The organism is Gammaproteobacteria bacterium (assembly GCA_016199745.1).
GTDB lineage: Bacteria > Pseudomonadota > Gammaproteobacteria > Acidiferrobacterales > Sulfurifustaceae > JACQFZ01.
In genome coordinates, this window is record JACQFZ010000013.1 from 1 (window position 1) to 57,671 (window position 57,671).

Consider the following 57,671-nt stretch of genomic DNA (forward strand, 5'->3'; position numbering starts at 1 on the left):
AGGAAGTCCTGATTCCAAAGAAAAGCGGTGGTCAACGCCCGCTCGGGATTCCAACGGTCTCGGATCGTATCGCCCAGACCGTCGTAAAACTCGTGCTCGAACCCGAACTGGAACCTCACTTCCATGAGCACTCCTACGGGTACCGTCCGGGTAAGTCAGCCCATCAAGCAATCGGCGTCACCCGCGAGCGTTGCTGGCGGCACGATTGGGTGCTGGAGTTCGACATCCGGGGGTTGTTCGACAACATTGACCACGGCCTTCTGATGAAAGCGGTTCGGCATCACACGACCTGCAGATGGATCCTGCTCTACATCGAACGCTGGCTAACGGTGCCGGTGCAACAGGAAAACGGGGAACTACGCCATCGAGAGAAAGGCACCCCGCAGGGCGGAGTCATCTCGCCGTTGCTGGCGAATCTCTTCCTGCACTACACCTTCGATCGATGGATGACGAGGCATTGTCCCCGCATACCCTTCTGCCGGTACGCCGATGACGGACTGATCCATTGCCGCAGTCTCAGGCAGGCGCGTTACCTTAGAGAAAGGTTGGCGCAACGGCTAACGGAATGCGGATTGGAACTTCATCCCGATAAGACACGGATCGTCTACTGCAAGGACATTCATCGACAGCAAAAGTACGAACACATCCAATTCGACTTCCTGGGATACACCTTCCGTCCGAGGTTCAGTAAAGATCGGTATGGTCGTCTCTTCACCACCTTCACGCCTGCAATCAGTCCGGCCGCCGCGAAAGCGTTGCGCCAGGAGATTCGGGGGTGGCGGTTGCAATTGAAAAGCGACAAATCGATCGACGACCTCTCGCGGATGTTCAGCCCCATGATCTCGGGATGGATGAACTACTACTGTCGATTCCGCGCCTCGGTCTTCTACCGCGTGGCAAAACATATCAACCGTGCGCTGGTCCGATGGGCCATGCGTAAGTTCAAAAGACTGCAAGGTCACAAACGTCGGGCAGACCAATGGGTTGCGCGCATCATGCGCCAACGACCCAATCTCTTCCCGCACTGGCGTTCGTCTTGCAGTCGCGGCTCGATGATGGGAGCCGGATGAACCGAGAGGTTCACGTCCGGTTCTGCGAGGGCCTGGGGGTGAGATTCCCCCGGGCTACTCACCCGTATCTGCCAGGCCCCATCGCCGGCATGTTCTTCTTCCTCCACCTCATGCTCGATGTGTACTCGCGCAAGATCGTGGCGCACGAGGTGCACGACGCCGAGTCGGCGGAACACGCGGCGCGCTTGATCGAGCAGGCCGTGCGCCGCGAAGGTGTTCCCCACGGCGTGCTCGTGGTGCACCAGGACAACGGCAGCCCCATGAAGGGTTCGACCTACCTCGCGAAACTCGCCGACCTCGGGATCAAACCGTCGTATAGTCGCCCCGGCGTCAGTGACGACAATGCCTACGCTGAGAGCTTGTTCCGCACCTGCAAATACCGGCCCGAGTTCCCGGGTGCGTTTGCGACACTCGATGAAGCGCAACAGTGGATGCTTCGCTTCACGCGCTGGTACAACCACGAACACAAACACCGCAACCTAAAGTTCGTGAGTCCAGCGCAACGTCACCGCGGAGACGACGCTGCCATCTTTGCCAAGCGTGTGACGGTCTACGAGCAAGCACGCGCGAAACAGCCGGCGCGTTGGCGCGGACATATCCGAAACTGGTCACTGCCGAACGAAGTGTGGTTGAACCGCCCCGCTGAAGAAAACGTGTTGCGCGAGGCGGCGTAAAAAGTTGAGGCGACAACTATGTTGACAGCCGCCGAAATGAAGAATTGCCAAGAATTCACAGGAAGCTGGAAAAGTTCTTGCGTCGTTGAAAGGCACTCAACAACGCTGCTTCATTGATACGTACCCAGAGACCACGATAATGACCGTACGCATGTTGGCACGTTACAACGCATGGGCGAACGCGCTTATGTTTGATGCCGTTGCACAGCTTCCTGATGGTGAAGCGACAAAGGAGCGTCGTTCTCTGTTTAGGGACATGGTTCACACGCTTAATCACAACTATGTCGTTTCGTTGATTTGGCGTGCCCATCTCGAAGGACGTGTGCACAGTTTTGTGGCACGCAATACTGAAAGTTATCCACCTCTAAACGAGTTATGGCATGCACAGCGAGCTATCGATGCGTGGTACATCGCGTCGTACGATGGTTTTTCGGAAACTGCACTAGCGGAACCAGTGAGCTTTACGCTTGTCGGTGGAAACACAGGCGTTATGACGCGTGCAGAAATCCTGCTTCACGTGCTTAATCATACGACCTATCACCACGGCTATGTCGCTGATATGTTCTATCAAGTGCCGGCTTGCCCGCCAACAACGGATTTGCCGGTGTTCCTTAGAGAAAATCGAGCAAGTCTCGGTTTGGGTACACAGATATGAGCTTCTCTGGACTCAATTGCCGAAACAAGCGCCTAGTAACGTAACAAGCAAGTAAACTCGCAAAGAAAGCCGTGGAGATGGGGTACGATCCCAAGTCGTATAAAAAATAATGCAAGGTGCGAATATGAAAAACACCCTCTTAAGTTTTTGCTTGTCGATCATTTTAATCGGTTGCGTATCAATAGATGCCACAAAGGCTGTTGGTCTTAGCGGGAAGGAGATTTGTATCATTGACAACCCTAACGTTCGCCAAGACCTTAGAGGCGCCTACGAAAGAAGAATTCAAGCAAAGGGATATAAAACACAAATAATAAAAGAAGCTTCAGCCTGCCCAATCACTTCTACATATACCGCTACATACGGTAACCACTGGGGGCTGTATTTAGCCACGTCCGAACTGAAGATCTTTAACGGAGGCGCATTAATAGGGCAAGTGCGCTATAAGGCGCCTTACGCCAGCCCAGAAAAACACGGACGAGTTGAAAACAAAATTGAGTCTATGGTTGATCAACTACTTCCATAATAAATTGCGTGCGTCAATAAGATCCTTGAAGTTAACTCAGTGTTCAGCGGACTGATTAGCAATACTTTAGCGGCCGGCGCCTTATACGTTAAGAACTATCAAACATGTATATACCAAAACAGTTCGAACAACCCAAAGTCGAAGTAATGCACGAGCTGATCCGTGCTCGCCCACTCGCCACGCTAGTCACGCTCTCATCTAACGGACTTAACGCAAACCATATTCCGTTGCATTTATTCCCGGAACCTTCGCCTTTCGGTACGTTGCAAGGTCATGTCGCTCGCGCAAATCCGGTGTGGGCCGATTTTGCGAGTAACGTTGAAACCTTGGCAATATTCCATGGCCCGGATACCTACATAACGCCTTCTTGGTATGCGACGAAGAAAGAAACCGGCAAAGTCGTGCCGACTTGGAACTACGTAGTAGTTCACGCTTATGGTTCATTGCGTGTCGTCGATGACGCTGCATGGTTGCGGGATCGACTGGAAGCGCTAACGGCCCATAACGAAGCGTCGTTCCCGAAGCCTTGGAAAGTAACGGACGCACCTCACGAATATACAGAGAAACTGATTGGCTCCATCGTAGGAATCGAGATCGTTATTACCAAGCTTTGCGGCAAGTGGAAAGTGAGCCAGAACCAACCGACACAGAATCAGGCGACCGTCGTTCAAGGATTGGAAGCGAGCGGAACAGAAGAGAGCTCAGTGATGGCAAAACTAGTTGCGGCCGCCGCAAAAGATGTTGGCTGACATTGCGATCTAGCGAACTTCTTTAGACGTTGCGGCGCTTCGTGATTCGGATCGCGGCCAACGTCGCTGACTTCAGCATTAGGCATGGACTGTTATGCCGTCACAAAAAAAATTTAACGAAAGAGTTGTCCCATGCATTTCTTCTCGCGCTGCTGTTAATCTGTTTTCCACAATCCCAACTATTTGCGAACGGTTCCCGAATGCCAGCATTTGATCCGATGTGGAGTGTAGTCAGCTTCTTCCGCATGCTTGGACTGGAATTGACTAGCCAATTTAATAACGAGTTGACGCGTTTGCCCCGAGGCGCAAGTTGATGGCTGCCGGGGAGTTCGTGATCGCCATCGCTTGTGTTGTCGTTCTGGCCATAGCGGCTGCATTTCATTTTTATTGGGGACTGGGTGGAAAAATTGGGTTAGTGGTGTCCTTGCCTCAGCGGGAAGGCGGCCAGCCGACCATTAAACCTGGAACATTTGCCACTCATACCGTCGGCTTTGCACTTGTAGTGGCCATATTAATCGTCCTTGCTTATGTCGGTCTCATGGCATCACCGTTGCCATTCGGTTGGCTGCGAGGCGGAGTCGCTCTCTTGGCTTTTGTCTTTACAGCACGTGCACTGAGTTGGCACAAATACGCAGGCCTTTTCAAAAAGGTGCGCAATACACGATTCGGCAAATATGACACGTGGCTCTATAGCCCTTTGTGTTTGTTCCTTGGCGTGGCATCGTTCTTCTTGCTCATCAAAGGCACTAACTAATGGCACATAAGGTCTCTAGCGCTGATCTTTCAATTTACGAAAAAAATTTAAAAGCGCTCGGAGTCGAAATCAAACCGCCGAGAAACCGAGTGGACGGCGAAGGCGAGTCACTTTACTTTTACGACTTCGACAATCACCTGTTCGAGTTACATACCGGAACACTCGAACAACGGCTCGCACGATATTCTGAGGGAGAAAGCAATGGCACAAGTAAAAGTCTATGGATTGAAGTCAGTCCTGACTCGTAGAATAGAACCGCTATCAAACGCCATCCACGCTTCTATTATGGAGGCCTTGCAATACCCAAAAGATAAAAAATTTCACAGGTTCATCGGTCTTGAGCCGGGCGAATTTATGTTTCCGTCCGACAGGAGCGAGAATTACACCATTATCGAAATTTCGATGTTCCAAGGCCGGTCCGTCGAAGCAAAGAAAGCGCTTATCCGGCTGCTTTTTTCGAATATAGAAAACCAAGCGCAGATTATGCCTGGCGATCTCGAAATCACCATTTACGAAACACCAAAAGAAAACTGGGGTATCCGAGGCGTTCCAGGTGATGAACTTTCACTAAGTTACAAGATCAATGTATGAAATATAAAGGAAGATGGTTCTCCACTTTTTCAATATAAAGCAACCTGGAGTGCCAAGCATCTGAATGAAGGGCGCATGATCGTGGATGACTTCAAGGCATATGCGCCAACGGGGCAGGCGATCTCGTCCTATGTCACCCTGAGAACCTATTCAGAAGCTACCCGCCGCTGGGAGATGACTGGTCTGGCAGCACTTCAACCGGCTATGAACTCGCAATGGTATGGCGAGTGGAAGGATGGCGAAATGTTGTTAGATGCTGCCGGGAAGGATCCGGCGGGTAACAGTGTCAGAACCAAAATACGTTTCTTTAATATCGCTAAGAACAGTTTCAGCTGGGAGAGCGACATCAGCAGAGACGAAGGAAAAACATGGGTTAAGACAGCCGCGCTGTTCGCGTCCAGGGCAGCACGATAGCTTAGTCACCGATCGAACGCTGTAAAAGCGGCGCCGGTAACTGGCGTTAGTTTTAATCGCATGAATCCCTCCAACCACACAGTGCTCATTGCCGGCGGAGCGATTGGAATAGGTTTCGCTATTGCCAAAAAGTTTCACGCTGCTGGCAACCGAGTCGCCTGGCGGGATTCATCATGTGTATCGTGTGGGACCATAATCCAATGGGCGAGATGAAGGATGAAACGGAATAGTCCATTGAACCAGAACCTCGGAGCAGAATCGCGATGAACCCGACCAAATCACCTGCAGGCTACATTGCAACGAAGCACGAATGGGCACAGCGTCTTGCCGCCACCCCTAAACCCGACTGGTTGGTGGCGTTCGACAACACCGATTGCTTGGTGGAATATTGGGCACCGCGGGATCCCGACACGCAGGAGCCGCACGATCGCGACGAGGTTTACGTCATTATCGCCGGCGATGCCGATTTCGATATGAACGGTCAACGTCGTGCCGTTGTCGATGGCGATTTGATTTTCGTGCCAGCAGGAATGCCGCATCGTTTCGTTAGATTTAGTGCTGATCTCGCGATGTGGGTCGTCTTTTTTGGACCTGTTCGAAAATAGCTTCATGCAGATACTTAATCTTAAAGATGAACCACAGCACCTCCCAATGTTGGGTGCGTGGCATCACAGCCAATGGTCGTATCTCAATCCGCAAGGCAGTCTTGAGCAACGGTTCGAAAAGATGAAGTTGCACTTAGACGCGGAACTTATCCCGAGCACCTTCATTGCTAAAGACGGAATGCTCTTGGGTTCCGCTTCCATAATCGCTCAGGATATGGACACCAAATCTGAGCTGACGCCTTGGCTAGCGAGCGTCTTTGTTACGCCAGAACACCGGAATAGGGGCACTGGCGACGAACTAGTAAAGCACGTTATGCAAAGAGCTAAGGAAGCGAAGGTCGAGACGCTCTATCTATTCACGCCCGATCGCGAAGCGTTTTATCAAAAATTGGAGTGGCGCCTATTTTCTAAAGAAAATTATCGTGGGCACTGGGTAACCGTTATGCACGTCAAATTCAATGACTGAGTCGAATGGCACTTACTTAACTTGACTATGTTACTAAACTGACCTACCCCGAACTTATTAGCAGGTCCCTTCCCCTTCAGGGGGAGGGAGTGGCGGCGGATGCGTTCGGTTTTTGCTTTGAGTAAGTGCCATTCATGACTGAGTCCTTTCGGTGGCAAGCAACGCGAGTTCTCCATTTGTCGAGCAACATTACTTTGCCTTTCGCAAGGCGCGCTTCTTTGCGCGCCGTTCCTTGAGTGCGAGCGTGTCACCCGGCGGAATGCTTTGGCGGATGCCGATTATCTGCATCGTCATATCCTCCTCTCGCAAACTGAATGAATCCGTTGGTACATTGATGGCACCAATCGTAAGCTGCGGATCGGGCAAACGACCTTCGTAGACCGCGCGTTCGGAAGCAGCGGCAACATTCGTGCGGTGATGAGATAACAACGGCGCGTTGATGACGGCGAGCTGTTCAGCACGTTCGAGCGTGAGCGTTTCTGCCGCCGGCAGTGCCGACGACACGACGAACAGGATCAAGCAAATACGATTCTTTGGCAACGGCGGTGAGCTGGCCCAGAGCGTTAGGGGATAACATTCTGGGGACACGGGCGATGATTCTTCGGACCACGACGGCTTTTTTGAACCTAAGCCGTGGTTCATGCAACCAACAACTATACGGGTTATTCAACGTCAGACAGCGGCGACTAGAGCGTACTAGCGACGCGTATTGCGCCGTATTTGTTGGAACAAATCCTTTAAACGCTGATCTAGGAAGAGGGATGCCTAACACGGCGCTCTATCAAGACGGCCAAAAAAATGTGGAGCAAAAAACATGTCAACAAAATCAAACGGTCCTATGAAGCGACGGATCGCCATAGCAGTAATTTTCGGCCTGGGGTTCGCAGTAACGGCGTCGGCGCAGGCTAGTCGGGGGATAGATGTCGGTGTGCCGGCTTACGTGTGGCCCAACGATCCGTTTATCGCAGATTTAAAGGACCCCGTCAAAACACCGATACCGCCGGCGGTGGTGATCCTCAACATCGAAAACGGCGATGGCAATGTGGCGTTGATGGATGCAGATGCCGATGCTTTGCGCGCACGTACGTTGCCGGATGGGGAACACGTACGAGTCATCGGCTATGTGTGGAGCAATTATGCGATGCGACCGATAGCGGACGTTAAATCCTCCATCGACCATTGGCTCGGGGCACGTAACGGATCGGTGCATGTCGACGGTATCTTCGTCGATCAAGTCACGAGCGCCTGCGGCCCGAGCGTCGGGTCGAATCAGTACCGCGATTATTACCGCCAGATCCGAGAATACGTTTGGACCAAACTGCCGAATAACGATTTAGTGGTGAACAACCCAGGCAACGCGATCACCGACTGTTATCTAGAAGCGCGTCACGACACCGCTGATATTTTTGTGACGTTCGAAGGATCGAAGACTTCCTACTTACAAGCGCCGTCGGCCGCTAACGGGTGGGTAGGCTGGACTGGCGGGAACGTCATCGTCAAAGGTCAATATCAAATAGGTACCAAATACCCAAGCTCGCGTTTCTGGCATTTGGTATATGACACCGGTGCGGGCGATTACCAACAGATCATCGATCTCGCGTTCGATCGTTGGGCCGGTACCGTGGAGACGACCGACGATGTAATGCCGAATCCGTGGGATGTAAAACCGTCGTATCTTACTCAAGCCATTCGGTACTCGACGTCCGTCGGACCCTACACAAGATAACGCTGTCGACTTAGCGCATGGCTCGCTGGTGACCATGCGCAAGATCCATGTCGTCCGACTCTTCACTGCGGTAACGGTAATCGGTTTGGTTGCCGCAGTTATCTGCTATTTGTCAGCGAGGTAACATGACATTGTATTGCCGAGTACGCGGTCAACGAGTGACGTACTGACCGTATCGGATTCAACACCGCAGTCCCGCCACATAAAGCGGAAGGGTAAATATTCGAGCGACAGATGATGTTTCCGGCAAGCGCGGCGCTTGCATTTTTTGCGCAAAAAGTAAAAATGGAATCGCTCTATAGCGCCTAGATAAAAATCGACTGCCATGTCCTCGATCATCCACATTTTCGTTGCCCTTCAGCGCGGACTACCAATGACCGCACTTACGCATGTCGAAGCGCTGACCGAGTGCGGACTTCGGGGTGATCGATACGTAGAACCGAAGAACCGTCGATCACCCGCCTACCAAGTAACACTGATCGAGATCGAAAACATCGACGAGTTCAGCCGAGTGACGGGATTTGTGTTGGTCCCAGATGCCCCACGACGTAATCTCGTTACCCAAGGAGTCCGTTTGAACGACCTTTGCGGCAAGTGCTTTCTCGTTGGCGAAACTGTGTTGGAAGGTTTGGAGCTTTGCGAACCCTGCGGATTGTTTGCGAAGAGAACCCATCCGCAAGTGCTCAAGCTATTTAAAGGAAAGGGCGGCTTGAAAGCTCGAATTCTCGTCGGCGGTACCATTGGTATCGGAGATGAAGTCAAAGAAAGCGCCTGATCATTGCGTCGAGCTGGACTCTCTAAGTCAGCATTGAAGCTTTTTATTGGGCACAACACGGGAGGTATTATGTCGGACGCAGTTGCTGAGTATGAAAAACTGGTCAAAGTCTTTACGCAAATCAAAGGTGTCGTTGCCAGCCAGATGTTTGGAAAGCCGTGCCTAAAAATTAACGGCAAGGCGTTTATTGCTCAGCATAAGAAGGCAGTGATTTTCAAGCTCAGTTCACCTCAACACGAGAAGGCGTTGTCCACCAAAGGGGCGGTCTTGTGGGACCCTTCGGGGAAAGGTCGACCTATGAAAGAGTGGGTGGCCGTACCGGCATTAGCAAGTAAAGGTTTAAAAACTTTTGCCAAGTCGGCGCTCGACTACGTTGCTTCCGATACTTAACTCTTTGTTTGCCGCTAACGGCAGCGCGGCGTTCGATCCGTTCAAAAATCCCGCGTAGCGGCATTAGGCGACTGGAATATAAATATCGACCTCCGAATCTTCCGACCCCGGCCTGAATCGCTGGTCATAGATCTCTAATTCGGGCGCGTCGCGTAACCTCATTCCGGATTTCGGCAGCCACGAGCCGTAGATATACTTCATCGTCAGACCGATTTTCTCGACCTGACATTTATGCGCGAACATGGCATAGGTACCGGAAGGTATCGTCATGACAGTCATACCGTCGGGAACTGTATCCGTGCTTTTGACTTCTGTGCCTGCCATATAGAGGCATTCATCGGGATGCGATTTGTCGTTGTCATCTGAAAATGCCATTTGGAAAAGCCGGCGACATTGGCAATAGCAGCCGTCGACAGATCGCCATGTAGATAATCTTCGATGTAGTCGATCGCGTTTTGTATTCGGCGCTGATGTTCCATTCAGGTCCTCTCACGTATTTATAATGCCGACGGAAAATTTAATTTTGATAATTTGTGCGATTCTGTAGCGTGCTTAGCTGGAATTTATCGAAACACGGGCTTTCTTTACTTTATACTGAAAAAGGTGTGGCTTCGGCAGCGTAAAAAATCGGCGAGTTGAGCTGGCCCAGCGGTGACGCATTTACTTTTTCGAGGGCGAAGCGGTGGAAAGAAACACGTTTTCGTTTTTTCATGAGTTGCGCGTGCGAACCTCCGAAGTCGACTATCAAGGCATTGTCTTTAACGCCCATTACCTGACGTACTTCGAAGTCGCCGTAATCGAATACATGCGGCACATCGGTTACAACTATCGGGCGCTGGTGTCGACCAAGGGGCTCGACTTTCATACCGTCAAGGCGACGGTCGAGTACCTGGCACCGATCGGCTTGGAAGAGTTAATCGAAATCGGTGTCATCGCCAGCAAAATTGGAAATTCCAGTCTGACGTGGACGCTCGGAATTTATAAGAAAGGACAACCCGAAATTACGGCAAAAGGGGAAATTATTTGGGTGTGTGCACGCGTCGGTGCGCATAAGTCGCATCCGTTACCGGAAGATCTGGTGCAGTTGTTGAAGCAGAACGCCAACGGCTAATGTTTGCCGATAGCGCCGTTATGTCAACCGAGCATTAAACATGTTTACCCGCCGAAAAGTATTTGTAGCCGGTACAGCGCTGGCAACGATTCTATTTTCAGGGGGCTCGGTGCGCGGCTCGGCGTTGTCTTTGCGCAATCAGCGTCGCGGCGGCTACACCGTTTCCGAAAGATTGACGCAGTACGGTCCGATCGTCGAATCACGTCTCCGTCGTGCCTTTGAAAGCGCCGGGCTTTCGTATCCACCGCACGAGCTTGCCTACATCGCCTTCAAAGACTCACGCCGTTTCGAGGTCTACGGTCGTATGTCGCCGGTACAGCGGTGGCGCTTCGTTAAGGCGTATCCGATCCGCGCCGCGAGCGGCAAGCTGGGACCGAAACTTGCCGAAGGCGATAACCAAGTGCCCGAAGGGAGTTATCGCGCGGCTTATCTCAATCCCAATAGTCAGTTTCATTTGTCGATCCGTGTGAACTATCCGAACGAATACGATCGGCACGTGGCGAAAGCTGACGGTCGCACCAGGCTCGGCGGCGACATCATGATCCACGGCAACGCCGTGTCGATCGGGTGTCTCGCGGTCGGCGATCAAGCGGCTGAAGATTTATTTGTTCTGGCCGCGCTCGCGTCGCCGGAGCGGGTGCGCGTGATTATCAGCCCTACCGATTTTCGGCTGGCGTCGGCGTCAGTGCCTGTTGCCGGGCCGCCGTGGATCGGTGATCTGTATGTGGCGATCCGCGCCGAGCTGCAGCAGTTTCAAAGAAAGCCATAATCGACGGCGGTTACGCTAACGGGTCGTTCAACGCTCGATTTCGTACAACACGTCCCCGCCCGACACCGTCCCCGATTGCGCTTCTAGCGACCAATTCGAATTGAGCTTGTAGCGGATACGAAAGATGTTCGCTTGGCCGAACAAACCGATACTGTAGTTAATGTACAGCCGCGGTGACAGACGCTTGCCGAGGACGAGCGCCGCTTCTTCCGAGGTATTGCTCGATTCGACGTCGACTTCGTCGATGCCGAAGCGCTCGCCGAGCCACTGAGCGACGCGTGCGCCGCCGGAAAGTTTAAGAGCACGAGTGGCGGCGGCGATGGCGCGACCTTCGCCGGCGTCGGCGCCGGTCGCGGGCTTACCGAACAGTAGATAGGAGAGCGTGTCTGTTTGGCTCATCGACGGATCGGAGAATAGTTTTAGTTCCGGTGTTTGCAACGTGCCTTGCACTTCGACGCCGACGGTTATCGTATTCGTATCGTCGATGACGCGCACGGCGCGCGCGTCGATGCCGGGATTGTCCACCGGGCCGACAAAGAGCAGGCGGCCGCGTTCAAGATCGAGCTTCTCGCCGAACGCCTCGTACTTGCCTTCAGTGACGCGCAACTCACCGCGAGCGGTGGTTAGCTGGCCCGGCGCGTCGATGGCGACCACGCTGCCGGTGATCATGGCATGTAGGCCAAAACCATCGAAGCTTACTTTGTCGCCGAGCGTTACGTGTACTTCGGCAGTGACTGGCAGCGGATCACGTGCCGGCACTTGTGCTTGCACCTGTGTCGGCGCGTTGACGATGACGACATCATGCGAAACGGTAACGGCGTCTTCGCTTTTTTTGCCACTTAGCGTGAAGCGGGCCTCGGGAATATGAACGTCGCCGGTTGCTTTGACGGCGTTTGGTGTAAGGACGAAGCGCAGATCGGGCGATACGTATACCTTTGCTTCCGGCAGGTCGGCGGTGAGGAAGCGGGCGCCGGCAATGCGCAGATCGGTTTGCCAATCGAGGCCGCTCTTCAGCGTTATCAGTCCGGAGAGACCGAGCGTACCGCCGCCCGATGAAGCGTGGCCGTTCAGCTGAATGTTGCCATTAGCCAACGGGGTCGCCGTGAGTTGCGTGTCGTCGACGTGAATACCGATCGTTGGCAGGCGCGCGCTCGCGTCAGCCAGCGTCGCTTGGCCACGCACGCGGGGTCGCGCGAGCGTGCCTAGCAGCGTTAGGTCGGCGTGCAAATTTCCGTGCAGGTCTTCGAGTTCGGGGAACAGCGCGGCGAACGGCGCCAACGTGCGTAATGCCAACGAAAATTTTCCTTCAACCGGTTGATCGCCGCCGTCGATGCTGAATTTTGGTAGCGCGACCGATGCCGAGCCGCCGTCGCCGTTAGCCAGCGCGAACTCGGCGTTGGTACGTAGGCCGTTGTCGTTGATCGTTAGATCCAAGTGCGCACGTTCGTACGCCAACGTTGCGCCGGCGGCGAGGTAGGTGACGCTGCCGGGTCCGAAATCGAAGCGTGCGTCGGTTTTAATCCGATCGTTGGCATCGATTCGCGCTTGCGCCCGGCCGCTGGCGCTGCCGGCCAAGCCGATCGGTGTGCGCATGAGTGGGTTGAACAGCGCCAACGGCATGCGTTCGGCGATGAGTCCGAGTTCAGTACCGGTGTCGTTGCGATCGACGTGCGTACATACGCGCGCTGCCGCTAGTTGCCAGCAGCTTTCGTCGAGCTTGATGCGTTCAGCGCTCAGCAGCAGTGGGGCGCGGTTGACCAGCTTCCAGTCCTCGGTGCCGATGTGCAACGTACTGTCGCTAAGCGCACCGTTCCATACCGTATCGGCGTAGCGGCCGTTGAGTTGCGCGTTCAGCGTTACCTCGGCGGCATGCGCGCTGATGGTCAGGGTATGTTGCGTCAGTTTTCCATCGCCGTCGACGGATAGGCGATCGACATCGCGGCCGGCGACGGACAAGCCGGTCGCGTTTAGCTTCAGGTACGAGCGCACGCGATCGGAAAGGTCGATGGCCGTATCGATGTCGATCTTTTCGGTCCGCGTCTGACCGTAGGCAAGCCCACTGCCGTTGAGCTTTGCCTCTATATAAGGAGTGGCGCGGGTGCCACCGACGTGGCCATTACCGTCGAGGCGGCCGCTGGCGCGGGGTAACGCAGCGCCGAGCTCGGGGGCGTGCACACGCCAGGCGAGATCCCAGTTATTGCCGATGCTGCCGTTGACGTCGACGGTCGCATCACCGGACTTAAGCTTGAGCGCCACGTCGGGATAACGGTCGTCGCGGCGGGTGACGCGCGCCTCGCCGGTTACCGGGCGATTACGCAGAGTGCCGCGTAGTTGCTGGACCGTGCCGCGTATTTCGTCGTGATCGCCGGCGAGTTGTGCAGTCAATGCCAGCATGCCGGGCCATTCCGGCCAGGTGACAGCGGGATTGAGCGACTGGCCTTGCAGCTGCGCACTCCATTGCAGTTGCGGCGACCAGGCGAGCTGCGCCGTGCCATTCACGCTACCGCCGAGAATGTCGACGGCAACGGCATCGAAGCCGATGTGCGCGCGATCACCGCTACCGGTCGCCTGCCAGTGGGCGTCGGGCAATTGCGCGCCGTTGGTTTTAGCGTTGAGCGAGAGGCGGTAGTTGGCGAGTGTGCCGCTGATATCGAGCCGACCGTCCGGGCTGGAAATGACCGGCGCGTCGGTCAGTGGCCAGCTCAGCTGGTGCCACTGTAGATGCGCGTCGAGCGCTTGCTTCGGCAACTGCCAGCGTCCTTGTGCCGTCACCGTCGTCTTCGTGCTCGGTAATTGCAGCGCTAACTCGTCGACGATGATTTCTTGCGTCATCGCGCCGTGCAGGCGAAAGCGCCCGCGGGTTTCCGGAAGATCGGCCGGACGCGCCTGCAGCGTGCCGTCGGCCTTGAAGTTATCGCGGTCGCCGCTGGCCGCGAGCGTTAAACCTAAGGTGGCGGTCATTCCGTCCGGTTGTAATCGTTGCCAATCGAACGCCGGAACTTTGGCTTCTGCCTGCCAACGTAGCGCCGTCAGCGCGTCCTTGAGCTTGAGATGCACGTCGGCGGCGATCGGCTGCGTCAGTTGTTGCGTCAACGACAGATCGGCCAGACGACCTGTGATGTCGCCATGGCCGGCGAGGGGCGGGTGCCCATCGAGATTGACGCGCCAATCGACCGTCAAGCGTTCGTTGTCGGCGGCGAGACCGAGCGTTCCTTGTGCGCTCACGGCGAACATGTCGGCATCAACCGTTAAGTGATCGATGCGCATACGGGTGTTGTTGATGTGCGTCGCCAGCGCTATCGATTGGAGGCGATAGACCGCATCGCCGCGTCGTACTTCAATGTCGCGCAACGTCGCATTTTGCAAACGCACGCTGACAGGTAACGACAGTGACGGCGGCGCGGACGATTTGTCGGCGGTCGGCGCGAGCGAAATGCGCACGCCGTTTACGGTGAGCTCGCCCAGCTGCACGCGGCCGACGAGCAATGCCAACGGCGACCAATTGAGCGTGGCATGTTCGACCTCGACATTGACGGAGGTGTCGCGATAGTGCAAACCGTCGATGGTCAGCGGGCCCGCGAGCCGGCCTGCGAGCGCGCGCAGCTCGAGCGTGCCGGGCAAGCGAGTACGCAATGTGGCGTAGGTCCATTGCAAGCCACTCTCGGTCATCAGCAGCCAGATTGCTGCGCCGAGCACTCCGAGCAAGCCGGCGACAATAGCGCCGAGCATGAGCCATACCGCTTTGCGCTTCATAAATCGGGCCCGAGATAAATATGTAGGCGCAATGGCTTGTCCGGTTCGCTGATGGCCGACGCTACATCGACGCGGATTTGGCCGATCGGCGAGCGCCAACGCACGCCGATGCCGGCGCCTTTGTCGAGCGGATCGGAAAAATTGTTGACGGCGTTGCCGACATCGTAGAACACGGCGGCAGCCCACTTACCGGTTATGTGTTGCTCGTATTCGACGCTGCCGACGAGCAGGTTGCGGCCGCCGACTACGTTGCCGTTATCATCGGTCGGACCACGACTGTTGTAGGCGTAGCCGCGTACGCTAACGTCGCCGCCGCTGAAGAAACGCAGCGATGCCGGCAGCTCGTGGGTGGCGGCGAGGCGTGTGTGGCCGACGTCGCCGCGGACGATGAAACGGCTGGAATCGCCGACCGGGCGGATGATCTTGGCGCCTAGGCGCGATTGCAGCAGGCTGATATCCGACACGAAGTGACTCGAGGCGCCGCGCAGATCGAGTGTGGCGCGCGCGCCGCGGCGGGTGAAGACGCGTTCGTCGCCCCAGAAATAGGTCCAATTTATGCCTGGCATCAGCAGTGTCGATGCGCCGGTTTCATCGCCGATTTCGAATTTTTCGTTGTGATAGGTCAGCGATAGTGTTTCCAGTACGTGCCCACGTGCGTTCGTGCGATTGACCGCGAGTTGCCGGATTTCGGTATCGGCGGTGCGTGTCGTGTTTTCGGAGTAGCCGGCGGTGAAGCCGAGCTGATCGGTGCGCGGGTTGCGTATCGGAATGAAATAGCCGGTGGTGATGCTGCGTTCGATTCCTGAGTTGTGTACGTCGGCGCGTACATGGTGACCGTCGGCATTGAGATAGCGCCGTTCCCAGCCGGCTTGAACGCGCGCGTCGGTGTCGGTTCCGTAACCCAAACCAAACGTGTATTTGTCGGGCCGGCGCGCGGTCAGGTGTACCGTCACCGGGATCGAGTGATCTTTCGCCAACAGCGGATCGGCGTTCATCTCGACATCGCTGAAGTACTCGCTACTGAGCAGTGCCTGTTGTAGCTCGAGCAGCGCCTCGGCGGAATAGTAGTCGCCCGGCTGAATGCGGATGTAGCGTTGCAGCAGTTCGGGGTTCAGGATTTGCTGTTCGACGTTGATCTCGCCGAAGCGATAGCGCCCACCGGTGTCGATATGCAGATAAATATCGGCGTGGTAGTCGGCGAGATCGATGCGCATTTCACTGCGCGTGAAGCGCATGTCGAAGTAACCGCGTTCGGCCGCTACCGTCTGTAGTTCGTGCTTGGTGTCGTCGTAGTCGCGTTGATTGAGCGGCTCGTTCAGTTGCAGCGGGAAATTGTCGATAATAATTTCGAATTCGGGATCGGTGCGGCCGTCGCCGTCGATCTGAACATCGACCGTCTTCACCGGAATCGGCCTGCCGGGCTCGATACGGTAGCGTGCGATCCAACCGTTCTCGTCGTGCTCCAAGCTCGATTCAACGCGCGCGCGATAGTAGCCGAATGGCTGCAGCGCGGTCGTGATTTCGCTCACCGCTTGCTCGTGCAAGCGGCGAATGCGGGCGACCGACAGCTCGCGCTCGCGTTCTTGATGCAGTGTCAGCGACGCCAGTACATTATCGCGCGGCTCGTCGGTGATACCTTCGACGGAAATCGTGACCTTATCGGCCCAAACGGTGCTCGATAATAAGAACAGTAAAATACCGGCAGCGAGCCGTGTCGCGAACGATTGTTGTTGTAGGTGTAGCATCTATTGGCCGATGACAGCGAGTTGCGGGCATAATACCGAAAAGCCGCAACGCGTTAGGAGCAACTTTGACACAACAACAGACGCGCTGGGGACATCGCCTGGCGCAGTGGCTGGCGACCGGTTTCGGTGTCGGCTACATCGGTTTCGCGCCGGGCACGTTCGGCACATTGGTCGCTCTCCCGCTCTATCTACTCGTGCGCGAGTTGCCGCCACCGGCGTACGTCGCCGTGGTCGCGGCACTCTTCGCGTTGGGTGTTTGGATTTGTCAGATCGCCGAACGACAGTTCGGCCGACCCGACCATTCGGCAATCGTTTGGGACGAGATCGTCGGTTATTTGGTCACGATGTTTCTCGCGCCGTCGGGCATGTTATGGATCGTCGCTGGTTTTGTATTATTCCGCTTGTTCGACATCTGGAAACCGTTTCCGATCCGTCGCCTCGAGCATGTTGTGCCCGGCGGCTGGGGCGTAATGGCAGACGACGTGCTCGCCGGCATTTATGCCGCTGTGATGCTGCGGGTTTTAGCGATGTTGCTGGCGACGCGGCAACTTTCCTAGCGGCGCTAACCCCAAACCCGAAGGAACAGATCAACCGCTGATGGATATCGTCGTGTTGCTGCTGATCGGCGCCGTCGCCGGCGTTATGGCCGGATTACTCGGTATCGGCGGTGGTGTGATCGTTGTGCCGGCCCTGGCGTTCTTGTTCGAGCGCCAGGGCGTGAGCCCGGCCGTGGTAATGCAGATGGCGATCGGCACGTCGTTGGCGGCAATCGTCTTTACATCGTTGTCGTCGATTCGCGCACATCACGCGCGCGGCGCGGTTCGGTGGCCGGCGTTCTGGCAGCTGCTGCCGGGAATACTGATCGGCGGTTTAGTCGGTGCCGCCATCGCCCATGGATTGTCGGGCAAGATGCTCAAGGTGCTGTTCGGTGGGTTCATTCTATTGGTGGCGTTGCAGCTGGCGTGGAAACTGGCGCCGGTGCCGCATCGGCCGCTGCCGGGGCGGCCGCTGATGTTGGGTTGGGGCGGGTTGATCGGTGCGTTGTCGTCGTTGTTCGGTATCGGCGGCGGAACGATTTCGGTGCCGTTTCTGATGTGGTGCAGCGTGCCGACGGTGCAAGCGATTGCGACCGCCGCCGCTATCGGGTTGCCGATCGCGCTCGCTGGAACTGCCGGTTATGTGTTGACCGGATGGAACGTTGCCGAGCTGCCGCCGGGAAGTTTGGGTTACGTGGCGCTGATGCCGATGTTGGCGCTAGCGGCGGCGAGTGTTTTGTTTGCGCCGCTCGGCGCGCGGCTGGCGCATCGACTGCAGCAGCTGACCTTGCGGCGAATCTTCGCGTTATTCTTGACGGCCGTCGGCTTGCGGCTGCTGTTGAGCTGAGCTAGTTCGACGCTTCGTCGGAGAGGACGCCGTAGCTTCGCAAAATCTCGAGCCCTTTGACCGCCTGCTCATGTCCTTGCGCGGCCGACATCTGCCACCAGTGTGCCGCCTCTAACAGATTTTGCGGTTCGCCTTCGCCGGTGGCGGCGAGTACACCGAGCTGAAACTGAGCCGCGGCGTCGCCGCCGTCGGCGGCGCGCTGCCACCAATCGCGCGCCTTGCTAATGTCCTTGTCGACGCCCTGACCGTGGGCGTAGAGCAGGCCGAGATTGAATTGTGCACCGACATGGCCGTGTTCCGCGGCTTCTTCCCACCAATAAATGGCGCGCGCGAGATTGACCGGGGTGCCTTGGCCGACCGCATAGATAACGCCGAGATTGAATTGTGCGCGGGCGTGGCCGTTGCTGGCCGGCCCACTCCAGGCGTTCATCGCCGCCGCATAGTCGCCGTCTTCGTAGTAGCTGACGCCTTCGCGAAACGCCGCTTCTAGCAAATCGACATCGCCGAGCGCATCGAGAGACATTGCCGGCGACAGGCTCGCGGAAGTGGCGTGGCCGATGGCGGCGTGTGCTTTCAAGTTAGGAGTGAGTACGAGGAGTGCGGCGAAAAGTAGGGCCAGCAACCAATGGAGTTGCCAGTCCTTGCTTACGTATCCCTGCATACGGATCTCGTAGTTCGTGATGTCTCTTGAGTATAGTTGCCGTACGCGCGCTGTCGGTTCAGTGCTGACTCGCACCGGGATGAGGCGATTCATGTTGTCTCCTAACCTGATTTCGCAGGTATTGAGTCCGTGCGTAAAATGATGCATGGACCATGCCGACCTCGAACTGAACGAACTAGCGGTAAATGTGGGCCGCGCACTGGACCGCGCCGGTTGGATGTTGGCGACCGCGGAGTCATGCACCGGTGGTTGGGTCGCGCAGGTGATAACCGCTATTTCGGGCAGCTCCGCCTGGTTTGAGCGCGGCTTCGTCACCTACAGCGATGCCGCTAAACGCGAGCTATTAGGGGTACCAGCGGCGGTTTTAACGAATCACGGTGCTGTCAGTGAACCCACGGCGCGGGCGATGGCAGAAGGTGCACGGGTCCATAGTCAGGCGCAGGTGGCGCTCGCTGTTACCGGTGTCGCCGGGCCGAGCGGCGGTTCGCCGACGAAGCCGGTCGGCACGGTGTGGTTCGCCTGGGCCGTACCGGGGCAGGCGACGAAAAGCCGACAGCATTTGCTAATGGGTGATCGCGGGTCTATCCGGCGACAATCGGTCGTGATTGCTCTCAGTGGATTACTGAGTGTGTTGCCGTGAGCTCGATGTCGCTCGTCTCCGGTCGGTAAACCTCCATTGCCGTAAGACCCGCTAGTGCCAACTCGGTGATGTTGTCGTTTAGCTCGGTTGTGAACAGCGCGCCCCGCAATCCGCCGCGCGATCGATGAATAAATGGATTGTTACCGAATCCTAATTATTCGGTTCGCGTTGGATGATACGCGAGTTGGGCGCGTGCAATTATTGGCCGATGAACCAGAGAAAAGGAAATAGGGGGATTAAACGTTGCTGTTGTTGTTGCCGCGGGTGGCGATGATCGCATCCAACTCTTGCCGCAGTCGCGCCAAAATCTGATCGTACGGGAAGCTGCCGACTTCTACCGACTTACGCTTCAGGTTTACCAGCTTTGGACCGCACCACAAACCGAGATCGGCGTCGTCGGTTTCGCCCGGACCGTTCACGCGGCAACCCATTACGGCGATGGTGATGGCATGTTGCGCCGCATACTGCGTAACTTCTTTCACTTGTTGCGCGAGCTCGATGAACGCCTCGTTCTCGACGCGGGAGCAGCTCGGGCAGCTAATGATGTTGATGCCGGTCCGCTCGAACCGAACCACGCTGCGCACGCGACCGGCGGCAATATCGTCGATGATCTGTTGGCCGACGATGATCTCTTCCGACTTGCGCGGGTTCGGTACTGTCAGCGAAACCCGCAGCGTGTCGCCGATGCCACGGCTGATAAGCTGCTCGAAGGCGATACGGGTTTTGATGATGCCTTCCGGCGGCAAGCCGGCTTCGGTCACACCGAGATGCAGTGGCACATCCGGTCGTTCGGCGGCGAAACGGCGATTAACCTCGATGACTTCATTCGGGTCGGAATCTTTGAGCGACACGCAGTAACGCGTGAATCCGATCTTATCGAGGAATTCACAATGATCGAGCGCGCTTTCGAGCATCGGCGATAGCCGATCGTTAGCGTCGTATTTCTCCGCCTTGGCCGGATCGACCGAGCCGCAGTTCACGCCCACGCGCAGTGCGCAGTCATGCTCGCCGGCGACATCGACCAGGTAGCGGACTTTGTCTTGCCACGGTTTGCGACGCTCGTGATGGTAGAGGTGGCCGGGGTTGTAGCGTAGCTTGTTGACGTGCGGCGCGACGCGCTCGGCCATGCGGTAGCTTTCTTGCAGGTCGGCCGACAAATTGGCAGCGGTCTGTGACCGGATCGATGCCAAGGCAATCGCGTCCTTCGGGTTGTCGATGGCGATACGGACCACAGCGGCGCCGGCAGCGGCCAGGTCATTCACTTGGGCGACCGTCGCGTCGATATCTTGTGTGTGCGTAGCGCACATACTTTGGACGGCGATTGGCTGGCCGGCGCCGATAGTGACGGAGCCAATGCGGACAAGACGAGTCGGGTTGCGCGGCAGATTCACGGGATGAAGCGGATACGGTTCGAATAGGGCCTTGAGCGGGCGCTAACGCTACCGGGTGTGCTTAAGAAAGGCAAATCGCCGCCACGCCACTCCTTAAGGAAGGAGAATTATGAAATAATCTGCCGCTGATTTTTCCTGTGTTTCAACGTTTAGAGCGGAATCCAACCGCGGGAGTACCGGTTATGGAAAGCAACAAGGCCAAGGCCCTCAGCGCTGCCCTGGGGCAGATCGAAAAACAGTTCGGCAAGGGTTCGTTGATGCGTTTAGGCGACTCGACCGCGCAAGTGACGGACGTGGTCTCGACCGGGTCGTTGGGCCTTGATATCGCGCTTGGCATCGGCGGTTTCCCACGCGGTCGTGTCGTCGAAATCTACGGACCGGAGTCCTCCGGTAAAACCACACTAGCGCTTCAGGTTGTCGCCGAGGCACAGAAATTGGGCGGCGCCGCCGCGTTTATCGACGCCGAACATGCGCTCGATCCGCAGTACGCCAAAAAGCTTGGTGTAAACATCGACGATTTGCTGGTGTCCCAGCCCGATTCGGGCGAGCAGGCGCTGGAAATAACCGACATGCTGGTGCGCTCCGGTGCGGTCGACGTCGTTGTCATCGACTCGGTGGCGGCGCTGGTACCGAAGGCCGAAATCGAAGGCGAGATGGGCGAGCCGCAAATGGGCCTGCAGGCGCGACTCATGTCGCAGGCGTTGCGTAAGCTCACCGCTAACATTAAGCGTTCGAACACGCTCGTTATCTTTATTAATCAGCTGCGCATGAAGATCGGCGTCATGTTCGGTAATCCCGAGACCACGACCGGCGGCAACGCGCTCAAGTTCTACGCGTCGCTGCGCATCGACATCCGCCGCATCGGCGCGATCAAGAAGGGCGAAGAGATCATCGGCAACCAGACCCGCGTCAAGGTCGTCAAAAACAAACTAGCGCCGCCGTTCCGGCAGTGCGAATTCGACATCCTTTATAACGAAGGCGTTTCCAAACTCGGCGAGATTATCGACATCGGCGTTGAGCAGGGCATCATCGAGAAATCGGGCGCCTGGTATACCTATAAGAAGGACCGTATCGGTCAGGGTAAGGAAAATGCGCGCGACTATCTGCGGGAACATACCGATGTCGCTGCCGAGATCGAGCAACGCGTACGCGAAAAGACCGTGATTGCACGTGCCGGCGCGAATACCGAAGCGGCCGAGGCCATGCCCGAAGAGGCCGACGCCTGAATCGCACGCCACCCGCGCTCGACGCCGCCAAAGCGCGGCAGCTCGTGCTCGGGTGGCTTGCCCGGCGCGAGCACAGTCGTAAAGAAGTCGAGACGAAGCTCAAGCGCAAAGGTTGTGACGCCAAGCTTGCCGAAGAAGTAGCGGCGGTATTGGCGGCGCAGCATTTGTTGTCAGACGAGCGTTTCGCCGAAGTGCTGGTTCGCAGCCGCCGAAACCGTGGTTATGGACCGGTGCGGATCCGCAAAGAGCTCGAGCAACGCGGTCTGGCAGTGGAAGCGATCGAGCAGTGGCTCGACATCCATAACGACGAATGGCTCGCCGAGCTGAAACAGCTTTGGCGCAAGAAATTCGGCGGCCGCGTACCACGCGACTACGCCGAACGGGCCAAGCAGGCGCGATTTCTGCAATACCGCGGTTTCACTTTTGATCAGATCCAGCGTGTGCTGGGCGACTTAGACACGTAGGTGGAACGATCCAACCGATTCGGCATGAAACTATGAAGAGCACAGAGATCCGCAGTTTATTTCTCGATTACTTTAAGCGAAACGGTCACGCCATCGTGCCGAGCAGTCCGCTCGTGCCCGGTAACGATCCGACGCTGCTCTTCACCAATGCCGGCATGGTCCAATTCAAGGACGTGTTCCTCGGTAGCGATAAGCGCCCGTATTCGCGTGCCGTCAGCAGCCAGCGTTGCGTGCGCGCCGGTGGCAAGCACAACGACTTGGAAAACGTCGGCTATACCTCGCGTCATCACACGTTTTTCGAAATGCTCGGCAACTTCAGCTTCGGCGATTACTTTAAGCGCGACGCGATCCGTTTCGCCTGGGAGTTCTTGACCAAGGACATGCAGTTGCCGCGCGAGAAACTGTGGGTGACGGTCTATAGCGACGATAACGAAGCCGCCGATATCTGGCTGAACGACATTAAGGTCGATCCGAAGCGCTTCACCCGGCTCGGCGAGACATCGAATTTCTGGCAGATGGGCGACACCGGTCCGTGCGGTCCGTGTACCGAAATTTTTTACGATCACGGCGCCGCCATCGCCGGCGGCCCGCCCGGCAGTCCCGATGAAGACGGCGACCGTTACGTCGAGATCTGGAATCTCGTGTTCATGCAGTACAACCGCGACGCCAGCGGCAAGCTGACGCCGTTGCCGAAGCCGTCGGTCGACACCGGCATGGGTCTGGAACGCATCGCCGCCGTGAAGCAGGGCGTGCATTCGAATTACGATATCGATCTATTTCGTAACTTGATCGGCGCTGTCCGTGCGGTTATCGGCACCAAAGAGACTAAGAGCGCCTCGCTCAACGTGGTTGCCGACCACATTCGCGCCGCCTCGTTTCTAATCACCGATGGCGTATTGCCCGCGAACGAAGGTCGCGGCTACGTGTTGCGCCGTATTATTCGTCGCGCAATCCGTCATGGACACAAGCTCGGGGCCAACGAGACGTTCTTCTATAAGCTAGTCGCACCGCTGATTGCCGAAATGGGCGCGGCCTATCCGGAGCTGGCGGCAGCGCAAGCGACCGTCGAACGTGCGCTCACCCAAGAAGAAGAGCGTTTCAACGAAACGCTCGATCAGGGCCTTAAAATACTCGAAGACGGTATTGCCACCATTAGTGGCGACACGATTCCGGGCGAGTTGATCTTCAAGCTGTACGATACCTTTGGTTTTCCGTTCGATCTCACACGTGATGTCGCGTTGGAGCGCAATCTGAAGCTCGATAGCGCCGGTTTCGAGCGCGAGATGGAAGCACAGCGCGAACGCGCCCGCGCCGCCAGCGCTTTTAAAGCAGCGGATATCGGCACGGTAACGGTCGATCGGCCGAGCGAATTTACCGGTTACGAACGCTTGGCCGATGACGGCAAGGTGCTGGAGATTACGCGCAGCGGCGATCAGGCAAGCGCGGTTTGTTTACGGCCGGGCGAGGTGGGCAGTGTCGTACTCGACCGCACGCCGTTTTATGCCGAGTCCGGCGGCCAGGTTGGCGACCGTGGCGTTCTGCGGGCCGGTAAGACGGTGTTCCGGGTCGAAGATACGCAGAAGGTCGGACAGATTTTCGTGCATAAAGGCCGGGTTGAAGCCGGTGAGCTACGCGTCGGCGACAGCGTGCAGGCGGAAGTCGACATGGCGCTGCGGCGGGCGACGATGCGCAACCATTCGGCCACGCACTTGATGCACAAGGCGCTGCGCGATGTATTGGGCACGCATGTGCAACAAAAAGGATCGCTGGTCGACCAGAACCGCACGCGTTTCGATTTTTCGCATTTCGAGCCGCTGACGCTGACGCAAATCGTCGAGGTCGAACGGCGGGTAAATGATCAAATTTTGCGCAACGAAGACACCCGCGCCCGCGTCATGGGTATGGAATCGGCGCAAGCGGAGGGAGCGATGGCATTGTTCGGCGAGAAATACGGTGCCGAAGTGCGCGTGCTCAATATCGGCGATTCGACCGAGCTTTGCGGCGGTACGCATGTTCGTCGGACCGGCGATATCGGCATCTTCAAGATCCTATCCGAAGGCGGTGTGGCGGCCGGCGTGCGTCGTATCGAGGCGACCACCGGCGAAGGCGTCATCGAATACCTTCGGACCAACGAAACGCGGGTTAGTCGTATTGCCGAGCTGGTCCGCGGCAATCGCGATGAGGTCGTCACGAAGGTCGAGCAGCTGCAGGGCCGGGTGCGGACTCTCGAAAAAGAGCTGGAACAGCTACGCGGTCAGCTGGCGAAAGGCAGCGGAACCTCGTTGCTCGATCAAGTCAAAGAGGTGAAGGGCGTGCGCGTGCTGGCAGCGCAAATGGACGGTGCCGACGTAAAGGCGCTGCGCGAGGCGGTCGACCACTTTAAAGACAAACTCGCGCCGGCGGCGATCGTGCTGGCGTCGGTCCAGGACGGCAAAGTCACGCTAATTGCCGGTGTCACCCAGGAGCTGACCGATCGGGTAAATGCCGGTCAGTTGGTCAACCAAGTGGCGGCGCAAGTCGGCGGTAAGGGGGGGGGACGGGCGGATATGGCGCAGGCGGGCGGAAACGACCCGACGGCGCTGCCGGGAGCGCTCCAAGCGGTTACCGATTGGGTTAGCGAACGTCTATAAAAGAACGAATCAATGCGCAATTGGGACGGTGTTTCCCGATTTCCCTGTTTACTAACGCGAGAAAAGCCGGTTTAATTCGCGCTTTTTAGCGGTCTGAAATAATACTTTCATAAATTTATGGCCCTAATTGTCCAGAAATACGGCGGAACCTCCGTCGGCAGCCCCGAACGTATCGATGCCGTCGCCGAAAAGGTCGCTCGTGCCCAGGCGTCCGGGCATGAGATGGTGATCGTTGTGTCGGCCATGACGGGCGAGACCGATCGCCTCATTAAGTTGGCAAAGTCGGTGCATCCCGAGCCGCCCGCGCGTGAGCTCGACGTACTGCTGGCGACCGGCGAGCAAACGACGATTGCGTTGCTCAGCATGGCGCTCGACCGCCATGGCGTGCAGGCCCGTTCCTATACCGGTCACCAGGTTCACATCCGTACCGACAACGTCCACGGCAAGGCGCGTATTCTCGACATCGACGACAAGCGCGTACGTGACGATTTGGACAAGGGGCGGGTCGTCGTTATCGCCGGTTTCCAAGGCGTAGACGAAGACGGCAACATCACCACTCTCGGTCGCGGCGGTTCCGATACCACGGCGGTGGCGATGGCGGCGGCATTACGGGCGGATGAGTGCCAGATTTACACCGATGTCGACGGCGTCTACACCACCGATCCGCGCATCGTCCCGCAAGCGCGTCGCTTAGATCGCATCACCGCTGAAGAAATGCTCGAGATGGCAAGTCTCGGTGCCAAGGTGCTGCAAATCCGTTCGGTCGAATTCGCTGGTAAGTACAAAGTACCGTTGCGTGTGCTGTCCTCTTTCGAAGAAGGCCCGGGCACGCTGATTACGTATGAGGAAAATGATATGGAAGCGCCGCTAATTTCAGGTATTGCCTTCAACCGCGACGAGGCGAAGCTGACGATTCGCGGTGTGCCGGATCGTCCGGGCATCGCTGCTCACATACTCGGTGACATCGGCAAGGCCAACATCAACGTCGACATGATCGTGCAGAACGTCGGCGCTGACGGCAGCACCGATTTCACCTTCACTATGCACCGGGCCGACTATAAGAAAGCGACCGAGATTCTGAAGCAGGTGGCACAAATGCTGAAGGCGACCGAGGTTAACGGCGACGACAAGATCGCCAAGATCTCCGTCGTCGGTGTTGGTATGCGCTCGCATGCCGGTATCGCTAGCACTATGTTCCGGGCGCTGGCCGATGAGCAGATCAATATCCAAATGATTTCGACCTCGGAGATTAAAGTCTCCGTGGTGGTAGACGAAAAATACCTAGAACTGGGCGTTCGTGCCCTGCATCAGGCGTTCAAGCTCGATCAACCGCCGGAACAGGCGGAACCTTCCAAGGCCAAGAATGCACGATAGCCAGCGCGTACTAGAATGATGTCAGGCGGCTTTTTCGCAGAAAAGCGGCTAATGGCACGGAAGCTGCATATTTAAGCTCGGGGTGTGCAAGCAGCGCTAGCTACACTGCTTATCGGTTTAAAACTGATGCTTGCAGCGTATCGGTGTGGCTCACTAGCCAGGGAAGAGTGGCGATTACAACAAAATAACAAAAAACGATAAATTCAAGTAACGGGGTGTGAACTTCAGCAGGGTTGCTGCATGGGAAAATGGATGACACGGTGATAACGGAGAGACTTGAGGGTACAGCGGATGCTGATTTTAACTCGACGTATCGGTGAGACCTTGAACATTGGCGACGACGTTCAAGTGACGGTCCTTGGTATCAAGGGCAACCAAGTGCGAATTGGTGTGAATGCGCCTAAAGAAGTCCCGGTTCACCGGGAAGAGATCTATGAGCGCATCAAGAAGGAGAAAGAAGCTGGCATCGTGCGTGAGCCGCGCGAGGCTAGCGGAAACAACAAAGGATAGAAATTCAAGGGAGCGCCTTTCTTTACGTGTCGGGCAGCAGCAGGTATCCTTGCCGCCCGTCGTAAAGGAGAGATGGCCGAGTTGGTCGAAGGCGCTCCCCTGCTAAGGGAGTATAGGGTCAAAAGCTCTATCGAGGGTTCGAATCCCTCTCTCTCCGCCATCTTTACGATAAATCGCGGGCAATTATTTTTTTGATGACCACGACAAATGTGGTCATCATCATTATAATTTCGCACCTTCGCGCCCGTAGCTCAGTTGGATAGAGTACCTGGCTACGAACCAGGGGGTCGGGAGTTCGAATCTCTCCGGGCGCACCAATCATTTCGCAGTTCACACAAGTAGTTGGGGGCGTTAGCCCCCGACCATCTTTTTTGGTCCGGGTCCTCAGGCGATCGCACTAGCGATGTTGTATGCATCCAAGTACGGGTTTGAACCGTTGTCGAGCACTTAAACTCATCGAACTACGTTCACGCTCATCAACTTCTAGCGCTCCGAATCAACTCGACGTCAGAAGCGCGGCGAAATTCTCGGCGGAAACAGGTCGGTTATAAAGGTAGCCCTGCGCCTGATCGCACTTCAGCAGCCGCAGCAAATTGGCCTGCTCCTCGGTTTCGACACCCTCGGCGACGACCTTGAAGTTAAGGTTATGAGCAAGCGTGATGATCGTGCTGACGATCCCGAGATAAGCAGAATCGGTGGTCATTTTAATGACGAAGGCGCGATCGATCTTGAGCTCATCGATCGGCAGCGTGACGAGATAGGCGAGCGAGGAGTAACCGGTGCCGAAGTCGTCGATGGCGATCGGTATGCCGATGTTTCGCAGTGCGCTTAGAATCTCGAATGCCCGTTGTCGGTCGGTCATCAACGTCCCTTCCGTGACTTCCATCGACACCACCGCTGATTCACTGCCCGCCGACTTGAGCAGGGCGTCGATGTCATGGACGAAGCCACCGGTTTTTAGATGTGCGGCCGTAACGTTCACCGCGATTCTCGGCGCGCCGAGCCCCGCCTTGCGCCACGTGTACCAATCGGTAACGGCTCGACACAGCACCTGCCGGTCGGCGGCGACGATCAAACCCGACGATTCGAGCGCTGGGATAAATTGCATCGGCATGACCAACCCGCGCGTCGGGCTGACCCAGCGTAGGAGCGCCTCCGCTCCGCAGATTTTGCCCGTGGCGAGGTCGATCTTGGGTTGGTAGTAGTTGACGAACTCTTCCCGATCGAGCGCCTTGTACAGTTCGGCTTCAAGCCGAAAATGTTGCCCGGCTATTTCATCCGTAGACTTGTCGTAGGCGCGGAACGGCTCATCCACGGTGCGGGCGCTTTGCAGCGCCTGTTCGGCGGATATCAGCAGGGCGTCCATGGTCATCCCGTCGCCTGGAAAATAGGATGCGCCGATATGCGGCGGGCAATGGATTTGCTGCTCCTCGGTCCCGATCAATATCGTGTACGGCGCCGCCAGTGCCGGCGCAAGTTTTTGAACAACAAAATCGGACACCTCTGCCGGACCGGCATCGGGGACGAACAGAACAAAGAGTCCTCTCCTGAAAAAAGCCAGGATCGTTCCATCAGGGACGATCGTCTTCAACCGCTGTGTCGATTGCACGAGGATCATATCTGTCGTACGGGAGCCGAGTGCAGCGACGATCTTATTCAGACGTTCCATCCCGATCAGCAGCAAGCCGCCTTGGCGGAGACGCGGCGCGGCGGCGATGAACTTTCTCTCAAAGGCAAAACTGTTGGGCAGTCCGGTCACCGCGTCGAGCGTTTTTGCGATCGATATTTCCCGGCGCAAGTTGAGCTGGGCGCCGACGGCGCCGGCGATGGTCGTCAGCGATTGTCGCTGTGCATCAGATAGTTCGCGTGGTACCCGGTCCAGCACGCACAGAGTGCCGATGGCGCTGCCGGGTTTTGTCGTGATCGGCATCCCCGCGTAAAAGCGGATGCTCGGGTCGCTCGTGACAAGAGGATTATTTCTGAAGCGCCTATCTGCTAACGCATCGGGTACGACGAACAGTTGTTCAGGTTCGTTGATGGCGTGCGCGCAGAAGGCGATGTCGCGCGGGGTCTCGGTTGCCGCCAGGCCGTGCCGGGATTTAAACCACTGGCGCTCGGCGTCCACCAAGGAAACGAGCGAAATTGGTGTACCGCAGATAAAGGCGGCCAGTTTGGTAAGTCCGTCAAAGACTTCTTCGGACTCCGTGTCGAGAATATCCAGATCAACGAGTTCGGCAAGCCGCTCCAATTCGTTCGCGGGAATGACAGGTTGGGTAGACGCCATCGCTTACACCTCCTTGTGTTTAATCGAATACGAGTAAAGGTCGTAGCGCGTATTTTGGGGCTGCGCCCATCCTATTTATGTTGCCGCATATCCAGTGTGATGCTGCGGGAGCGGCGCTGATGTATGCCTAGTCGTCTCCGCGAATAATGAACGGCGGTGCAACATAATCCGCCGGCAGATGTTCGGGTGGCATGGCAACGGCGTTGCCGCTGCGCAGCGCGGTGTAATGTGGCGAGAGAATCTCCACGCCGGCGTGGTGGAAACGATCCTGGATATGTTGATGTAACGCCGAATAGATCGTCGATTTCTTTTGCGCCTCGCGGGTGTAGGCGTTCAACTGGTAGGAGACGTAGAAGTCGTCCAGGCTGGTCTGCAGAACGAACGGCGTCGGGTCCTGCAGGACATGTTCGGTATCGCGAGCGGCGTCGAGGAGCAGGTCGTGTACTTTGCGCCACGGCACGTCGTAGCCGATGGTAACGGTGGTCGGCAGGATCAGCCCGCGCCCGTGCGCCTCCGAGCTGTAGTTGATGATGTGGTTCGCGAGCATGATCGAGTTCGGCACGGTGACGACGACGTTTTTGATCGTGCGCAGGTGCGTGGCGATCAGCGTTTTGCCGACGATGTCGCCTTCGGTTTCGTTGACTTTGACGCGGTCGCCGATTTGAAACGCGCGCGTATACGTCAACACCACGCCGGCAATGAGATTCGAGATCGCCGGACCCGAACCGAACGAAAGTAGTACACCGACGAAGATCGACACGCCCTGAAACGCCGGTGAGTTCGCGCCCGGTAGGTAAGGAAAGGCCACGACCGCGGCGAACGTGATAATCGTGAAGCGCGCGATCTTGTACGTGGTATCCGACCAGTCGGGATGAAAACCCTTGAAGTGCAGCGTGCCCTTGCCCAATTCGTTGAAGATTACGTGGACGAATTTCGTAAGCAGTGTGGTCAGCGCGATCACGACGGCAAGCACGCCGATATTAGGCAGGTAATCCACGAAAGCGCGCCAGACCATCCACAGCGGTGTGGTCAGTGCCGCGAGCAGCACGGTCGCGTAGCCCCGCGTCGCGGGGAAGAAGCTGAAGACCAGCGAGATATAGAAATAAAGCGCGAGCGCCAAGAATATCAATGCCAAGATCTGAACGCCGCGTCGCAATGTCCGCGCCATGCGTGCGCCCGAGACCAATTCGGCCTTCTGCCAACGCACGACGAGCCGCCCGCTGGCATGCCGTGCGTCGATGCCGCGGCGCAGCGCAGCACTGGCGGCGAGCAGTAGTAGGAAGAACGTGATGAAGCCGATAGTGGCGAATGCCGTATAGGTCGTGGCTTGTGCCAGGCTGCCGTGAATCACCGCGTCGGATTCGGCAGCTGTCGCCGACGGCAGCGTCGCCAGCAGTGTTATAAAAAGTACCAAGCGCTTATACATCGCGAGTCTCCTGAATTTGTCGAATAGGGCAGAAGGTCATTCGTCAATTGGCGCTGACTTCAACATTGATGACGTCGGAATAGGTGCCGGCGGTTTCGTCGCCAGAGAGCGTACCGACCGTGAATTCGATGGGAAACGCGATACCGGTTGCGGGCGTGGTGCCGGTGTTGGCGATGACCTGCACCGGTGCGCCGGTGGAAAGATCGACGCCGCCGCCGTTAAAGATGACGCTATAGGGGACGACGTCTGCAATCGTGGGTGCGCGCGTGTGTGTCAGCAGTTGGCGATTCTGCGATTGCAGGGTTACGACGTAGCCGTTGTTGCTGCGCACCACGACGTCGAAGCCGCGCTGTGCGCCGCTTTCGAGCGTACCGAAATCGACCCGTTGCGTCGTTTCGCTGATATCGAAGCGCTTGCCGGATTCGACCAGCGAGACATCGACGCTGCTGTCCACGTGCGCCCGGAATGTGATGGTTTTGGTGGCCTCCAGCGTGGGATTGAGCAACAGCAAGCCGCTGTAGAGACTCAACGTCAAATTACCGTCGGTGTAGGGCGTGCCCGAGGCCGGAACCACCTGCTGCGGATGGATAACCCAGAAAAATTTATGCGTGTTGGTTTGGGTCAGTGCCACGGCCACGGGAAAACTGCCGCTGATGATTTCGCTTTGCGTCGCGGTCGGCAGTGCCTTGAAAACACCGCTCTTGCCGCCGTCCGTATAAGCGTTGTAATTCAGCTTGTTCACCATCTCGGATAATTTGCGCTGATTAAAGTCGCCCGATTGCCCCGCACTTAACGTCAGGAAGTACTCGCAGGTCGCGCCGGTCGCTTCTCCGCGCACTTCTATGCTCACGGTTTGCAGATATTCCTGCGGATCGTAGACGGCGTAGCCGCCACTGCCGCCTTCGAACGTCGCGAGCGACGGCACATTACCGAAAGTCAGATTGATGCACAGCGCATGGGCCTCATGTGCGAACAGTAGGAACGGGCAGAAGAATATAGTCAGTCGTTTAATCCTAGAAACGACAGTTGAAGTACAACATCTGTGCAATGTACCGATGTCAAACGTCTTTCCCTCACCCCATCCCCTCTCTCGGAGGGAGAGGGGCTTTACTCCCTTCTCCCACCGGGAGAAGGGTCGGGGATGAGGGAGCGCGGCGTTTCCGTTTATGCCAATCGCCATCTTTAGGTTCATGGGTTGTTCTCCTGATCCGCCGTAACGGGAAGCGTTAATATTCCGGCTCGCATCGGCCCGGCGGTGTTTTCAGGGATAGTGAGAGAAAGCGTCACACCGGGGAAACTGAAAAATTGCATGAGGTACTGACCCGGCTTCAATTTTTCGATGCGGAAGCGGCCGGCACGGTTGGTGAAGAAAGTTTCCGGCGTGGCGCCGGGTTGATCGGCCAGCCGTATGCTTCCCGCTTGCAGCGCCACCGGCGTGTTGTCTTGATATTGCAGCGTGCCGTCGAGCAACACGTTGGCGTCACTGCCGAGGCGCACGAGCGTGCCGCTGCGGTAGCTGGGATAGAACGTGTAGATGCCGTCGCCGGCGTCGAAGCCGGGTGGCAAGCTGGCGGCGTCCACGCGTACCGTGCGGTAGAGATAAGGCGTCAAATCCGGCAGCACTGCCGGGCCCCAGCCGTCGGTGGTGGTTTCGTAAATACGTTCTTCATTATCACGGCGGCCCTGCGGATTGATGCCGATGGGATATTCTTGAATCGACGGATCGGGCGCGAACATCGCAAAGCTGTTACTGACCGGCCGCGACGACGCCACGTGACCGCCGGCATAAACCATCGCCGAGGCAAAGCGCAGCTCACTGCGCGATTCGGTGGTATTCGACGAGCCGTCGGCATTGTCGAACGGCGTGACGATATCGTGGCTCGCTGTCACTTCGCCGCGTCCGCCGTAGTAGGTGATGCTGCCGCTGCCGTCATAGCGGTCTTGCGTACGCACAACGCCGGCCGAGGCGCTCACGCTCTGCGCGCGGCTTTCCTGCGCGTAGTTCCACTCGGCGCGTGTCGTCTTGCTGAAACTGTCGTAGCTGCTGTGGATCGACTGGCGTGAATCCCGTGGTGTCCAGCTGAGACTCACGAACATGCCGTAGTCCTCAATTGCGCGTTGTTGGAAATTGACATTGATATGGATGCCGTCCGGCAGTTGCTTGTCGAGCGACAAGGCATAATTCCAGTCGTCACGCGCGTTCCCGCGGCTGGTTTGGTAGCCGCCGCCGACGCCGAGACTGACGGTCGACGACCATTGCTGGCTGTAACGCGCAATGACTTGATGCGACCAAACATTATCCGGCTGCAACAGGCCGAGCGGCGCGAAGTGCTCGCTGCGAGAGTTCGCTAGTAGCGTGAAATTCTGGGTGCCCCTGAATTTGCCGTCATCCTCGGTTTTCCCTCGATCGACAATTTGGTATTGGATTTGCCAGGCGGAGCCGTTGTCGCCGTTTTCAAGATGGCTGCCCGCGGCATCCGCGCGAAAAACTCCCCACGGGGTACCCATGGTCGCATCGACGCCGGCCATGCGCTGCCTCCGATCGACCTGCAGATTGCCGCCGAGCGTGAAATGATCGCTCACACTATAACGATGAAAGGCCGACAACACCGGTTGGTCGGAATCATATTCTCGTTCACGGTTCATGGTCGTGGAGATGATGCCGACGTTGTAGGCAAACTTGTGTAGCCCGGCCGCGAGGAGATTGGCGTCGCTGACGATATCAAACGTTTTTACTTCCACGCGCCCGCTGGCATCGGTGATGATCAATTTGACGTTGTTGCTGCCGTTGACCACCGGAAAGTCGGTGATGTCGAAGGGACCGGAGTTGAGCTGCAGGGTTTGCACCTTGCGGTCATTGACGTAAATATCCACGCGCGAAGGTGTATTCAAAAAGAAGGAGGTCCGGCCGGTCGGCTCCGAAACGCGATAGGGCTGCAAATCGAAATTGCGCGCCACCGTCAGGCCGAGTATCGGCTGGAAACTTTGGAAACCCTCGACCGGGTAGGAAAGATCGCCGAGCGCGGTTCGGATCATGTCGTCCGGGACGTCATGCACTAGTCTCGTGTCGCCGCGCTGCCACGGGCGCGCATCGTTCTCGATGTAATCGCCGCTCGCTTCCAGTACCCACCCGTTCATGTTCAGCGCGCCGTCCGCACTCAGGCGCAAAGGTTGCCGCCCGTCGTTCTGCGACGGCTGGCCGCTGTCGACGTAATCCTGCGCGCCGAAGATGTTGAGATAAGCCGAGACTACACTGGGCGGCGTGATGGGTTTGTTGGAGATGTCAAAATCACGGCGCGCCCGCAACGATCGCTGTATTTTATTTTCCGAGGGAATGGTAACGACAAGAGCGATCAATTCTTCGTCGAAGCGCCAATCGATGCCGCTCCGCGCTCCGTCTTTCAAGCGGATAAACCCTTGCACGGTGGCGGTGGCGATGGCCCGCCACTTTTCTTCCGGCACTCGGTCTTTCAGCATCGCCAGCACTGGTGCGGCCTGCACGTAGCTTTGCGCCGCGTTCGGCATGACAAGCATCTGCACCATGCCGAGTTGACGCTGGTCCAGATAAAGCGGCACGGAAATCGGAACCGCCTCCGGCGGAAAGTCAGCCGCCAAACTAACGGCGCACGGAAATATCCAACAGGGCAGGATGAGCCAGGCTAAAAAAATTCGGATTATTGGCACGTGATCATTTTGGGGGCCGCTGTTTAATTTCCTCTCCCTACGGGATGGTGCCAGGGAGTTGTCATTGGAAAAGCACGGCATTTCCCTCACCCCAACCCCTCTCCCGGAGGGAGAGGGGTAATATCCGTGTTTCCCCTAGAACGCCTGCTTGTCGTAGGTGAAATCGATCTGCTTCACTTTCCCGGTGAGTTCCTTGGGCCGCGGGATCATGAATTGCCGCCGGTGTTTGGCCAGAACGCTCTCGCCGGTAATGCCCTTAAGCTGATTCTCGCCGGTAAGGCTGATGGTGTTGCCCTTGTCGTCCTTGAGGTCGAGTTTCAGGTTGCGCAACAGGGCATGCTGAGTACCGCGATTGTGCAGCACGATCTCGAGCATCTTGTTGCCCACCGCGTCCTGCGTTGTGCCGGAGAAATCGAGCGTGACATTTTGCGTAAGGCCGGGTGGCGTGACGAACAACGCGCCGCGGTAGGAGACAAGAAATTTGACCGCGCTGTTTTTCGGGTTTTCCTTGTTGAGATTGACCGGCAATTGTTCGGCGATGATGCGGTAGGATTTTTCTTCCTTGAGCTTGGCGTCGCCGGTCCACTGCACGCGCACGGAGCGGCTGGCGTGCGGTTCCAGCACCATTTGCGCCGGGTAAATCGCGAAATCCTTCTCGGCGTCGACATTTTTCTCGCCACCGTCGACGTCGACCTCGCGCGTCATGATGCGAATCTGCACCGATGCAGGTTCATTCGTATTGTTCTCGACGGTGAAAAGTTGGTTCGCGCCGGCGCCAGAGGGTTCGAACTTCGCCCGGAACGGCGAGAAGCGGAAGGCGTGGGCTTCCTGCGCGACCACCACAGAAACCACGAAGATAAAAACGAACATTAGTTTTCGCATGGGAGCCTCTACTTAGCCGAGATAGTGAAGATGAGCGTTTCGTCGTAGGTGTTGGTCACGGTGCCGGTAAGCGTTTCGTCTGCCGGATACGTGATGGCGACGTTCTTCTGCACGCCGAAAGCCGGCAGGGTACTGTCCGTGACCAGCCCGCCCGGCGGAACCGAAATACCGTTGTAGTTAATAGTGAAGGGGTGTGAATCGGTGCTGATGACATCGACGAACATGCCGGTGTGATCGCCCGAATTGGACGCTGTCAGGGTGACGGTATAGCCATCGGGGCTGTTGCAGGTCTCGGTCACCGTGGCGACATGCCGGTTGGAATGGCCGGCGGAAATGTCGGGGATGTTATCGGCGCCGGTTTCCTGCTGTACCAGGAGATCGCAGGCTATCGGTACGTTGCCGGTGATGGTGACTTGTCCCGTCGTCGCGGCGGTCGCAAGCGGAACAGAAAGGTAACCGCTCCCAAACAGTAACACCGTAATAACGTAGGTAAACATGAAACGTTTCATGAGAGGCACCGTTAGGTTGGAGGACGTTGGGGGAGGAGATCGGATAATGCACGGCATTGCGAACCGCGCTGCGCGTTGGGGAAAGCGCAGCGATGGTATGCAGTAGGAGGTGGGCGCGGACAGCCGGGCGAAAGCACGATGTGCCGATGCCGTGCGCCAAGACGATATTTATTCTCGGTGAGAAGCGCTGTGACTGCATCGGCCTTCCTGGCCATCGACGCCGCTTCCTGTGGTGATCCCCAAGTAAAGCCGTGCAGCTGGTAGAGTCAAGGAAAGAAATCGTCAACCGGCGCTCTCGCCGGGTTTCGAGCGGGAATTGGGTGTTCCCGACACCGTATTTCCCAACGTGTTCGCCATTGATGGCTCACGCCTGGCGGATGCGTCTAAGAGGCATTTGCCGGTTCGATCTGGCTCGCCATGGGTTTGCGCGTGCGGATCAGCATAATGCTCATGTCGGTGAAGTCGCGCGACCGGCATTCGCCCAACGTGCCGCGCCACTCGGCATCGGCGCGCGTTAGATTTTCCCAGACCTCGACCGGGTGTTCCGGCGGAATTCCTTTTTCAACAAGATAGGTCGCGATGTGACGTGGCATGAAATCCCAAGGGCAGGGGATGACGATGGCGTTGCGATCGTCTTGCAGCACGTGTACCAGATGACGCTTGAAGGGTTCGAGGTCGCCGCGGCGGTGGAACGTGACGAAGGTGGTCTCATCGAAGCAGACCTTACCGCGCGACGCCATGATTTGCGCCGACGAGATGCCGGGGAGCGTTTCCACCGGATGGCCGCAGGCGCGCTCGACACGCTCCAGGTACTGAAAGCCGCTGAAGTGAATGTCACCCATGAAGACGACGACACAACGTTTGCCGGCGTGGTGGGAAACAGCGACCTGCGCCAATTTTTCGGTCTGATCTTTGTAGCCCATGGTGACGATCTCCGCCGTCGCCGGGATCAGGCTGCGGACGACGTTGACCACGGCATCGAAGCCGGCGACAACGTCGGCGTTGCGGATCAAGTCGGCGCCGCGTTGCGTTAAGTAGCCGGTGTCACCGGGGCCTGCGCCTATGCAGATAATCATTGCTGTGCCTCGAGCTTGTCGTAATGGTTCATGGAATTTTCCGCCAGCTGCACGACCTCGCCAACGACGATGATCGTCGGACTACCGATGCCGTGCGCTTCGATGGCGGCTGCTACGTTCGCCAGGGTGCTGACGACGCTGCGTTGTTGCGGCAGCGTGCCGTGTTGAATCGCCGCGACCGGCAGTGTCGGCGCTAGACCGGCGTCTAACAGCGCGCTGATGATCTGCGGCAGATGGGTAAGACCCATGTAAATCACCAACGTGCTGCCGGCCTGCGCGAGCTTGGCCCAATTCGACGGCCAGCCGTCGCGCGTGTGACCGGTGATGAACGTCACGCTTTGCGACAACCCGCGATGGGTCAATGGAATGCCGATCGCGGCGGGGGCGGCGATACCGGCGGTTACGCCGCTAATAATGTCGACGGCGATACCAGCTTGTTGTAGCTGCAAGAGCTCCTCGCCACCGCGACCGAAAATAAAAGGATCGCCGCCTTTCAAGCGGGCGACGGTTTTTCCGGTGCGAGCGTATTCCACCAGCAAGCCGTTGATGTGGTCTTGTCGGGCTGATGGTTGGCCGCCGCGTTTGCCGACATCGATGATCTGCGCGCCGGGCTTTGCGTATTGCAGTGTTTCGCGGCTGACAAGGTCGTCGATCAGAACCACGTCGGCTTTGCCGAGCGCGTTCACGGCTTTCAGCGTTAGCAGTTCCGGATCGCCGGGACCGGCGCCTATTAAATAAACCTTGCCGGTCATGCTTATGCCGTCGGCGTCGTGCGGCGGCGGATCGTGAGCGCCAGGCTCTCCGCCGACAGCTCGTCGAGTGCGAGATACTCACCACCGAGCGCCTGCGCTAGTTGGCGGGCGCGGCCGAGGCGCAAATAGCCGGTTTCGGTGTCGAGCACCAACGCCGGTACGCCGCGTTCGGCTAGCAGCGCCGCATACGCCAGCGTTTCTTGCCACGGATCGCCACTGGCATTGATCGGCACATTGGCCTTGCCGTCGCTCAACAGCACGAGCAACGGCGGTACGTCATTCGATTGCGCCTTACGCAGGCAATCGACGGCGAGTTCGAGGGCGTGCGCTAGCGGCGTGCGGCCGCCGGTGGGCAGCTCGCGTAAACCTTGTTCGGCTAAATCGACGCTGCGGGTCGGAGCGAGCAACAGTTGCGCTGTGTCGCCGCGGAAAGCGATCACCGCCACTTCATCACGCCGTTGATAGGCGTCGGTGAGTAACGACAGCACCGCGCCTTTTACCGCCTCCATGCGCCGTTGCGCTGCCATCGAACCGGAGGCATCGACCACGAACAGGATCAAGTTGGCGGTTTTGCCGGCACGGACTTGTTGATGGAGATCGGCGCGGGTGACGCGTAATTCATCGGACGCGCGCAGCGCGGCACTGCGCAGCGTCGCGCCGACGGCCAGACTGGTCGGCTTCTCATCGGGCACGGCGCGTACGACGCGGCCGCGTGCGGCATTGGTGACGTCGCTGCGGCGGCCGGACTGGCGACCTCGGGCGTTGTCGACGCTGATCCGCCGAACGGCGCCGGCCGGCGCGCCGCTAAAGACTTGTTGATCGTTGTCGCCGCCGTTGTCGCCGTTATCGTCGTCGTCAGACGGTGGGTTAGAAGTGTCATCCGCTGCCGGCGGCGGGTTAGTGGCATCGCGCATTAACTCGTCGAGTCGGTCTTGATCCAAACCCGGCTGCTCGAACGGTTTGCGTCGGCGCCGATGCGGTAGTGCCAGCTCGGCGGCGCGACGTACGTCTTCCGGCGTCGCCTCGTTGCGTCCGGCCAGCGCCGCCAACGCGCGTGCCGCTTTGTGCATGACGATGTCGGCGCGCAAGCTGGCGACCTCGAACTCGCAGCAAAGATGGCTGATGAGATCGAGCATGGCGTCGTTGACACTAACTCGTGGCAGCAATTGCTGCGCTGTAATGAGTTGGCGTTGCAGCGTCTCTTGTTGCTGCGCCCATTGCCGGCTAAACGCCGAAGCGTCCGCCTCGAAGGCGATACGCCGACGTACGACTTCCGAGCGCAGTTGCTTGTCGCGCGGCGTCGTTACTTCGACCATCAGGCCGAAGCGATCGAGCAGTTGCGGCCGCAAGTCGCCTTCTTCCAGATTCATCGTGCCGATGAGCGTAAAGCGGGCGGCGTGCGATATCGACAAGCCTTCACGCTGCACCGAGTTGACGCCCATGGCGGCGGCGTCGAGCAAGACGTCGACCAGGTGATCGGGCAGTAAGTTAACTTCATCGATATACAGAATGCCGCGATGAGCCGATGCGAGCAGTCCGGGTTGGAAGGCGCGCTTGATATCTTTCAGCGCACGCTCCAGATCGAGTGTGCCGATCACGCGATCTTCGGTTGCACCGAGCGGCAGCGTGATAAACGGCACTGACGCCGTTTGCGTACGGACGTCGGCACCAACGTGATCACAGGCGGCGTTTGGCGCGCAGTTAAACGCGCAACCCTCAACGCGCTCGATCGGCGGCAGAATTTCGGCCAATGCGCGCGCGGCGGTGCTTTTGGCAGTGCCCTTGTCGCCGCGGATTAAGACGCCGCCGAGTGAGGGATCGATAGCGCACAGCAACAGGGCGGTCTTGAGCTGCTCCTGACCGACGACGGCGCTGAACGGAAAATGATTCATTAGGCACCGCGCGGCGTTTCGCCACGCGCCTCCAACCAGGTTTCGCTGCGCAGATAAAGCGACTGCAGCGCCGCCAGTGTATCGGCCTGCGGTTCGCCCCACATCTTGCGCTGCGCCGCTTCCAGCAGACGCTCGGTGATGGCGTTGAGTGCCCACGGATTGCTTTCTTGTAGGAAACGCTGCATCTCGGTGTCGAACGCATAGGTTTGGGCGACTTGCTCGTACATCCAGTCGTCCATCACTTGCGCGGTCGCGTCGTAACCGAATAGGTAATCGACCGTGGCGGTCAACTCGAGGCCGCCTTTGTAACCGTGGCGTTGAATGCTCGCCAGCCATTTCGGATTGACCACGCGCGCGCGGAATACACGCAGCGTCTCTTCTTTGAGATCGCGCACTTGTGCTCGCGCCGGATCGTGGCTGTCGCCGAAGTAATGCTTCGGCTGTTTGCCGGTAATAGCGCGGATCGTGCCGATCAGGCCACCGTGGTATTGCAGGTAGTCGTCGCTGTCGAAGATGTCGTGTTCGCGATTGTCCTGGTTGTGCAACGCAACTTGCACGCCGGCCAAGCGCTCGCGAAACGCCTCGCGTTCATCGCTGCCGTGTTCGCCGCGGGCATAGGCATAGCCGCCCCAGTTGATGTACGCCTCGGCGAAGTCGGCGTCGGTTTGCCAGTTCTTTTCTTGGATCAGCGGCAGGATGCCGGCGCCGTAGCTACCGGGTTTGGAGCCGAAGATGCGCAAGCGCGAACGGCGCTCGGCATCGTCGTTGTTCAATCCTTTGCCGACCCATTCGCCCAGTTCGGCGAGGTAGTGCTTGCGTACGAAGTTCTGCGTCGGTGGCTCGTCGAGTGCGATCACGGCGTTGACCGCATCGTCGATCAGCTCGATCAATTGCGGAAAGGCGTCGCGGAAAAAACCGCTGATGCGAGTGGTGACGTCGATGCGTGGGCGCTTGAGCTCGGCCAACGGCACTACTTCGATGCCGGCGAGTTGTCGATTTTGCGGGCGCCACACCGGTCGCACGCCGAGCAACGCTAAGATCTGGGCAACATCGTCGCCGTGCGTGCGCATGGCGCTCGTACCCCAGATGCTGATGGCGACGCTCTCGGGGTACTCGTTGGTTTCGCGCAGGTGGCGCGTCAATACTTCATGCGCGAGTTGCTGGCCGACATGCCAAGCGGATTGCGACGGCACGCTGCGCGGATCAACCGAATAGAAATTGCGCCCGGTCGGCAGAATGTGCGCCATGCCACGCGTCGGCGAACCGCTTGGGCCGGCTGGGACGTAGCCGCCGTTGAGTCCGTGCAGCAGGTTGTCGATTTCATCGCTGGCACGATTAAGGTTAGGCACCAATTGGCGGCAAGCGAAATCAAGTACGCGCCGTACCTCATCGAAGGGTTCCTCCCCCTTCAGGGGGGAGGATAGGAGGGGGGTGGGTTTTGTGGTTGCGTCACCAAGACCCACCCCCACCCCAACCCTCCCCCTGAGGGGGAGGGAGAAGACTTCGTTAAGTGCGTCGTCGATGTGCGGCTCCGCATAGCCGCGCGTTTGTAATGCGGCAAACAGCCGGCGACATAGCTCGTCAATCGCCTCCAGCGCATCAGCGCGAGTAACGATATTTTTGCCGCTTTGTTGCGCAAGCATCAACGGCGGTGTCTCAAAGCGCTGGCCTTTATTGTCGACCAAATCCTCAATCGCTAACCCAAACAAACGCGCCACTTCTGCTTGCAAGCCCGGAACATCCTGGTTCGGTAAGCGCGTGAGCGACACCAACATGTCGACCAGTTGCTCATTCTGCGGTGCTTGACCGAGCGTATGCAGACCATCGCGAATTTGCGCAGCGCCGAGCTCGCACAAATAGCCGTCGAGATCTTCGATCAGGTGCGCGACGTCCGACCCACCCATTTTTGCCAGGACGGTCGGCAATGCGCCGTCGTGATCGTGGTGATGATCATGATCGTGCGAGTGTTCATGATCATGGTGATGATGGCCGTGCGCCGGTGCGGCTAATTTGAAACCGCCGGCCGGCGGCGACGACAACGGTTTAAACATCGCGCCGGCTGCGGCAAACGCTTTCGGCGCCGAGCTTGCGAGTGGATTAGGCGTATGTGGGTGATGATGGTGGTGATCATGCGCATGATGATGACCGTCGTGATCGTGATCGTGAGGGTGGTCATGATCATGATGATGGTGCAGCAACCGTGCCTGCAGATCGCTATCGAGATTGGTCTGCTTCACCAGCTCCCAGATCCGTTGCTGCAGCAATGGCAGCTTCGTCGGATCGAGTACTTCGACTTGGTAGTATTCATCGACCAGTTGCGTCAACTCGGCGAGCGCGCCGTAGGTGCCGGCGGTCGTCATCGGTGGCGTCAGGTGATCGATGACCACGGCGTGGCCGCGGCGCTTGGCTTGTGAGCCTTCGCCCGGGTCGTTGATGATGAACGGGTAGAACAGCGGCATGTCGCCGAGCAAGCCGTCGGGGGCGCAATTCTGCGACAGGCCGACACCTTTGCCGGGCAACCATTCGAGCGTGCCATGCTTGCCGACGTGAACGATCGCGTCGGCGCGCCACTCGTCGCGCAGCCAGCGATACAACGCGTAGTAGTGATGCGGTGGCGGCAGATCGGGCTGATGGTAAATCGCATCCGGATCCATGCCGTAACCGCGCGGCGGCTGCAACGCGACGAACGCATTGCCGAGCTCGAGGCCGGCCAATGCCAAGTGGCCGTCGTGGAAATAGGCCGTTCCCGGCGCGGTACCCCACTGATTTTCCATTTTCTCGCGCACTGCCGGCGGTAGCTCGGCGAACCAGGCGTTGTACTGCGCCGTCGGGACGCGGCCGGCGGCGCGGTTTAGTTGTTCGGCGGTAAGGTAGGTGTTGTCGTAAGCGCAGCGATCGATCAGCTCGTGAATGAGTACGTCGCTAGTCACTGGCAGATCGCCGATTTGGTACCCGGCGTCGCGCATTGCCTGCAACAGGCGCATCAGCGATGCCGGCGCGTCGAGACCGACGGCGTTGCCGATCTGCGAGGCTTTGCTGTTCGAGTTGGTGAATACGAAAGCAATACGCTTGTCACGGTTCGGCAGGTGCTTGAGCCGTGCCAGCCGCGCGGCGATGCCGGCGGTGCGTTCGATGCGATCGGGTAGGGGCTCGTACTCGAACAATTCGTTCGGCATGCCGGGTTGCCGTTCCTTGAAGGAAATCGGCACGGTGATGATACGACCGTCGAATTCCGGCAGCACCACGTTCATCGCGGCGTCGAGCGGATTCAAACCGCGCGTCGATTGTTCCCATTGACCGCGCGTCATGCCGCTGGTGATCGCCTGCAGCACCGGTACGTCGAGCCGTTCGAGCACGGCGACCGACCAGCCGGCCGGCGTCGGCCCGCCGGGCGTGATTTCGCCCATGGCGAACGACGTTGTATTGATGAGTACGTCGACGTGCGTATTCGTGCCGTCGCTGAAGTAGCGCAGTGAAGTCGGTAATTGTTTGCCACCGCCCGCGCGCAGCGACGCGGTGAATACCGGCAACACGTTCAAGCCACGATGTTCGAGCGCGCGCACCAAGGCATCGATGAAGCGGGTGTTGCCGCTCATCCAATGGGCTCGATAGAAAACGATGCCGGCGCTCGGCCGCTTCGGATCGCGCAGCGCCAGCCAGTCAGCGATGTCGGCGCCATCGGCTAAGTCGGGGTGATAAATTCCGTGCTCCGGCAACGGCACCGGCGGATCGAAGCCGAAGCCGGTGAACAGTAGGTGGTCCGATAAATAGCGCAGCAGCTGCGCCAGATTCATACTGCCGCCGGCTTGGAAGTACGTCAGCGTCTCGTGCATGACATTCGGCGGCACGGTCGAAGCGGCGCCAAGCTCGGGGTCGGGTTCGCCGGTGCCGCTGACGACAATCAGATGCTTGCCGCGGCTACGCGCTTGCCGCACCAGCTCGGCGAATCCCGGTACGTTGCCTAGCCGGCCGAGGACGCGCGCGACGATGATGTCGGCGGCGGCGAGTTCATGCGTCAACAGCGCCGTGATCTGCGATTCGTTTTCCAGTCCTTGCAGATTGATGCCGACGACGTGCGGGAACTCGGTCGGCATCTGCGCCAGCACGTTGTGCAACACGGCGAGGTCGTTCGGCGCATGCGACAGCAGCGCGATACGCGCCGGCGTGGCTGGCGACGATTTAGGAATCGGGTGCGATGACATGAGCGGGGCAAACATCTCCTTCGCCTAAGCGATGGAAGACATAGTCGGTGACTTCGCGCCCGTCTTCGAGATGCTCGACGACGATGCGCCGTATTGCCGCTTCATCGACTCGGTGATACCAAACCCCTTCGGGGTAGACGACGATAATGGGACCGTTCTTGCACACGACCATACAGTGCGAGCGCGTGCGTTTAACTTGCAGGTGCGGGCGGGCGTCGATTTGCTGGCCGAGATATTTGAACATCGCCTCCGCCTGCACGCCGTCTTCGGTGCAGCGTGGGCCGGTGCACATGAGCACGTGCCTGCGATGCGTTCTCATATCGAATTATTTAGGTAGGCGACATCGGCGAATCGCCCCCTTCGAGAGGGGGCGATAGCGTTCTTAGCCGATCTTCTTGTAGAAAAATCCGAGCAGTCCACCGAGCGCCAGCCAGAACACGGCGTTGGCGATCGCCGAGGCGATAACAAACGAATGTGCCAACTCTTCCGGCGCCAAGCTGCTGTGCACTTGCGGTTGCGGTGCGCCGATCAGATGCGGCACCCCGAGCAGCAGGGCACCACCGATCTTGGCAGCCCAGTGACGCGCGAACACCAGCAGGGCGAGGCCGGTAGCGGTGAATGCTGTTGTCATCAACCACCAGACTTGGCGATCGCTGAGCTGGGCAGCTTCTGTACCCGGAACTTCTGGCGGCAGACCCAGCGAGGGTGCAACGAAGAAGACCGCGTACGCGGCGGCACCCCATAGTAGGCCAATGCGCCAGTCGGTCTTTTTACGGAAGACCGCGATAGCGGCGGCCAGCAGCAGTGCGAAGGACAGGCCGACAATGATATTGGCGCCGGTGGTGAAGAGCGTGCGTTCCCAACCGTCTGCCGGTGCCCATGCTTCGGCATGGTGTTCGTGCGCCGACACGGTGGCGTCGCGGCTGGCGTTTGCCGCCTCGGCGGCTTGTTCGTATACCTCGGCCTGAAGAATCAACGGCACCACCTGCACGCGTTGCACGGCGGTCAATAGCAATCCCGCCAAAATGCCAGCTAGCGCAGCCACGGCGACGATTTTCTTGAATACGGCCATGTTGAACATGAGAAACCTCAGGCAAACAAATTAATGACAGGGAAAGGCAGCAGAGTGACGCGCGTCGTGGGTAGCGTTGTGCAGCGGGCTGACGCTGGAGAAGCCGGCGGCCCAGAGCAGTGTTGCGCCGAGGACGGCGGCGAATAGCACCGGCAACAGCGTGTTCGTTGTAACGTCGGATTGGATGTGTGATTCGGTTTTAATTGCGTTCGGCGTTGACGACATGTGAGCGTTCTCCTCTGGGGCGTTGTCCAATGCTTAAAAGTCCAAAATACGGATACCAACGGCAGAAACGGATAGGGGAGGATGGGAGACGGGTGCGAGAAGAGCAAGCCGCCTGCATCGCCCTCCGCGATACCGAACCTGCAGTCACTTCGGGCCGGTCTCCGGACTCACGAGTCGGTCCCCCTCCGGGTCCCGTTGCCGGCGCCTTCCCGTGTTCGCACACAGTGGCGTACCGCTGGCGTTTTACTCGTTTACCGTTGCGGGGGCAGCGTCGGAATTGCCTTGCGGCGCACCGACTTCCCGTTTCACCCCCATGGAAAATGCCCATGGAGTACCTGAAGCGTTACTACCGGCGCAGTCTATGCTGCGGCGAAAATACTGACAAGCTGTTGTTTGTATTAGCCACCGGTTTTGGCGCTGGGTCGTTGGTGAGTGACGCATGGCGGCATTTGCCAACGTCGTGGTGTCATGGCGCCGGTGGGTGCCGGTGGCGAGTTGTCCTGGTCGATGTCCCCGGGTCGCCCGCACGATGGTATCCGCCGCCAACTCGTTTTGGGGGTGGCGGGTTTGCGATTACACTCGCGTTCCCGTAAATCGGGCGGGGTTGGTTGAGACGCAGGCGCCGTAGCTCCCGCTGACCGATGGCCTACGGTTTTTCGGACGAGTCGACATCTTAATGAAACAAGCCGTTTTGCAGGACTACAGCATCATTGTCGCCGCCCACGGCAGCCGCGACCCGGATGGATTGCGCGAATGCGAGTCCTTAATAGCGTTGATGCGCGCACGTGCCCCGCAGCGGCAAATTGCTTGCGGCTATTTGGAGTTCGCCTCGCCGACGATCGATCAAGCGATCAAAGCCACGGTCGATGCCGGCGCCACGCGCGGGGTGATGTTGCCGGCGTTGTTGTTCGCCGCGGCGCACGCGAAGAACGATATGCCGAGTGAGCTTGCGGTGTTGAAGCGCGATTTTCCGCAGATCGGATTTCATTTCGGCGCGGCGCTGGACGTGCATCCGTTGTTGTTGCGCTTGGCACAGCAGCGCATCGTCGAAGCCGAAGCGCAATCGAGTCATACGATTAAGCGGGCCGACACCTGTTTGGTCGTCGTCGGTCGCGGTACGTCGGATCCCGACGCCAATGGCGAGGTATCGAAGCTGGCGCGCATGCTGGAAGAGGGCATGGGCTTCGGCGCATCGTTCGTGTGTTATGCCGGCACGGCCAAGCCGTTGGTGACCGACGGCGTGCAAGCGGCGGCGCGGTTGGGTTTTCAGCGCATCATCGTGTTCCCCTATTTTCTGTTCGACGGCGTGTTAGTGAAGCGCATCTATGCCGCCGCCGACGCACTGCACGAGCGCCAACCGGAGATCGATGTCTTGAAGGCCGGCTATCTCGGTGCGCATGCCGATGTCGCCGATGTATTTCTGGAACGTGCGCAAGAAAGTATCGACGGCCGCGCGCATATGAATTGTTCGCTCTGCAAATATCGTGTGCAGATCGTCGGCTTCGAAGAACAAGTCGGCGCCCCGCAGCAAGCACATCATTTGAAATCGCGTGGTCTATTGGCAAAAGAATCCGAGGTGGGTTCCCTCCCCCTCAGGGGGACGGACAGGGTGGGGGTGGGTTCGTTGGACGATAATGCATCGATGCAACCCACCCCCCACCTATCCTCCCCCCTGAACGGGGAGGAACCCAGTAGCGAATCCGGGTGGGCACCCTACGAACCGCACCCGATCGAAGCCGAGAGCTTTCGTATCATCGACGCCGGTCGCGATTGGTCCAAGTTCTCGCCGATCGAAAAGTTGGTACTGCAACGGTTAGTCCACACCAGCGGCGATTTCGGTATCGTCGACGATATTTATTTCTCGCCGGGCGCGGTCGAAACCGGCCTGCGCGCGTTGTTGCGTTGTCGGCGCATTGTCGCCGACGTGACGATGGTCGAAACCGGATTGAAGCGCACTTTGTTGCAACAGCTCGGCGTGCAAACCTGGTGTGGCGTGCACGATCGCGAAACCCATTTGCTGGCGCAAGCGAGTGGCATCACCCGCTCGGCCGCTGGCATCCGCCGTGCTTGGCAGAAATTCGGCAATGACGTGATCGTGGCGATCGGCGATGCACCGACAGCAATCATGGAAGCCACGCGCCTGATTCGCGAACATGGCTGGCGGCCGCAGCTCGTGATCGGTCTACCGGTCGGCTTCGTCGGCACGCGTGAATCGAAAGACGATTTGCGTCGTTGCCTGCAAGTGCCACGCGTAACCAACGTCGGCTTCCGCGGCGGTTCGCCGTGGGCGGCGTCGGTGGTCAACGCGATGATGATCGGCGCGCAAAATTATCTCGCCGGGGTGCAAACGCTGTGACGCGTGCGCCGTTCGACCTAGCGCGACCGGCGGACAACGGGATGCGTCGCGGTCGTACGACCGGCACGTGCGCGACCGCGGGGGTAAAAGCCGCCCTGCAATTGTTGCTGCACGGCGAGACCGCGACCGAGATCGCCGTCAGCCTGCCGGACGGCGCACACTATATTATGGTGCCGGTGCAGCGGGTCGAGCAGGTTGACGGCGGTGTGCGGGTCGAAGTCGTGAAGGATGCGGGCGACGATCCGGATAACACCGATAAGGCAGTGATCGTCGCCACGGTGCGATCGAACGGTCGCGGCGACGTGCGCTTTCTAGCGGGCAAGGGTGTGGGCACCGTTACTGAACCGGGAATCCGTGTGCCGGTCGGCGAGCCGGCGATCAATCCGGTGCCGCGACAGATGATGCAGCTGGCGGTTGAAGAAATGCTCGATGGCGCCGCCAATCCCGGTTTCGATCTGGAGATCGGCTGCATCGATGGCGAAACGATCGCTAAGAAAACGTTCAACCCGCGGCTGGGTATCGTCGGCGGTATTTCGATTATCGGTACCAGCGGCATCGTCGAGCCGATGTCGATGGCGGCGTATATCGCCTCGATCGAGGTGTATATCCGCGTCGCCGTCGGCGGCAGCGCAATGCAGGTCGCGTATACGCCGGGCAAGATCGGCACCGCCTTCGCCAAGGGTGTGTTGCAGCTAGCGAATAAACAGATCGTGCAGATTTCGAACTTCGTCGGCACGTCGTTGGACTTTACTCAGCAAGTGCTGACGGAAGCGGGTGCGACGTTGCCGGCGTTGTGGATGCTTGGCCATCCCGGCAAGCTTGCCAAGACGCTCAACGGCGAGTGGGACACGCACTCGGGCAAGAGCGCGATGGCCATGGGCGCGGTCGCGCGCGTGGCGGCGGATTGCGGTATCGAATCGGCGCTGGTCGAAAAAATCGAGCAAGCGAATACCGTCGAAGCGGTGATGGAGCTGATGAAGCCGCATCCGCAGGCGACGGCGATGTGGAGTGAAGTCGAAAACCGGATTGCGAAGGCGATGCACGAGCGCGTACCGCGCGCGCAGCGCATTGAGGTGCGGTTGTTTGGTTTGCACGGCGTTGCTTTGGGTAAGGCGGCGTAATTGCCCCCACCCTAACCCTCCCCCGCGAGCGGGGGAGGGAATTGATAAATAAGTCATAGGGCGACCCGTTTCTTTTTTTGAAGATGATGTGAGGAGAAATGTGATGCGTAAATTATCGATGCGGTTTTTGCTGCCCAGCTTGGCGGCATTGTTGGCACCGGCATATGCCTTCGCTCATCCGAGCGCTGTGGCGCATGTGCACAGTTTCGACGCCGGCTTCGGCCATCCGTTCGTAGGCCTGGACCACATGTTGGCCATGGTCGCGGTCGGTTTGTGGGCGGCGCAGCTGCGCGGCCGCGCCATGTGGATCGTGCCGGCGGCGTTCGTCGGTGTGATGATGCTCGGCGGTGTGTTGGCGCTGGCGGGCGTATCCATTCCGTTCGTCGAGCAGGGCATTCTTGCCTCGGTCGTGGTATTCGGTATTTTGATCGCGGCGGCCACGCGTTTGCCGATCGCCGTTAGCGCCGCGCTCGTCGGCGTGTTTGCCGTGCTGCACGGCCATGCGCACGTGACGGAGATGCCGCTGGCGATGGATGCGATGGAGTATGGTGTCGGTTTTGCGCTAGCGACGACACTGTTGCATGTCAGCGGGATGTCGTTCGGTCTGGTGCTGAACAAATGGCGTGTGCAAGAGCAGCTGTTCCGCGCCGTCGGCGTCGCCATCGCGGCGACAGGTCTATATCTAGCGATCGTTTAACTAATGTAGGGTGGGCAGTGTTTTTCTGCCCACGCGTTCCTACACGGAACTCCATGAATCCACTCGGCACATTTTTCGGCATTGGCGTCGGCCCCGGCCCGGCAGGTTATCTGCCGGTCGCCGCGCTCGAAGCACTGCAGCGCGTCGATACCATATACATCCCACGCGCGCGCTCGGCCGAAGTCTCGGTCGCGCGCCAATGTTTGGTCGGTCTGTCGATTCCCGACCAACGCTTCCGTGAAATCGAATTCACGATGGATCCGGACCGCACGGTCTTGCGCGAGCACTACGCCGAGCTCGCGCAACAACTTGCCGCCGAGCTCAAAGCCGGGCGCAACATCGCCTACCTCACGATCGGCGATTCGATGACGTATTCCACCTATGGTTACATCCTCGCCGCGTTGCGCGATTTGTTGCCTGGGTTAGTGCAGAAGACGTTCCCCGGCGTAACGAGTTACGCTGCCGCTGCGTCGGCGATGGGTTGGTCGCTCGGCGAGGGTAAGGAACGCGTGCTAATTCTACCGTGTCCTGATGAACCGTCCGCCTTGCAGCGCGACATCGAGACGCACGACATCGTCGTGCTGATGAAAGTCGGCAAGCGGTTGCCGTGGGTGCTCGATCTGCTGCGGCGTTTGGGTATTGCCCAACATTGCGCGCTGGCCTCCCGCATCGGGCTGCCGGGCGAGGTGTTGTGCGGCGATTTAACACAACTGCCGGCGGACGATTCGCTCGGTTACTTATCGACGATGTTGATTCGTCGCACACCACGAGAAAAAAGACACATATGAAAGTTTATTTCATTGGCGCCGGCCCCGGCGCACACGATTTGATCACCGTTCGCGGTGCCGAGCTTCTGAAACGTGCGCGCATGGTGCTTTACGCCGGCTCGTTGGTGCCGCCGCAGGTGCTGTGCTACTGCCGCAAGAACGCCGAGATTATCGACACCGCCGCGCTCAATCTCGACGAGCAGGAAGCGTGTTATCGGCGCGCACTCGAAAAGAAATGGGACGTGGCGCGCGTTCATTCCGGCGATCCGTCAATTTACGGCGCGACCGCCGAGCAGATGCGACGGTTAGACAAGCTCGGTGTTTCATATGAAGTCGTGCCGGGCGTGTCGTCGTTCACCGCTGCCGCCGCGGTGTTGTCGAGCGAGCTGACCAAGCCGAACGTGTCGCAGACGATTATTCTGACGCGCGTTTCCGGCCGCGCCTCGCCGGTACCGGAAAAAGAATCGCTGGGTAAGTTGGCCAAATCGGGCGCCACCCTGTGTATTTTTCTGTCCGGCCCGCATCTCAAGAAGATCGTCGACGAATTACGCAAACACTATCCGGATAAGACACCGGTCGCGCTGGTTTATCGTGCCACCTGGCCGGATCAGCGTTCGCTCCGCAGCACGCTCGGTAAAGTCGTGAGCGAAACCAAAGTCAGCAAGTGGAAGCTGACCAGCATGATGATCGTCGGCGATGTCTTGGCGACCGAAGCGGCGACGGAATCGAGCCTGTATGCCGCCAACTTCAAACACAAGTTCCGCAAACCGGCCAAGCGTGTGAAGGTCGAGGCGTGACCGAGTCGCTCGGCATTTGGCTAGTACGCGAGCATGCCGAGCACGTCGGACGAATCTTGCAGGAGCGACTCGGCGGCACGGTCTTCCGCCCGTGGCAAAACGCTGCGCCGCAGCGAGAGCAATTTAGAGCGCTGTTTCCGCAGTACTCGAAATGGGTGCTGGTAATGACCACCGGTATTGCGTCGCGCTTTATCGACGGGCTGATCAGCGATAAGCATTCCGATCCGGCGGTGGTGGTGCTGGATGAAGCGTGCCGCTACGCGATTTCTTTGCTTGGCGGTCATGAGGCCGGTGGCAACGACCTTGCTTATCGGGTCGCCAACGTCGTCGGCGCGGTGCCGGTGGTGACGACCGCGACCGAAGCGCTGAAGCCGCTGGTTGTCGGCATTGGTTGTCGTAAAGGGGCGACGGTCGAGCAGATCGAGCGAGCGGTGCGACAGGCGCTCGGGACGCGTGATATCAGCGAGATCAGAGAAGCGGCGACCATCACGCTCAAGGCGGACGAGCCGGGATTGCGGGAGTTTTGCCAGCAGCAAGGCATTCCGCTGCGCGTGATCGCCACCGACGACGTCGCTGCGCGCGCGTGGGTGACGCAGCCGTCCGAGTGGGTGAAGAAGAACGTTGGTGTTGATGGCGTCTGTGAGCCGTGTGCGCTGATTGCGAGCCCGCGGGGGAAATTGTTGGTTGCGAAGATGGCGTTGGATGGTGTGACGGTTGCCGTGGTGGAAGACCGTGCTTGATGGATAGCTCCTCGCAAAACTGCGGATCTCCCTCCCCCTCAGGGGGAGGGCCGGGGTGGGGGTGGGTTTAGATGCACGGCCGATCTAACACTTTCGCCAAATCTTCCTCAATTCGCTTGCGTAAACAGATGACCGATGCCGAGCGGAAGCTTTGGTACGGTCTTCGCCACAAACAACTGGGCGTAAAATTCCGCCGACAGCACGCGTTTGATAATTACATTCTTGATTTTGTCTGTCTCGAGCACAAGCTAGTCGTCGAAGTGGACGGATCACAGCATGTTGAGAACGTGGTATCAGATTGTGCTCGCACCGAGGCGCTGCAGCGAGCCGGATTTCGTGTGCTCCGATTTTTCAACAACGAAGCCCTAACGACGACAGAAGCTGTACTTGAAAAAATTTTGGCGGAGCTAAACCCACCCCCACCCCAGCCCTCCCCCTGAGGGGGAGGGGGTTAACAGTGGCGTCGTTACCTTTCTATAGAGTCTGAAACATGCAAGGTGTTCTTAATCTAGTTTCCGTCGGTCCCGGTTACAGCGACCTCATCGTCCCGCGCGCCGAAGCGGCATTGCGTAGCAGCGACGTCATTGTCGGCTACGAGCTGTACCTGCGCTGGATTCAACCCTGGGTCGAAGGCAAGGAGATTCATTCGCCGCCGCTAACCCAAGAGCGCGAGCGCGCATTGCTAGCGATCGAAAAGGTACGCGCCGGCGCCAAGGTGGCGTTGATATCGAGCGGCGATATCGGCATTTATGCCATGGCGGCGCTCGCGTTCGACGAGATGCGCGAGGACGACACCTATGAGGTTAACGTGGTGCCGGGTATTACCTCGGCCAATTCCTGTGCGTCGTTGCTCGGTTCGCCGCTGTCGCACGATTTTGCCACGCTGAGCTTGTCCAATCTGCTGTGTCCGTGGGAATGGATCGAGCACCGCGCGCGCCATATCGCCCAGGCCGATCTCGCCTGCGTGTTCTACAACGTGCAGAGTGCTGGCCGCCAAGAGGGTGTGTATCGCATTCTGCGTATCATGCTGGAGCACAAGCTGCCGTCGACGCTGTGCGGTGTCGTGCGCAACGCCTATCGTCCGGATCAACAAATAAGTATTCATCGGCTGGAAGAGTTGCCCGGGTTGCAGTTCGACATGTTAACGACGATTGTCATCGGCAATCGCTTTACACAACGTAAGCGCGGTTGGATTTTTACACCGCGCGGCTACAACGACTGGGCGGCGACGGCCGACGTTGTTGCGCCGGAATCGTTGCCGCAACAAGCGGTGTGGGTGTTCTCCGGCACCAGCGACGGCAACGCGTTGGCGAATGCCATCGCCGAGCGCGGCAGCCCGGTAGTCGTTTCTACCGCGACGGAATACGGCGGCGAAGTCGCGCTCAAGCATTGTCCGGGCGTGCATGTTTGGTCGGGTCGGCAAGGGATGGAAGCGCGCCGGCAGGCGTTGACCAACGGCCAGGCGCGGGCGCTGGTCGACGCGACCCACCCGTATGCGACGCAAATGTCGGAGCAGCTGATCCAGCTTTCGCGCACGCTCAATATTCCGTATTTGCGTTATGAACGGCCAAGCTCATTGATCGCCGCCAGCGGCGAGTTGTGCGAATCGGTCGCGCAGGCGGCACAACGCGCCATGCAACTCGGCAAGCGCATCTTTCTCGCGAGCGGTTCCAAGGACTTGGCGACATTCGTCAAAGCCGACGGTGCCGGCGAGCGCCAATGGTTTACGCGCATCACGCCGGAACCGGAATTTATTCAACGCGCGCTCGATCTCGGCGTGCCGCGCGATCATATTTGTGCGATGCAAGGTCCGTTTTCCGCGGCGTTCAACGAGGCGTTGTGGCGCGATTGGCATATCGATTGCGTCGTGACCAAGGACTCCGGCGAGGAGGGCGGCTTTACCGCTAAGGTTGCCGCGGCCGATGCGCTCGGCATTCCATTGTTGGTAATACGGCGGCCGACGCTCGCTTACCCGACGTTGACGTCGACGTTCGACGCCGCTTTGCAGCAACTCAAGGCCTGGGGCATTCCGGCGTGAACGGGCCGATTCCGGTCACCGTCGTTACCGGCTTTCTCGGTTCCGGTAAAACGACATTGCTGACGAGTTTGGTGAAACATCGGCAGATGCGCCGGTTAGCGCTGTTGATCAACGAATTCGGCGAAGTGTCGATCGACGGCGCGCTGGTGCGGAAAAGTGCAGCCGCGGCCGCCGAGATTCAGATCCATGATTTTCCTTACGGCTTGATCGCCTATGGCGACGACACGCTGTTCGTGCCGACGCTGCGCGCCATTGCCGCGCGGCGCGCGCAGTTCGATCACGTGTTGATCGAGACGTCGGGCTTGGCATTGCCGAGTGCGGTAATGGAGCGATTGCAGGCGCCTGAGCTGGCGAACGATTTCGTGTTGGACGCGACGTTGACGGTAGTCGACACGCCATTGTTACTGGCGAACGAGTTCGACCGCGTCGACGGCGCCAATGCCGTGGTCGCCGATTCGGTGGCGACCTTGTTCGAGCAACAGCTGGAATACGCCGACGTCGTCGTTCTGAACAAGATCGATACACTCGACGAGGCGGCGTTGTTGGCGGCTGAGGCGCGCGTGCGTCGGTTGGCGCCGAACGTACGTTTCATCGAACTCGCCTATCAGGCGCGGCTCGATACGCGGTTGGCGCTCGGGCTGCGTCTGCATCAACCGACGGCGGATACGAGCGCTCGCTACTTACCGTTGGCGCCGATGCCCGATGCTAATGCGCAGCCGTTGCGCGAGCAGCGCCGGCTCGACGGCCATTCGCACTCCGGTCTGAACGCGCATGCGCACGGGCTGACAACGCACAAACATTTTCATGAGCAGGATCCGGGTTGGTTGTCGTTCGTGTTGCGTAGCACTGAACCGCAGGAGACCGATCGTTTGAAGGCAGCTGTCGTCGCCGCGGCGAAGGCGGAGCCGATCTTGCGCGTCAAAGGTTTTATTCGTGCGAAGGCTGGCGAGCGCGTGTTGTTGCAAGGGGTGCGTACGAGAGTGGTGACGACAATCGATAACGCCGCGCTGGCGTCGGCGTCGTCCGAGTTGGTATTTATCGGTTACCACTTGAACCGTGGCAGCGTTGCCGAACGGTTGACGCAATTGACCGGTAAAGACTGGAAATAATTTTCCCCTCTCCCCTTGCGGGAGAGGGGAGTGACTCTAGGAGACGACTGATGAAGACCGATACCGAATCGCACAAGCGCATGACCCAGAAGCACAAGGAAGGCTTCGAGAAAAAGAAGGCGGCGGCGCAGAAAGAAAAAGGCTTGCTGATCGTCAACACCGGCACCGGCAAGGGCAAATCGTCGGCCGCGTTCGGTATGGGCATGCGCGTGCTTGGTCACGGCATGAAGCTTGGCGTCGTCCAGTTCATCAAAGGTGCGCTGGAGAGCGCCGAGCGCAATATTCTCGGCGGTCATCCAAATTGCGATTTCCATGTGGTCGGCGCAGGATACACCTGGAACACCCAGGATCGCGAAGCGGATACGCGTACCGCGGCTAAGGGCTGGGCCGAAGCGGTACGTATGATCAACGATCCGTCGTACGACATGGTGATCCTCGACGAGCTCAATATTGTCCTGAAGTATCAGTACCTCGATCTGCAAGAAGTGCTGAAGGTCTTCGGTGGGCGGCGCGAGATGCTGCACATCGTCGTTACCGGTCGGCATGCGCCGGCCGAGCTGATCGAACTCGCCGATCTCGTCAGCGACATCCGCCCGGTGAAGCATCCGTATCAGGAGCAAGGCGTGAAAGCGCAGAAGGGCGTGGAGTTCTGAGCATGGCGCGGCGATGCCCGGCGTTGTTCCTGAGTGCGCCCGGTTCCAATCACGGCAAGACCACGATCACGGCGGCGCTCGCGCGTTATCACCGCGATCAAGGTCGGCGCGTGCGTGTGTTCAAAGCGGGGCCGGATTTTCTCGATCCGATGATCCTCGAGCGCGGCAGCGGGTCGCCGGCGTATCAGCTCGATTTGTGGATGGCGGGTGAGGCCGAGTGTCGGCGCTTGTTGTACGACGCGGCTGGCAGCGCCGATATCGTTTTGATCGAGGGTGTGATGGGGTTGTTCGACGGCAGCCCGTCGTGCGCCGATCTCGCGCAATTGTTGAACGTACCGGTGGCGGCGGTGATCGACGCCACCGGCGTCGCGCAGACGCTCGGCGCTATTGCTTACGGATTGGCCAACTTGCGTGTCGGTCTTCCGTTTGCCGGCGTATTGGCGAATACCGTTGCCAGCGCGCGCCACGCCGAGATGATCGCACAAGGTATACCGGCCGGCATGCGTTACTTCGGGCCGATCATGCGCGACGCGCAGCTTACTTTGCCGGGGCGACATCTAGGATTGGTGCAGGCGGAAGAGATCGTCGATCTCGACGCACGGGTTGCGGCCGGTGCCATATCGATCGCGCAGACTGGCTTGGCTGAGCTGCCGCCGGCGGTCGAGTTCGTCGACGGTGATGTTGCCGCGCCGCCCAAGTCGTTAGCTGGCGTGCGCATCGGCGTCGCGCGTGATGCGGCGTTCTCGTTTATCTACGCCGCCAACCTCGATTTGCTGCGTGCGATGGGCGCCGAGATCGTTTTCTTTTCGCCGCTGACCGATACCGCGTTGCCGGCGGTCGACAGTCTATATTTGCCCGGCGGTTATCCCGAGCTGCATCTGGCAACGTTACAAAACAACACCGGTATGAAGGCGGCGCTGCAACAACATTTTCGTGCCGGCAGACCGATATACGCCGAATGCGGTGGGCTGTTGTATTTGCTCGAATCGCTCACCGACAAAGCTGGCGCGCGGGCGGCGATGGTCGGCTTGTTAGCGGGCCACGCGCATATGCAAACCCGCTTGCAAGGATTGGGTTATCAATCGGTGTCATTGCCGGGCGGAGTGTTGCGGGCGCACACGTTCCATCACTCGATCATCGACACGCCGCTAACGCCGATCGCGCGCGGCGAGCGCTTGCACAACACCTCTGCCGGCGAAGCCGTTTTTCGGCAGGGTCGATTGATCGCCAGTTATCTGCATTGTTACTTCCCTTCCAATCCGGTCGCGGTCGCTCAGCTGTTCGCGCCGTCTCGTTAAGACGGTACTCGGCACGGTCGCTTGCTGCCGCTCGCCGTAAATATAATTCTCCTTTACTTTCACTAAGATGAACCATTTCGTTCTTGGGTAACCGATTAGTGCCGGCTTTTTTGTAGTTGCCGGATCGGGAAAATGGCGTGGTGACAATGTCACGCACATACACAAACCCCTGAGGACAGATGTAATGACACAGAAAGCCGTTTTTTATCACGCGGGTTGCCCGGTCTGCCTAGAAGCGGAGAAGACAGTCGCCTCCGCCATCGATGGTTCCAAATATGCCGTGGAGCACGTGCATCTTGGCGAGCGCAAAGATCGCATTAAGGATGCCGAAGCGGTTGGCGTTAAATCGGTGCCGGCATTAGTGCTCGACGGTATTCCCTTTCATATTAACTTCGGCGCCCCCATTTCCGCGCTCAAGTAATACGGCGACGGCCCGGCACCCAGTCGGTGATGCCGGGCTCTCTTGTAAATGGAATCGAGTTGAGATTGACGATGAACGAGAAAAATTTAACGGCGCCTGAGCTTCAAGTGAGCCAGTGGTTCAACAGCAAGACAGATCTGACGCTTGCCGGGCTACGCGGCAAGGTGATCGTGCTCCATGCTTTTCAGATGCTGTGCCCAGGCTGCGTGCAGCATGGAATCCCGCAGGCGCAACGCATTGCCGAACAGTTTCCCAGCAGCGACGTTGCCGTGGTCGGTCTGCATACCGTTTTTGAGCATCACGATGCCATGACACCGGTGGCGTTGGCGGCGTTTATCCATGAATACCGGCTGACGTTTGCCATCGGTGTCGACGCCGCCGGCGAACCGAACGGCGTCCCGCTGACGATGCAGGCCTATCAGATGCAGGGAACGCCCAGTCTTATTCTTGTGGATCGCTGCGGAAAAATCCGTTGGCATAAGTTTGGTCATGCGCCGGATTTGCAGGTCGGGGCAGCGGTGGCAACGCTCGTGCATGAGTCGACGGTTCGCAGCATAAGCGCGACCCCTATCGGCGCTGACCAACAGCAGCGTGTTGCAGATGGCGGTTGTAATGAGGATA

56 protein-coding genes, 2 tRNA genes, 1 pseudogene and 1 riboswitch (1 of these 60 running past the window's edge) are annotated in these 57,671 nt (G+C 58.4%); of the genes and pseudogenes, 39 read left to right on the plus strand and 20 right to left on the minus strand.

Annotation, left to right across the window (positions count from 1 at the left end; all coding sequences use genetic code 11):
• The 11 genes and pseudogenes from ltrA to HY308_02525 all read left to right on the plus strand — a co-directional run.
• Nucleotides 1-1,070, plus strand: a 1,070-nt coding sequence (gene ltrA / locus HY308_02475) for a group II intron reverse transcriptase/maturase (GenBank protein ID MBI3897144.1), incomplete at its 5' end; no start/stop codon positions are given.
• A gap of 89 nt (nt 1,071-1,159) precedes the next feature.
• Nucleotides 1,160-1,744 (plus strand): transposase family protein, encoded by a 585-nt coding sequence (locus HY308_02480; protein ID MBI3897145.1) that lies wholly within the window; start codon nt 1,160-1,162, stop codon nt 1,742-1,744.
• A gap of 139 nt (nt 1,745-1,883) precedes the next feature.
• Entirely contained in the window at nt 1,884-2,399 is a 516-nt protein-coding gene (locus HY308_02485) for a DinB family protein (GenBank protein ID MBI3897146.1), read from the plus strand.
• 124 nt (nt 2,400-2,523) lie between these two features.
• A complete protein-coding gene (locus HY308_02490; GenBank protein ID MBI3897147.1) occupies nt 2,524-2,922 on the plus strand; it encodes a hypothetical protein in 399 nt (132 codons plus the stop codon).
• Between the two features lie 104 nt (nt 2,923-3,026).
• Nucleotides 3,027-3,671, plus strand: coding sequence for an FMN-binding negative transcriptional regulator (locus HY308_02495; GenBank protein MBI3897148.1), 645 nt, complete (start codon nt 3,027-3,029; stop codon nt 3,669-3,671).
• A gap of 313 nt (nt 3,672-3,984) precedes the next feature.
• On the plus strand, nt 3,985-4,425 hold the full coding sequence (locus tag HY308_02500) for a DUF3995 domain-containing protein (GenBank protein ID MBI3897149.1): 441 nt from the start codon (nt 3,985-3,987) through the stop codon (nt 4,423-4,425).
• A gap of 29 nt (nt 4,426-4,454) precedes the next feature.
• Nucleotides 4,455-4,673: pseudogene (locus tag HY308_02505) on the plus strand (hypothetical protein).
• Nucleotides 4,627-5,016 carry a tautomerase family protein gene (locus tag HY308_02510; protein ID MBI3897150.1) on the plus strand — a complete coding sequence of 130 codons (390 nt, stop codon included), beginning with the start codon at nt 4,627-4,629 and terminating at the stop codon, nt 5,014-5,016. The pseudogene HY308_02505 and the gene HY308_02510 overlap by 47 nt, the downstream one beginning before the upstream one ends.
• A 75-nt stretch (nt 5,017-5,091) precedes the next feature.
• Complete coding sequence (locus HY308_02515; protein MBI3897151.1) at nt 5,092-5,430, plus strand: hypothetical protein; 339 nt, start codon at nt 5,092-5,094, stop codon at nt 5,428-5,430.
• 263 nt (nt 5,431-5,693) lie between these two features.
• A complete protein-coding gene (locus HY308_02520; protein ID MBI3897152.1) occupies nt 5,694-6,035 on the plus strand; it encodes a cupin domain-containing protein in 342 nt (113 codons plus the stop codon).
• A 4-nt stretch (nt 6,036-6,039) separates the two neighbouring features.
• The gene (locus HY308_02525; GenBank protein MBI3897153.1) at nt 6,040-6,501 is read left to right on the plus strand and encodes a GNAT family N-acetyltransferase; all 462 of its coding nucleotides are present in this window, start codon (nt 6,040-6,042) and stop codon (nt 6,499-6,501) included.
• A 189-nt stretch (nt 6,502-6,690) separates the two neighbouring features.
• On the opposite strand, the gene HY308_02530 is transcribed toward HY308_02525, so the two are convergent.
• A complete protein-coding gene (locus tag HY308_02530; GenBank protein MBI3897154.1) occupies nt 6,691-7,089 on the minus strand; it encodes a hypothetical protein in 399 nt (132 codons plus the stop codon).
• 226 nt (nt 7,090-7,315) lie between these two features.
• Between HY308_02530 and HY308_02535 the strand changes: the two genes are divergently transcribed.
• The 3 genes from HY308_02535 to HY308_02545 all read left to right on the plus strand — a co-directional run bounded on the left by HY308_02535 (nt 7,316) and on the right by HY308_02545 (nt 9,392).
• A complete protein-coding gene (locus HY308_02535) occupies nt 7,316-8,227 on the plus strand; it encodes a hypothetical protein (protein ID MBI3897155.1) in 912 nt (303 codons plus the stop codon).
• A gap of 325 nt (nt 8,228-8,552) precedes the next feature.
• On the plus strand, nt 8,553-9,002 hold the full coding sequence (locus HY308_02540; GenBank protein MBI3897156.1) for a sulfurase: 450 nt from the start codon (nt 8,553-8,555) through the stop codon (nt 9,000-9,002).
• A 69-nt stretch (nt 9,003-9,071) separates the two neighbouring features.
• Nucleotides 9,072-9,392 carry a hypothetical protein gene (locus tag HY308_02545; protein ID MBI3897157.1) on the plus strand — a complete coding sequence of 107 codons (321 nt, stop codon included), beginning with the start codon at nt 9,072-9,074 and terminating at the stop codon, nt 9,390-9,392.
• A 63-nt stretch (nt 9,393-9,455) separates the two neighbouring features.
• Here HY308_02545 and HY308_02550 read toward each other — a convergent pair whose 3' ends face one another.
• Together HY308_02550 and HY308_02555 are read right to left on the minus strand one after the other, a co-directional pair.
• Nucleotides 9,456-9,767: an AraC family transcriptional regulator gene (locus HY308_02550; GenBank protein ID MBI3897158.1), complete on the minus strand. Its 312-nt coding sequence runs from the start codon at nt 9,765-9,767 to the stop codon at nt 9,456-9,458.
• Nucleotides 9,668-9,871, minus strand: coding sequence for a hypothetical protein (locus HY308_02555; protein ID MBI3897159.1), 204 nt, complete (start codon nt 9,869-9,871; stop codon nt 9,668-9,670). The genes HY308_02550 and HY308_02555 overlap by 100 nt, the downstream gene beginning before the upstream one ends.
• Nucleotides 9,872-10,074: 203 nt before the next feature.
• On the opposite strand from HY308_02555, the gene HY308_02560 reads away from it, so the two are divergent.
• Together HY308_02560 and HY308_02565 are read left to right on the plus strand one after the other, a co-directional pair.
• Complete coding sequence (locus HY308_02560; protein MBI3897160.1) at nt 10,075-10,503, plus strand: acyl-CoA thioesterase; 429 nt, start codon at nt 10,075-10,077, stop codon at nt 10,501-10,503.
• A gap of 40 nt (nt 10,504-10,543) precedes the next feature.
• Nucleotides 10,544-11,272, plus strand: a complete 729-nt coding sequence (locus HY308_02565) for a L,D-transpeptidase family protein (GenBank protein MBI3897161.1) — start codon at nt 10,544-10,546, stop codon at nt 11,270-11,272.
• Nucleotides 11,273-11,299: 27 nt separating this feature from the next.
• Here the strand turns inward: HY308_02565 and HY308_02570 are convergent, their stop codons facing one another.
• Entirely contained in the window at nt 11,300-15,025 is a 3,726-nt protein-coding gene (locus tag HY308_02570) for a translocation/assembly module TamB domain-containing protein (protein ID MBI3897162.1), read from the minus strand.
• A complete protein-coding gene (locus HY308_02575) occupies nt 15,022-16,770 on the minus strand; it encodes an outer membrane protein assembly factor (protein ID MBI3897163.1) in 1,749 nt (582 codons plus the stop codon). The genes HY308_02570 and HY308_02575 overlap by 4 nt, the downstream gene beginning before the upstream one ends.
• A gap of 65 nt (nt 16,771-16,835) precedes the next feature.
• On the opposite strand from HY308_02575, the gene HY308_02580 reads away from it, so the two are divergent.
• A complete protein-coding gene (locus HY308_02580; protein MBI3897164.1) occupies nt 16,836-17,327 on the plus strand; it encodes a phosphatidylglycerophosphatase A in 492 nt (163 codons plus the stop codon).
• 40 nt (nt 17,328-17,367) lie between these two features.
• On the plus strand, nt 17,368-18,153 hold the full coding sequence (locus tag HY308_02585) for a sulfite exporter TauE/SafE family protein (GenBank protein MBI3897165.1): 786 nt from the start codon (nt 17,368-17,370) through the stop codon (nt 18,151-18,153).
• Between the two features lies 1 nt (nt 18,154).
• On the opposite strand, the gene HY308_02590 is transcribed toward HY308_02585, so the two are convergent.
• Complete coding sequence (locus HY308_02590; protein ID MBI3897166.1) at nt 18,155-18,907, minus strand: sel1 repeat family protein; 753 nt, start codon at nt 18,905-18,907, stop codon at nt 18,155-18,157.
• A gap of 52 nt (nt 18,908-18,959) precedes the next feature.
• On the opposite strand from HY308_02590, the gene HY308_02595 reads away from it, so the two are divergent.
• On the plus strand, nt 18,960-19,454 hold the full coding sequence (locus HY308_02595; GenBank protein ID MBI3897167.1) for a CinA family protein: 495 nt from the start codon (nt 18,960-18,962) through the stop codon (nt 19,452-19,454).
• A 236-nt stretch (nt 19,455-19,690) separates the two neighbouring features.
• Here the strand turns inward: HY308_02595 and ispG are convergent, their stop codons facing one another.
• Complete coding sequence (ispG, locus tag HY308_02600; GenBank protein ID MBI3897168.1) at nt 19,691-20,845, minus strand: (E)-4-hydroxy-3-methylbut-2-enyl-diphosphate synthase; 1,155 nt, start codon at nt 20,843-20,845, stop codon at nt 19,691-19,693.
• 182 nt (nt 20,846-21,027) lie between these two features.
• On the opposite strand from ispG, the gene recA reads away from it, so the two are divergent.
• From recA to HY308_02635, 7 genes are all read left to right on the plus strand, one after another.
• A complete protein-coding gene (gene recA / locus HY308_02605; protein ID MBI3897169.1) occupies nt 21,028-22,071 on the plus strand; it encodes a recombinase RecA in 1,044 nt (347 codons plus the stop codon).
• Nucleotides 22,072-22,115: 44 nt separating this feature from the next.
• Entirely contained in the window at nt 22,116-22,535 is a 420-nt protein-coding gene (locus HY308_02610; GenBank protein MBI3897170.1) for a regulatory protein RecX, read from the plus strand.
• Nucleotides 22,536-22,567: 32 nt separating this feature from the next.
• A complete protein-coding gene (gene alaS / locus HY308_02615) occupies nt 22,568-25,165 on the plus strand; it encodes an alanine--tRNA ligase (protein ID MBI3897171.1) in 2,598 nt (865 codons plus the stop codon).
• 117 nt (nt 25,166-25,282) lie between these two features.
• Nucleotides 25,283-26,539 carry an aspartate kinase gene (locus HY308_02620; GenBank protein ID MBI3897172.1) on the plus strand — a complete coding sequence of 419 codons (1,257 nt, stop codon included), beginning with the start codon at nt 25,283-25,285 and terminating at the stop codon, nt 26,537-26,539.
• 291 nt (nt 26,540-26,830) lie between these two features.
• Complete coding sequence (gene csrA / locus HY308_02625) at nt 26,831-27,049, plus strand: carbon storage regulator CsrA (GenBank protein ID MBI3897173.1); 219 nt, start codon at nt 26,831-26,833, stop codon at nt 27,047-27,049.
• 66 nt (nt 27,050-27,115) lie between these two features.
• Nucleotides 27,116-27,209, plus strand: a tRNA-Ser gene (locus HY308_02630).
• Between the two features lie 80 nt (nt 27,210-27,289).
• Nucleotides 27,290-27,366: transfer RNA gene (locus tag HY308_02635), tRNA-Arg, on the plus strand.
• Nucleotides 27,367-27,545: 179 nt separating this feature from the next.
• Here the strand turns inward: HY308_02635 and HY308_02640 are convergent.
• The 13 genes from HY308_02640 to HY308_02700 form a co-directional block, all read right to left on the minus strand.
• Nucleotides 27,546-29,333 carry a sensor domain-containing phosphodiesterase gene (locus tag HY308_02640; protein MBI3897174.1) on the minus strand — a complete coding sequence of 596 codons (1,788 nt, stop codon included), beginning with the start codon at nt 29,331-29,333 and terminating at the stop codon, nt 27,546-27,548.
• A 127-nt stretch (nt 29,334-29,460) separates the two neighbouring features.
• The gene (locus tag HY308_02645; GenBank protein MBI3897175.1) at nt 29,461-30,759 is read right to left on the minus strand and encodes a mechanosensitive ion channel family protein; all 1,299 of its coding nucleotides are present in this window, start codon (nt 30,757-30,759) and stop codon (nt 29,461-29,463) included.
• Nucleotides 30,760-30,802: 43 nt separating this feature from the next.
• The gene (locus tag HY308_02650; protein MBI3897176.1) at nt 30,803-31,684 is read right to left on the minus strand and encodes a spore coat protein U domain-containing protein; all 882 of its coding nucleotides are present in this window, start codon (nt 31,682-31,684) and stop codon (nt 30,803-30,805) included.
• Between the two features lie 263 nt (nt 31,685-31,947).
• Nucleotides 31,948-34,335: a fimbrial biogenesis outer membrane usher protein gene (locus tag HY308_02655; GenBank protein MBI3897177.1), complete on the minus strand. Its 2,388-nt coding sequence runs from the start codon at nt 34,333-34,335 to the stop codon at nt 31,948-31,950.
• 243 nt (nt 34,336-34,578) lie between these two features.
• Nucleotides 34,579-35,325 carry a molecular chaperone gene (locus HY308_02660; GenBank protein ID MBI3897178.1) on the minus strand — a complete coding sequence of 249 codons (747 nt, stop codon included), beginning with the start codon at nt 35,323-35,325 and terminating at the stop codon, nt 34,579-34,581.
• Nucleotides 35,326-35,333: 8 nt separating this feature from the next.
• Nucleotides 35,334-35,834, minus strand: a complete 501-nt coding sequence (locus HY308_02665; GenBank protein ID MBI3897179.1) for a hypothetical protein — start codon at nt 35,832-35,834, stop codon at nt 35,334-35,336.
• Nucleotides 35,835-36,217: 383 nt separating this feature from the next.
• Nucleotides 36,218-36,910: a cobalt-precorrin-7 (C(5))-methyltransferase gene (locus HY308_02670; protein ID MBI3897180.1), complete on the minus strand. Its 693-nt coding sequence runs from the start codon at nt 36,908-36,910 to the stop codon at nt 36,218-36,220.
• On the minus strand, nt 36,907-37,662 hold the full coding sequence (cobA, locus tag HY308_02675; GenBank protein ID MBI3897181.1) for a uroporphyrinogen-III C-methyltransferase: 756 nt from the start codon (nt 37,660-37,662) through the stop codon (nt 36,907-36,909). Before cobA ends, HY308_02670 begins: the two co-directional genes overlap by 4 nt.
• A 2-nt stretch (nt 37,663-37,664) precedes the next feature.
• Nucleotides 37,665-39,554: a putative cobaltochelatase gene (locus HY308_02680; protein MBI3897182.1), complete on the minus strand. Its 1,890-nt coding sequence runs from the start codon at nt 39,552-39,554 to the stop codon at nt 37,665-37,667.
• The gene (locus HY308_02685) at nt 39,554-43,648 is read right to left on the minus strand and encodes a cobaltochelatase subunit CobN (protein MBI3897183.1); all 4,095 of its coding nucleotides are present in this window, start codon (nt 43,646-43,648) and stop codon (nt 39,554-39,556) included. Before HY308_02685 ends, HY308_02680 begins: the two co-directional genes overlap by 1 nt.
• A gap of 85 nt (nt 43,649-43,733) precedes the next feature.
• Nucleotides 43,734-44,075 carry a ferredoxin gene (locus HY308_02690; GenBank protein ID MBI3897184.1) on the minus strand — a complete coding sequence of 114 codons (342 nt, stop codon included), beginning with the start codon at nt 44,073-44,075 and terminating at the stop codon, nt 43,734-43,736.
• A 63-nt stretch (nt 44,076-44,138) separates the two neighbouring features.
• Complete coding sequence (locus HY308_02695; protein MBI3897185.1) at nt 44,139-44,837, minus strand: CbtA family protein; 699 nt, start codon at nt 44,835-44,837, stop codon at nt 44,139-44,141.
• A 21-nt stretch (nt 44,838-44,858) separates the two neighbouring features.
• The gene (locus HY308_02700) at nt 44,859-45,053 is read right to left on the minus strand and encodes a CbtB-domain containing protein (GenBank protein ID MBI3897186.1); all 195 of its coding nucleotides are present in this window, start codon (nt 45,051-45,053) and stop codon (nt 44,859-44,861) included.
• Between the two features lie 134 nt (nt 45,054-45,187).
• Nucleotides 45,188-45,407, minus strand: a riboswitch (cobalamin riboswitch).
• 322 nt (nt 45,408-45,729) lie between these two features.
• Here HY308_02700 and HY308_02705 point away from each other — a divergent pair.
• The 13 genes from HY308_02705 to HY308_02765 all read left to right on the plus strand — a co-directional run.
• Nucleotides 45,730-47,409, plus strand: coding sequence for a precorrin-8X methylmutase (locus tag HY308_02705; GenBank protein MBI3897187.1), 1,680 nt, complete (start codon nt 45,730-45,732; stop codon nt 47,407-47,409).
• A gap of 41 nt (nt 47,410-47,450) precedes the next feature.
• Nucleotides 47,451-48,530 (plus strand): cobalamin biosynthesis protein CbiD, encoded by a 1,080-nt coding sequence (cbiD, locus tag HY308_02710; protein ID MBI3897188.1) that lies wholly within the window; start codon nt 47,451-47,453, stop codon nt 48,528-48,530.
• Nucleotides 48,531-48,633: 103 nt separating this feature from the next.
• On the plus strand, nt 48,634-49,227 hold the full coding sequence (locus HY308_02715) for a HupE/UreJ family protein (GenBank protein ID MBI3897189.1): 594 nt from the start codon (nt 48,634-48,636) through the stop codon (nt 49,225-49,227).
• A gap of 53 nt (nt 49,228-49,280) precedes the next feature.
• Complete coding sequence (gene cobI, locus HY308_02720) at nt 49,281-50,015, plus strand: precorrin-2 C(20)-methyltransferase (GenBank protein MBI3897190.1); 735 nt, start codon at nt 49,281-49,283, stop codon at nt 50,013-50,015.
• On the plus strand, nt 50,012-50,791 hold the full coding sequence (cobM, locus tag HY308_02725; protein MBI3897191.1) for a precorrin-4 C(11)-methyltransferase: 780 nt from the start codon (nt 50,012-50,014) through the stop codon (nt 50,789-50,791). The genes cobI and cobM overlap by 4 nt, the downstream gene beginning before the upstream one ends.
• A complete protein-coding gene (locus tag HY308_02730) occupies nt 50,788-51,531 on the plus strand; it encodes a cobalamin biosynthesis protein (protein ID MBI3897192.1) in 744 nt (247 codons plus the stop codon). The genes cobM and HY308_02730 overlap by 4 nt, the downstream gene beginning before the upstream one ends.
• A 71-nt stretch (nt 51,532-51,602) precedes the next feature.
• Entirely contained in the window at nt 51,603-51,971 is a 369-nt protein-coding gene (locus HY308_02735; GenBank protein MBI3897193.1) for an endonuclease domain-containing protein, read from the plus strand.
• A 50-nt stretch (nt 51,972-52,021) separates the two neighbouring features.
• Nucleotides 52,022-53,569 carry a precorrin-3B C(17)-methyltransferase gene (gene cobJ, locus HY308_02740; GenBank protein ID MBI3897194.1) on the plus strand — a complete coding sequence of 516 codons (1,548 nt, stop codon included), beginning with the start codon at nt 52,022-52,024 and terminating at the stop codon, nt 53,567-53,569.
• Entirely contained in the window at nt 53,566-54,678 is a 1,113-nt protein-coding gene (locus HY308_02745) for a GTP-binding protein (protein ID MBI3897195.1), read from the plus strand. The genes cobJ and HY308_02745 overlap by 4 nt, the downstream gene beginning before the upstream one ends.
• A 50-nt stretch (nt 54,679-54,728) precedes the next feature.
• Nucleotides 54,729-55,331 carry a cob(I)yrinic acid a,c-diamide adenosyltransferase gene (gene cobO / locus HY308_02750; protein MBI3897196.1) on the plus strand — a complete coding sequence of 201 codons (603 nt, stop codon included), beginning with the start codon at nt 54,729-54,731 and terminating at the stop codon, nt 55,329-55,331.
• A gap of 2 nt (nt 55,332-55,333) precedes the next feature.
• Nucleotides 55,334-56,629 carry a cobyrinate a,c-diamide synthase gene (locus HY308_02755; protein ID MBI3897197.1) on the plus strand — a complete coding sequence of 432 codons (1,296 nt, stop codon included), beginning with the start codon at nt 55,334-55,336 and terminating at the stop codon, nt 56,627-56,629.
• A 184-nt stretch (nt 56,630-56,813) separates the two neighbouring features.
• Nucleotides 56,814-57,050 carry a thioredoxin family protein gene (locus tag HY308_02760; protein ID MBI3897198.1) on the plus strand — a complete coding sequence of 79 codons (237 nt, stop codon included), beginning with the start codon at nt 56,814-56,816 and terminating at the stop codon, nt 57,048-57,050.
• A gap of 71 nt (nt 57,051-57,121) precedes the next feature.
• Nucleotides 57,122-57,671: the 5' portion of a redoxin domain-containing protein gene (locus tag HY308_02765; GenBank protein MBI3897199.1), read on the plus strand. It continues 14 nt past the right edge of the window; 550 of the gene's 564 nt are visible here — the first part of the coding sequence; its start codon is at nt 57,122-57,124; its stop codon lies beyond the right edge, outside the window.

Bases quoted from the DNA above. Each gene is read 5' to 3' on its own strand.
- HY308_02735 (MBI3897193.1), top strand. From the start codon at position 51,603: ATGCACGGCCGATCTAACACTTTCGCCAAATCTTCCTCAATTCGCTTG.
- HY308_02490 (MBI3897147.1), top strand. From the start codon at position 2,524: ATGAAAAACACCCTCTTAAGTTTTTGCTTGTCGATCATTTTAATCGGT.
- HY308_02480 (MBI3897145.1), top strand. From the start codon at position 1,160: ATGTTCTTCTTCCTCCACCTCATGCTCGATGTGTACTCGCGCAAGATC.
- HY308_02715 (MBI3897189.1), top strand. From the start codon at position 48,634: ATGCGTAAATTATCGATGCGGTTTTTGCTGCCCAGCTTGGCGGCATTG.
- recA (MBI3897169.1), top strand. From the start codon at position 21,028: ATGGAAAGCAACAAGGCCAAGGCCCTCAGCGCTGCCCTGGGGCAGATC.
- HY308_02500 (MBI3897149.1), top strand. From the start codon at position 3,985: ATGGCTGCCGGGGAGTTCGTGATCGCCATCGCTTGTGTTGTCGTTCTG.
- HY308_02520 (MBI3897152.1), top strand. From the start codon at position 5,694: ATGAACCCGACCAAATCACCTGCAGGCTACATTGCAACGAAGCACGAA.
- csrA (MBI3897173.1), top strand. From the start codon at position 26,831: ATGCTGATTTTAACTCGACGTATCGGTGAGACCTTGAACATTGGCGAC.
- HY308_02685 (MBI3897183.1), bottom strand. From the start codon at position 43,648: ATGCCGACCGAGTTCCCGCACGTCGTCGGCATCAATCTGCAAGGACTG.
- HY308_02525 (MBI3897153.1), top strand. From the start codon at position 6,040: ATGCAGATACTTAATCTTAAAGATGAACCACAGCACCTCCCAATGTTG.
- HY308_02565 (MBI3897161.1), top strand. From the start codon at position 10,544: ATGTTTACCCGCCGAAAAGTATTTGTAGCCGGTACAGCGCTGGCAACG.
- HY308_02755 (MBI3897197.1), top strand. From the start codon at position 55,334: ATGGCGCGGCGATGCCCGGCGTTGTTCCTGAGTGCGCCCGGTTCCAAT.
- HY308_02705 (MBI3897187.1), top strand. From the start codon at position 45,730: ATGAAACAAGCCGTTTTGCAGGACTACAGCATCATTGTCGCCGCCCAC.
- cobJ (MBI3897194.1), top strand. From the start codon at position 52,022: ATGCAAGGTGTTCTTAATCTAGTTTCCGTCGGTCCCGGTTACAGCGAC.
- HY308_02575 (MBI3897163.1), bottom strand. From the start codon at position 16,770: ATGCTACACCTACAACAACAATCGTTCGCGACACGGCTCGCTGCCGGT.
- HY308_02570 (MBI3897162.1), bottom strand. From the start codon at position 15,025: ATGAAGCGCAAAGCGGTATGGCTCATGCTCGGCGCTATTGTCGCCGGC.
- HY308_02550 (MBI3897158.1), bottom strand. From the start codon at position 9,767: ATGGCATTTTCAGATGACAACGACAAATCGCATCCCGATGAATGCCTC.
- cobA (MBI3897181.1), bottom strand. From the start codon at position 37,662: ATGACCGGCAAGGTTTATTTAATAGGCGCCGGTCCCGGCGATCCGGAA.
- HY308_02760 (MBI3897198.1), top strand. From the start codon at position 56,814: ATGACACAGAAAGCCGTTTTTTATCACGCGGGTTGCCCGGTCTGCCTA.
- HY308_02700 (MBI3897186.1), bottom strand. From the start codon at position 45,053: ATGTCGTCAACGCCGAACGCAATTAAAACCGAATCACACATCCAATCC.
- HY308_02665 (MBI3897179.1), bottom strand. From the start codon at position 35,834: ATGAAACGTTTCATGTTTACCTACGTTATTACGGTGTTACTGTTTGGG.
- HY308_02585 (MBI3897165.1), top strand. From the start codon at position 17,368: ATGGATATCGTCGTGTTGCTGCTGATCGGCGCCGTCGCCGGCGTTATG.
- HY308_02485 (MBI3897146.1), top strand. From the start codon at position 1,884: ATGACCGTACGCATGTTGGCACGTTACAACGCATGGGCGAACGCGCTT.
- HY308_02515 (MBI3897151.1), top strand. From the start codon at position 5,092: ATGATCGTGGATGACTTCAAGGCATATGCGCCAACGGGGCAGGCGATC.
- cobO (MBI3897196.1), top strand. From the start codon at position 54,729: ATGAAGACCGATACCGAATCGCACAAGCGCATGACCCAGAAGCACAAG.
- HY308_02540 (MBI3897156.1), top strand. From the start codon at position 8,553: ATGTCCTCGATCATCCACATTTTCGTTGCCCTTCAGCGCGGACTACCA.
- HY308_02670 (MBI3897180.1), bottom strand. From the start codon at position 36,910: ATGATTATCTGCATAGGCGCAGGCCCCGGTGACACCGGCTACTTAACG.
- HY308_02645 (MBI3897175.1), bottom strand. From the start codon at position 30,759: ATGTATAAGCGCTTGGTACTTTTTATAACACTGCTGGCGACGCTGCCG.
- HY308_02620 (MBI3897172.1), top strand. From the start codon at position 25,283: ATGGCCCTAATTGTCCAGAAATACGGCGGAACCTCCGTCGGCAGCCCC.
- HY308_02640 (MBI3897174.1), bottom strand. From the start codon at position 29,333: ATGGCGTCTACCCAACCTGTCATTCCCGCGAACGAATTGGAGCGGCTT.
- cbiD (MBI3897188.1), top strand. From the start codon at position 47,451: ATGCGTCGCGGTCGTACGACCGGCACGTGCGCGACCGCGGGGGTAAAA.
- HY308_02590 (MBI3897166.1), bottom strand. From the start codon at position 18,907: ATGAATCGCCTCATCCCGGTGCGAGTCAGCACTGAACCGACAGCGCGC.
- HY308_02595 (MBI3897167.1), top strand. From the start codon at position 18,960: ATGGACCATGCCGACCTCGAACTGAACGAACTAGCGGTAAATGTGGGC.
- cobI (MBI3897190.1), top strand. From the start codon at position 49,281: ATGAATCCACTCGGCACATTTTTCGGCATTGGCGTCGGCCCCGGCCCG.
- HY308_02510 (MBI3897150.1), top strand. From the start codon at position 4,627: ATGGCACAAGTAAAAGTCTATGGATTGAAGTCAGTCCTGACTCGTAGA.
- HY308_02690 (MBI3897184.1), bottom strand. From the start codon at position 44,075: ATGAGAACGCATCGCAGGCACGTGCTCATGTGCACCGGCCCACGCTGC.
- HY308_02660 (MBI3897178.1), bottom strand. From the start codon at position 35,325: ATGCGAAAACTAATGTTCGTTTTTATCTTCGTGGTTTCTGTGGTGGTC.
- HY308_02555 (MBI3897159.1), bottom strand. From the start codon at position 9,871: ATGGAACATCAGCGCCGAATACAAAACGCGATCGACTACATCGAAGAT.
- HY308_02545 (MBI3897157.1), top strand. From the start codon at position 9,072: ATGTCGGACGCAGTTGCTGAGTATGAAAAACTGGTCAAAGTCTTTACG.
- HY308_02695 (MBI3897185.1), bottom strand. From the start codon at position 44,837: ATGTTCAACATGGCCGTATTCAAGAAAATCGTCGCCGTGGCTGCGCTA.
- HY308_02680 (MBI3897182.1), bottom strand. From the start codon at position 39,554: ATGAATCATTTTCCGTTCAGCGCCGTCGTCGGTCAGGAGCAGCTCAAG.
- alaS (MBI3897171.1), top strand. From the start codon at position 22,568: ATGAAGAGCACAGAGATCCGCAGTTTATTTCTCGATTACTTTAAGCGA.
- cobM (MBI3897191.1), top strand. From the start codon at position 50,012: ATGAAAGTTTATTTCATTGGCGCCGGCCCCGGCGCACACGATTTGATC.
- HY308_02535 (MBI3897155.1), top strand. From the start codon at position 7,316: ATGTCAACAAAATCAAACGGTCCTATGAAGCGACGGATCGCCATAGCA.
- HY308_02495 (MBI3897148.1), top strand. From the start codon at position 3,027: ATGTATATACCAAAACAGTTCGAACAACCCAAAGTCGAAGTAATGCAC.